The 45464-nt window shown below is 60.5% G+C and carries 50 protein-coding genes, 1 tRNA gene and 1 pseudogene (1 of these 52 only partly in view); 30 read left to right on the top strand and 22 right to left on the bottom strand.

What is annotated here, in order from left to right:
* The 3 genes from cobF to OGL92_RS06990 form a co-directional block, all read right to left on the bottom strand.
* Positions 1–744 (bottom strand): precorrin-6A synthase (deacetylating) (gene cobF, locus OGL92_RS07000; RefSeq protein WP_263142107.1); only part of this gene is annotated, 744 nt, incomplete at its 3' end.
* 449 nt (positions 745–1193) lie between these two features.
* Complete coding sequence (locus OGL92_RS06995) at positions 1194–1532, bottom strand: hypothetical protein (RefSeq protein WP_263142105.1); 339 nt, start codon at positions 1530–1532, stop codon at positions 1194–1196.
* A gap of 868 nt (positions 1533–2400) precedes the next feature.
* Positions 2401–2898: a ferritin-like domain-containing protein gene (locus OGL92_RS06990; protein ID WP_263142104.1), complete on the bottom strand. Its 498-nt coding sequence runs from the start codon at positions 2896–2898 to the stop codon at positions 2401–2403.
* Positions 2899–3692: 794 nt separating this feature from the next.
* Between OGL92_RS06990 and OGL92_RS06985 the strand changes: the two genes are divergently transcribed.
* The 19 genes from OGL92_RS06985 (at position 3693) to OGL92_RS06895 (ending at position 21051) form a co-directional block, all read left to right on the top strand.
* A complete protein-coding gene (locus OGL92_RS06985) occupies positions 3693–4526 on the top strand; it encodes an ABC transporter ATP-binding protein (protein WP_263142102.1) in 834 nt (277 codons plus the stop codon).
* 59 nt (positions 4527–4585) lie between these two features.
* On the top strand, positions 4586–5551 hold the full coding sequence (locus OGL92_RS06980) for an ABC transporter substrate-binding protein (protein WP_263142124.1): 966 nt from the start codon (positions 4586–4588) through the stop codon (positions 5549–5551).
* Positions 5552–5585: 34 nt separating this feature from the next.
* Entirely contained in the window at positions 5586–6362 is a 777-nt protein-coding gene (locus OGL92_RS06975; RefSeq protein ID WP_263142101.1) for an ABC transporter permease, read from the top strand.
* The gene (locus OGL92_RS06970) at positions 6362–7126 is read left to right on the top strand and encodes an SDR family oxidoreductase (RefSeq protein WP_263142100.1); all 765 of its coding nucleotides are present in this window, start codon (positions 6362–6364) and stop codon (positions 7124–7126) included. Before OGL92_RS06975 ends, OGL92_RS06970 begins: the two co-directional genes overlap by 1 nt.
* A 30-nt stretch (positions 7127–7156) precedes the next feature.
* Positions 7157–7696, top strand: coding sequence for a cupin domain-containing protein (locus tag OGL92_RS06965; RefSeq protein ID WP_263142097.1), 540 nt, complete (start codon positions 7157–7159; stop codon positions 7694–7696).
* A 4-nt stretch (positions 7697–7700) separates the two neighbouring features.
* Positions 7701–8573 carry an alpha/beta hydrolase gene (locus tag OGL92_RS06960; RefSeq protein WP_263142093.1) on the top strand — a complete coding sequence of 291 codons (873 nt, stop codon included), beginning with the start codon at positions 7701–7703 and terminating at the stop codon, positions 8571–8573.
* Positions 8570–9391, top strand: a complete 822-nt coding sequence (locus tag OGL92_RS06955) for an IclR family transcriptional regulator (protein ID WP_263142091.1) — start codon at positions 8570–8572, stop codon at positions 9389–9391. Before OGL92_RS06960 ends, OGL92_RS06955 begins: the two co-directional genes overlap by 4 nt.
* A gap of 1 nt (position 9392) precedes the next feature.
* Positions 9393–10190, top strand: coding sequence for an SDR family oxidoreductase (locus tag OGL92_RS06950; RefSeq protein WP_263142089.1), 798 nt, complete (start codon positions 9393–9395; stop codon positions 10188–10190).
* The gene (locus OGL92_RS06945; protein ID WP_263142088.1) at positions 10183–11865 is read left to right on the top strand and encodes a thiamine pyrophosphate-binding protein; all 1683 of its coding nucleotides are present in this window, start codon (positions 10183–10185) and stop codon (positions 11863–11865) included. The genes OGL92_RS06950 and OGL92_RS06945 overlap by 8 nt, the downstream gene beginning before the upstream one ends.
* Positions 11866–11875: 10 nt before the next feature.
* The gene (locus tag OGL92_RS06940) at positions 11876–12679 is read left to right on the top strand and encodes an aspartate dehydrogenase (RefSeq protein ID WP_263142086.1); all 804 of its coding nucleotides are present in this window, start codon (positions 11876–11878) and stop codon (positions 12677–12679) included.
* Positions 12680–12703: 24 nt separating this feature from the next.
* Complete coding sequence (locus OGL92_RS06935) at positions 12704–14200, top strand: aldehyde dehydrogenase (protein ID WP_263142084.1); 1497 nt, start codon at positions 12704–12706, stop codon at positions 14198–14200.
* A complete protein-coding gene (locus tag OGL92_RS06930; RefSeq protein WP_263142083.1) occupies positions 14197–15162 on the top strand; it encodes a VOC family protein in 966 nt (321 codons plus the stop codon). The genes OGL92_RS06935 and OGL92_RS06930 overlap by 4 nt, the downstream gene beginning before the upstream one ends.
* Positions 15159–15476 carry a hypothetical protein gene (locus OGL92_RS06925; protein ID WP_263142081.1) on the top strand — a complete coding sequence of 106 codons (318 nt, stop codon included), beginning with the start codon at positions 15159–15161 and terminating at the stop codon, positions 15474–15476. Before OGL92_RS06930 ends, OGL92_RS06925 begins: the two co-directional genes overlap by 4 nt.
* Position 15477: 1 nt before the next feature.
* The gene (locus OGL92_RS06920) at positions 15478–15699 is read left to right on the top strand and encodes a recombinase-like helix-turn-helix domain-containing protein (protein WP_263142079.1); all 222 of its coding nucleotides are present in this window, start codon (positions 15478–15480) and stop codon (positions 15697–15699) included.
* 18 nt (positions 15700–15717) lie between these two features.
* Complete coding sequence (locus tag OGL92_RS06915) at positions 15718–16752, top strand: aromatic ring-hydroxylating dioxygenase subunit alpha (RefSeq protein ID WP_263142077.1); 1035 nt, start codon at positions 15718–15720, stop codon at positions 16750–16752.
* A complete protein-coding gene (locus OGL92_RS06910; RefSeq protein WP_263142072.1) occupies positions 16749–17228 on the top strand; it encodes a RidA family protein in 480 nt (159 codons plus the stop codon). Before OGL92_RS06915 ends, OGL92_RS06910 begins: the two co-directional genes overlap by 4 nt.
* A gap of 3 nt (positions 17229–17231) precedes the next feature.
* Entirely contained in the window at positions 17232–18191 is a 960-nt protein-coding gene (locus OGL92_RS06905) for a PDR/VanB family oxidoreductase (protein ID WP_263142069.1), read from the top strand.
* A 417-nt stretch (positions 18192–18608) separates the two neighbouring features.
* Positions 18609–19859 (top strand): hypothetical protein, encoded by a 1251-nt coding sequence (locus OGL92_RS06900; protein ID WP_263142067.1) that lies wholly within the window; start codon positions 18609–18611, stop codon positions 19857–19859.
* A 338-nt stretch (positions 19860–20197) separates the two neighbouring features.
* Positions 20198–21051 (top strand): IS5 family transposase gene (locus OGL92_RS06895; RefSeq protein WP_263142066.1). Its coding sequence is split into 2 segments (ribosomal slippage): positions 20198–20546 and positions 20546–21051, totalling 855 coding nucleotides; the frame shifts between segments, so codons are not numbered across the junction.
* Positions 21052–21246: 195 nt separating this feature from the next.
* On the opposite strand, the gene OGL92_RS06890 is transcribed toward OGL92_RS06895, so the two are convergent.
* The 8 genes from OGL92_RS06890 to OGL92_RS06855 form a co-directional block, all read right to left on the bottom strand.
* Positions 21247–22650, bottom strand: a complete 1404-nt coding sequence (locus OGL92_RS06890; protein WP_263142065.1) for an insecticidal delta-endotoxin Cry8Ea1 family protein — start codon at positions 22648–22650, stop codon at positions 21247–21249.
* Between the two features lie 188 nt (positions 22651–22838).
* On the bottom strand, positions 22839–24128 hold the full coding sequence (locus OGL92_RS06885) for a hypothetical protein (RefSeq protein ID WP_263142062.1): 1290 nt from the start codon (positions 24126–24128) through the stop codon (positions 22839–22841).
* Positions 24129–24209: 81 nt separating this feature from the next.
* Positions 24210–25172 (bottom strand): ETX/MTX2 family pore-forming toxin, encoded by a 963-nt coding sequence (locus OGL92_RS06880; RefSeq protein WP_263142060.1) that lies wholly within the window; start codon positions 25170–25172, stop codon positions 24210–24212.
* Positions 25173–25299: 127 nt separating this feature from the next.
* On the bottom strand, positions 25300–25851 hold the full coding sequence (locus OGL92_RS06875; RefSeq protein WP_263142058.1) for a helix-turn-helix transcriptional regulator: 552 nt from the start codon (positions 25849–25851) through the stop codon (positions 25300–25302).
* A 245-nt stretch (positions 25852–26096) separates the two neighbouring features.
* Positions 26097–26285: a hypothetical protein gene (locus OGL92_RS06870; RefSeq protein WP_263142057.1), complete on the bottom strand. Its 189-nt coding sequence runs from the start codon at positions 26283–26285 to the stop codon at positions 26097–26099.
* Positions 26286–26294: 9 nt separating this feature from the next.
* A complete protein-coding gene (locus OGL92_RS06865; RefSeq protein ID WP_263142055.1) occupies positions 26295–26489 on the bottom strand; it encodes a hypothetical protein in 195 nt (64 codons plus the stop codon).
* Positions 26486–27376 carry a hypothetical protein gene (locus tag OGL92_RS06860; protein ID WP_263142053.1) on the bottom strand — a complete coding sequence of 297 codons (891 nt, stop codon included), beginning with the start codon at positions 27374–27376 and terminating at the stop codon, positions 26486–26488. The genes OGL92_RS06865 and OGL92_RS06860 overlap by 4 nt, the downstream gene beginning before the upstream one ends.
* Positions 27355–27729, bottom strand: coding sequence for a hypothetical protein (locus OGL92_RS06855; RefSeq protein WP_263142051.1), 375 nt, complete (start codon positions 27727–27729; stop codon positions 27355–27357). The genes OGL92_RS06860 and OGL92_RS06855 overlap by 22 nt, the downstream gene beginning before the upstream one ends.
* A gap of 169 nt (positions 27730–27898) precedes the next feature.
* Here OGL92_RS06855 and OGL92_RS06850 point away from each other — a divergent pair, with 169 nt between their 5' ends.
* Positions 27899–28060 carry a hypothetical protein gene (locus OGL92_RS06850; protein WP_263142050.1) on the top strand — a complete coding sequence of 54 codons (162 nt, stop codon included), beginning with the start codon at positions 27899–27901 and terminating at the stop codon, positions 28058–28060.
* A 9-nt stretch (positions 28061–28069) separates the two neighbouring features.
* Here OGL92_RS06850 and OGL92_RS06845 read toward each other — a convergent pair whose 3' ends face one another.
* On the bottom strand, positions 28070–28426 hold the full coding sequence (locus tag OGL92_RS06845; protein ID WP_263142048.1) for a hypothetical protein: 357 nt from the start codon (positions 28424–28426) through the stop codon (positions 28070–28072).
* Between the two features lie 128 nt (positions 28427–28554).
* Between OGL92_RS06845 and OGL92_RS06840 the strand changes: the two are divergent.
* Positions 28555–30278: pseudogene (locus OGL92_RS06840) on the top strand (DNA cytosine methyltransferase); the annotation flags it as partial.
* A 102-nt stretch (positions 30279–30380) separates the two neighbouring features.
* Positions 30381–30866: a tyrosine-type recombinase/integrase gene (locus OGL92_RS06835; RefSeq protein WP_346659488.1), complete on the top strand. Its 486-nt coding sequence runs from the start codon at positions 30381–30383 to the stop codon at positions 30864–30866.
* 299 nt (positions 30867–31165) lie between these two features.
* Here OGL92_RS06835 and OGL92_RS06830 read toward each other — a convergent pair whose 3' ends face one another.
* The 4 genes from OGL92_RS06830 to OGL92_RS06815 form a co-directional block, all read right to left on the bottom strand.
* Entirely contained in the window at positions 31166–31360 is a 195-nt protein-coding gene (locus OGL92_RS06830) for a hypothetical protein (protein ID WP_263142047.1), read from the bottom strand.
* A gap of 404 nt (positions 31361–31764) precedes the next feature.
* Complete coding sequence (locus tag OGL92_RS06825; protein WP_263142046.1) at positions 31765–31929, bottom strand: hypothetical protein; 165 nt, start codon at positions 31927–31929, stop codon at positions 31765–31767.
* A complete protein-coding gene (locus OGL92_RS06820) occupies positions 31926–32516 on the bottom strand; it encodes a hypothetical protein (protein ID WP_263142044.1) in 591 nt (196 codons plus the stop codon). Before OGL92_RS06820 ends, OGL92_RS06825 begins: the two co-directional genes overlap by 4 nt.
* Positions 32517–32871: 355 nt before the next feature.
* Positions 32872–32959 (bottom strand) — tRNA-Ser (locus OGL92_RS06815).
* Between the two features lie 136 nt (positions 32960–33095).
* Between OGL92_RS06815 and OGL92_RS06810 the strand changes: the two genes are divergently transcribed.
* The 7 genes from OGL92_RS06810 (at position 33096) to OGL92_RS06780 (ending at position 37361) form a co-directional block, all read left to right on the top strand.
* A complete protein-coding gene (locus OGL92_RS06810) occupies positions 33096–33764 on the top strand; it encodes a Bax inhibitor-1/YccA family protein (RefSeq protein ID WP_263142042.1) in 669 nt (222 codons plus the stop codon).
* Positions 33765–33866: 102 nt separating this feature from the next.
* Entirely contained in the window at positions 33867–34259 is a 393-nt protein-coding gene (gene tusD / locus OGL92_RS06805; RefSeq protein ID WP_263142040.1) for a sulfurtransferase complex subunit TusD, read from the top strand.
* Between the two features lies 1 nt (position 34260).
* Positions 34261–34620 (top strand): sulfurtransferase complex subunit TusC, encoded by a 360-nt coding sequence (tusC, locus tag OGL92_RS06800; RefSeq protein WP_263142039.1) that lies wholly within the window; start codon positions 34261–34263, stop codon positions 34618–34620.
* On the top strand, positions 34620–34922 hold the full coding sequence (gene tusB, locus OGL92_RS06795) for a sulfurtransferase complex subunit TusB (RefSeq protein ID WP_263142037.1): 303 nt from the start codon (positions 34620–34622) through the stop codon (positions 34920–34922). The genes tusC and tusB overlap by 1 nt, the downstream gene beginning before the upstream one ends.
* On the top strand, positions 34919–35254 hold the full coding sequence (locus tag OGL92_RS06790) for a TusE/DsrC/DsvC family sulfur relay protein (RefSeq protein WP_263142035.1): 336 nt from the start codon (positions 34919–34921) through the stop codon (positions 35252–35254). The genes tusB and OGL92_RS06790 overlap by 4 nt, the downstream gene beginning before the upstream one ends.
* On the top strand, positions 35251–36240 hold the full coding sequence (locus OGL92_RS06785) for a glycosyl transferase family protein (RefSeq protein WP_263142033.1): 990 nt from the start codon (positions 35251–35253) through the stop codon (positions 36238–36240). Before OGL92_RS06790 ends, OGL92_RS06785 begins: the two co-directional genes overlap by 4 nt.
* Before the next feature lie 116 nt (positions 36241–36356).
* Positions 36357–37361, top strand: coding sequence for a glutathione S-transferase family protein (locus OGL92_RS06780; RefSeq protein WP_263142031.1), 1005 nt, complete (start codon positions 36357–36359; stop codon positions 37359–37361).
* A gap of 153 nt (positions 37362–37514) precedes the next feature.
* On the opposite strand, the gene cysG is transcribed toward OGL92_RS06780, so the two are convergent.
* From cysG to ftsK, 6 genes are all read right to left on the bottom strand, one after another.
* Positions 37515–38912, bottom strand: coding sequence for a siroheme synthase CysG (gene cysG, locus OGL92_RS06775; protein ID WP_263142029.1), 1398 nt, complete (start codon positions 38910–38912; stop codon positions 37515–37517).
* Between the two features lie 69 nt (positions 38913–38981).
* Complete coding sequence (gene serS, locus OGL92_RS06770; RefSeq protein ID WP_263142022.1) at positions 38982–40262, bottom strand: serine--tRNA ligase; 1281 nt, start codon at positions 40260–40262, stop codon at positions 38982–38984.
* A gap of 53 nt (positions 40263–40315) precedes the next feature.
* Positions 40316–40690, bottom strand: a complete 375-nt coding sequence (gene crcB / locus OGL92_RS06765; RefSeq protein ID WP_263142015.1) for a fluoride efflux transporter CrcB — start codon at positions 40688–40690, stop codon at positions 40316–40318.
* The gene (locus OGL92_RS06760; RefSeq protein WP_263142012.1) at positions 40687–42012 is read right to left on the bottom strand and encodes a replication-associated recombination protein A; all 1326 of its coding nucleotides are present in this window, start codon (positions 42010–42012) and stop codon (positions 40687–40689) included. The genes crcB and OGL92_RS06760 overlap by 4 nt, the downstream gene beginning before the upstream one ends.
* 1 nt (position 42013) lies before the next feature.
* On the bottom strand, positions 42014–42640 hold the full coding sequence (gene lolA, locus OGL92_RS06755; protein ID WP_263142010.1) for an outer membrane lipoprotein chaperone LolA: 627 nt from the start codon (positions 42638–42640) through the stop codon (positions 42014–42016).
* A gap of 22 nt (positions 42641–42662) precedes the next feature.
* Entirely contained in the window at positions 42663–45119 is a 2457-nt protein-coding gene (ftsK, locus tag OGL92_RS06750) for a DNA translocase FtsK (RefSeq protein WP_263142007.1), read from the bottom strand.
* A 227-nt stretch (positions 45120–45346) separates the two neighbouring features.
* On the opposite strand from ftsK, the gene OGL92_RS06745 reads away from it, so the two are divergent.
* Positions 45347–45464: the 5' end (the start) of a M48 family metalloprotease gene (locus OGL92_RS06745; protein WP_263142005.1), read on the top strand. It continues 638 nt past the right edge of the window; the window shows 118 of its 756 coding nt (coding positions 1–118); it begins with the start codon at positions 45347–45349; its stop codon lies beyond the right edge, outside the window.

Genomic DNA, 45464 nt, shown 5'->3' with positions numbered 1-45464 from the left:
TTTCAGCAGGTAGGTGTCCATGATCCAGCCGTTGGCTTCGCGCGCGGCTTTACGCACGTTCTCTATTTCTTCGGCGACGTCCTTGAGCTTGCCCGAGATCAGGATCTCGTCCGGCGTTCCCAGATAAGCCCCCCAGTAGATGTCGAAGTCCTCGTCGACCACCGTCTTGTAGCTGTTTTCCGCGTCCAGCATCACCACGATGCTGTCGGACTGGGGGCATTCCCCGATCAAGCGCCGCCCCGTCGTGATTTCCACGGAACGCCCGATATTGTTCAGCGGCACCTTATGTTGCGCGGTCAACGCCTGGACGCTGGTGATGCCCGGAATCACCTCGTAGTCGAACGCATGGCGCCCTTCTTCGAGGATGGCCTCGAGGATTCGGATGGTGCTGTCGTACAGCGACGGATCGCCCCACACCAGGAAAGCCCCGCACTCGCCCTCACCCAGCTCCTCGCCGATCAGCCGCTCGAAGGTTCGTTGCTTGTCTTCGTTCAGCTCATCGATGGATGTCCGGTAGTCGTCTGCCTCGCGCTGGCGCTCGGGATTCAGCGCTTCGACCAGCCGATAGGTCTTGTCGAGGATATAGCGCTCGCATATCTCCCGACGCAGGTGGTTGAGCTTTTCCTTGCTGCGGCCCTTGTCCATCAGGAAGAAAACATCGGTTCGGTTAAGCGCGTTCACCGCCTGGAGGGTGATGTACTCCGGATTGCCGGCGCCGATGCCTATGACCAGTATTTTTTTCATGAACGCCTTCGACTATGCACGACTAAGACAGCGCCAAGGGCGTAGGAGCATCTTCGGTCATTTGGAAATGACGAGCTCGCCCTGCCCGGGAAGGCCGACCTGCATGCGCTCAGGCCGGCCACGTTGGGTGCGGAAGCTAGGGTCTGCACGAAAAGCCGTCAAGCGAAAGCCAGGCGAAGCGGTTCTCAACGAGGCCTTGCAGACGCACAAGTACTCATGCGCAGAACCTGGCACCGACCGCTCTCCAAGCCCGGCACAGCGGCGGAAGATGACGCGATGCGCCGCCCCGGCCCCAGGGCCATTCGTGCGAGCGAACCCATGACAGATGCTTTAGTCAGGGATCGAAAGGAGCCACGTCCCATGGCGCTACGCGGCGGCCTTCGGTGAAGAGCCGGCGCCCCGCGTCGTCCATCCAGTCCGCAGCTCGGCGAGGAGCCCTTGCCTGCGAATCAATAGGGGGACGGTGACGACTTGGTGAAGGCGGTAGACGGCGTCAAGGTGGCCGCCCAGAGGAATTCGGCGACATCACCCAGCCAAACCGGACGAGCACGCTTGGCCGCCCAGATCATCGCCTCCTCGAGGCTGAAGACGCTGCACAGCACATGGTGCTCTTCGATCAACCGCATACCCTGGGAGCCGTACACGCCGAAGAATACTTCGATGCCGCGGTACTGGCTCAACCGCCCTTGGATTTCGAGGTGATGACCGTTCGGATGGGTTTTCTCGAAAAATCTGTCGCATGGACCGATTTTCACGAAGTCCCGGTAGCAATTTCCGCGACTGAGCATGCTGTATCTCCCTCACGCCATGACGGGCGGTGCATCGCATGCGCGTTGAACTTCTCTGTTATTTTCGAAAATCCCGCCCATGCAAAATTCACTCGGGGATCGCCGGAGGCGCCTAACGGTACGGATGGTACGGATGGTACGGATGGTACGGATGGTACGGATGGTACGCCATGGCGAGACGGGATTATCGATCAATAGGTTGCAGGCAATGCGGATGGGCCGTTCGAAGAGGCCATCGGACGCTTGTCGACTCCATCTTCCAGCCTGATCACTTCCGAAGTCAGCCGCGACGCGATGCACCGTGCGCTCGACTGCTGAGGCCTCGCGTATTAACGAGAAAGCACTCATGGCGCTTCGCAATGGAGAAACCTCGGCATATGTATGTACGCCATCTATCTCACCCCAGTCTTTGAATGAGCGGCTCGGGCCTTTGCACGCCGAGCGACGCCACGCCTGATATGCCCTTTGGGAAACGACACTCGTTGGAACGAGGGTCACCTGACTCTATACGGGCACGATCGGCAGAACCAACAGGGTCATCCGAGGGCAACCGGCATGAGTCATATGGGGTGCCAGGACTCTAGACTGGCCAAGCCATTTCCGGTTGAAACGCCATGCCCACGCATAAGTACAGAACAGCAGCGCTGGCGTTCACCTGCGCAACAGCATCGAGGGCGAAGCTCAGCTGAGAAGAATCCCTCTTCATACATACGATAAATGCCCGCGTGTTGATTTACCCGGAATACTGAACGAAGCGACATGCTGACGTGTCGAGTTTCAATTCCAAATTCAAAGCGTTCAAGACAAGACGTTCAAAGGACTCCAAAAAAAAGCCCCGCACTTGCGGGGCTTTTTAAATGGAGCGATATCAGGACTTCAAGGTAGCCGCTTGATTTCCGCCCTGCTCCGCGATCGCGCTGAGCTTTTCATCGGTGGCTTTTTCTTCTTTCAATGTATCGCCCAGCAGGCGCGCAGCATCTTTCAAACCCATGAACTTGGCCATGGAGATCAAGGTGCCATAACTGGCGATTTCATAGTGTTCGACTTTCTGAGCCGCGCCGATGAGGCCGGCGTCCAACACCTCACCCTTTTCAATTTCCTCGATCAACTCCTTCGACTCCTCCACCAGACCTTCCATCGCCACGCACTTCATGCGTTTCAACTTCAAACCCGAGGCCTCGACGAGTTGATCGATACGCTCGATCTGGCCCTGGGTCTCTTCCAGGTGAGCCTTGAACGCCTCGACCAGAATGGGATTGGTGGCAGCACGCGCCATGCGCGGAAGCGCCTTGGTGATCTGCTTTTCAGCGCTATACATATCGGACAGTTCATGAATGAACAGATCTTCGATGGTTTTCCTAGCCATGTGCATCTCCAACGTCGTAGTAGTCAAGTTATTCCGACCCTAATTATTCAAGGCCTTTCGTGATCGACGAAGGAAATAGCAGCATTCATGCCAATAAAAAACATAGGAGAATCAATAAACCTATCCATGGGTAAGATGCATTTTGCATGAGCCTCTCAACGAGGGACGGCAAACTGCACGATTTCCCGGCCAAGGCCTTACCCATCTATTTACGTTTCTTTGCGAATGGCATTTTCCGCACATACGAATTCATTAAAACGAACACGTTATTCAGGGCTCATTAAATCCAACGATCCAAACGCCGACTCCGCGAACCCGACGATAGGCGAAAGATGCCCTCAAAGCGAAGTCCTTGAGAAACACTCGTTCCAACGGCGTTGATCATCCTTACATGGGACATCCCCGAATCGATCGAGCAGGACGTTTGCCTCTAACGAGCAAGGGGTTACGGCCTTCGATCATTTCAGCGCGGTCAGCGCAAGACGTCCTCGCGCGCCAAAGCTCATAAACCCAATACGCCCGCCTTGTTTCATATATAAAACATTGTTTCATAAAAGCACGTTTATCTCGCATAAGTCGGTAACGGCGCACAGGAAATGTGCAGCCTCGTATCACTATCAAAATATCGTTTTATATATGAAACGAATTAGCTGCGGATAAATCTTTTAACCGATTGATTAGTAAAGGCTTTCCTCTTTAAGCAAGTAGAAAAGCTCGAATGGCATTGTTCATGCACTAGACACCGTATCACCAGTAAAACAGACCAGAGACCCTCCCCAATGGCTGTGAAAGAGATGTTCGCAATCGCCCCTGAATGGAATGAGGTTCGTCGCCAACCTAGCGGGCCGACCGAAATCGAGTTTCGCAATGTCGGCAAATGTTTTCCGGCCAAAGGGAAAGCCGCTGCGCCATTCGCCATCCGCGACGTGAGCTTCAAGATCGCCCGTGGCGAGGTGGTGTCGATCATCGGCCCGTCCGGTTGTGGCAAGAGCACCATTCTCAACATGGGCTCGGGTCTCTACCGCCCCAGCGAAGGCGAGGTCTTCGTCGGCGGCGAAGCGATCGACGGCCCGGTGAAGAAGGTCGCCTTCATGCTGCAGAAGGACCTGCTGATGCCTTGGCGCAGTATCCGCCGGAACGTCGAGCTGGGTCTGGAGATCCAGGGCATGGCGGCCGCCGAGCGCCGGGTGATCGCTGAGGACCTGCTCGACCGCTGCCACCTGCAAGGCTTTGCCGACCACTACCCGTTCCAGCTGTCCGGCGGCATGCGCCAGCGCGCGGCCCTGGCACGCACCTTGGCCATGGACCCGCAGGTGCTGTTCCTCGACGAGCCGTTCTCGGCCCTGGATGCGCAAACCAAGATGGTCCTGCAACAGGACATGGCACGCATGCTGTTCGAAGAAAAGAAAACCGCGCTGTTCATCACCCACGACCTGGTCGAGGCCATCGCCATGTCCGATCGCCTGCTGGTGATGAGCGCCCGCCCCGGCACCATCATCGAGGAAATCGTCGTCGACCTGCCGTACCGGGAAAACCCACTGGAACGCCGCAAGCTCGCCGAGATAGGCCCTCTCGCGGGGCGCCTGATGGACCTGCTCAAAGTGGGCGAAGACACCGAACTGGATTGATCACCGCCGACCACGATCCTTCAACGCATTCAGGAGCCACCATGTTCAAATCCGCTGTCATGACCCTCTCGGTCGCCCTTGGCCTGAGCTGGGCATTCGCCGCCCAGGCCGCGACCGACGTTACCTACCTGTTGCCCGCGCCGCCCAATTCGCCGGCGTTCGCGCCGTGGATCATCGCCAAGGAAAAGGGCTACTACAGCGACAAGGACTTGAACATCACCTTCATCGCCGCCAAGGGCGGGGTCGACGTGGCCAAGCAGATCGGCGCGGGTAACGCGCTGGTCGGCGGAGCCATCGGCGATACGCCTATCGTGGTGCGCGCCAACGGCATTCCGGTGCGCGACGTGGCGGTGCTCGGCGCAGGCGGCGTGACGGTGATCGCCACCAACGCCGACGAGAACATCGGCTCCATCAAGGACCTCAAGGGCAAGACCTTGACGGTGATGTCCTATTCCGACACCACCTACTACGCCCTGCTCGCTTCGCTGCGCAAGGCGGGCCTGGAGAAAACCGACGTCAATGTCCAGGCCGCGGGTCCGGCGGGCGTATGGCAGTTGTTCGCGGCGAAGAAGTCCGCCGCCATGGCCGGCGTCCCCGACTGGGTCACCGACTCGGAGGAAGCGGGGCTCAAGGTCAAGCTGATCCCCCAGGATCAGGTCTTCGAAAGCATGGCGCAGTCGATCATGGCCTCGGACGACGCCATCCAGAACCATCCCGAGGTCGTCCGTGGCGTGGTCCAGGCCACCCTGCAAGGCATGCGCGACATCATCGCCGATCCCCATGCCGCCGCCGCCACCTTCGTCAAGGCGGTACCCAGTTACGCCGGCAAGGAAGCGCAATTGGAGAAGACCTTCAAGCTCTACATCGACCACGTCTACGCCCAGCAGGCGGTGCTCGGTCGCATCGACCCGCAGCGGCTGGAGAAGGTCCGCCAGTTCTACGTGAGCGAAGGCATCGTCAGCAAGGAACCGAAGCTCGAAGACCTCTACACCAACCAGTTCGTCGACACCGCCGCCGCCCAGTAGCGGCCCGGGCCAGCAGCACAAAGGTGCCTCCGTGATGAAAAGCCTCAACAACTCGCTGTTCGGCAGCTTCGTTCTGCTGATCCTGTTCCTCGCCCTCTGGCAATGGGGCCCCGGCCTGCTCGGCATGCCCGAATTCGTGATGCCCAAGCTGAGCCGCGTGGCCCAGGAAGGCGTGTCGATGTGGAACAGCAGCAACCTGCTGGGACACACCCTGATCACCGCCGTGGAGATCGTCGTCGGCTTCGCCCTGGGGGCCCTGCTGGGGATCGTCATCGGCACCTCGCTGGGCCTTTCGCCCAAGGCCGAGGCCATGCTTTCGCCCTACATCCTGGCCTTGCAGATCGCTCCGAAGGTGGCCTTCGCCCCGCTGTTCGTGATGTGGCTGGGCTACACCGTGTACCCGAAGATCCTGATCGCCGTGCTGATCGTGTTCTTCCCGGTAATGATCAACGTGCTCTCGGCGATCCGCACCGTCGACCCGGACATGATCAACCTGGTGCGCACCATGAACGCCAACCGCTGGCAGATCTTCCGCCTGGTGGAATTCCCCTCGGCCATGGCCGCGCTGTTCTCCGGCTTGCGCATCGCCTCCACGCTGGCGGTGATCGGCGTCACGGTCGGTGAGTTGGTCGGCGGCAACCAGGGCCTGGGCTTCCTGCTCGTGGATGCCGAGGGCCAGGGCAACACCAGCGGCGTATTCGTCGCCATCGTCATGCTCACGCTGATCGGCGTGCTGGCCTATGGCGCCGTGGTCTGGGCCGAAAAACGCGTCCTGCACTACATGCCCAAAGCCATGCTGAGCACCAACTGATGAATACCCCTACCTCACTTCTGCAAGGCCGCCGCGTGCTGGTGACCGGTGGTGCCCGCGGCCTGGGCTATGCCTTCGCCCAAGCGATCGGCGAAGCCGGCGGCCGCGTGGTCATCGCCGATATCCTCGCCGAGCGCGTCCAACAGGCCGCCGCCGATCTGCGCGCGCAGGGCCTCGATGTCAGCGGCCTCGGCGTCGATCTGGCCGACCCGCTGTCGATCCAGGCCTGCGCCACCCAGGCCAGCGAATTGCTGGGCGGCCTCGACGGGCTGGTCAACAACGCGTCGGTGACCAATTCCGGCGGCAAGACCTGCGAAGAACTGAGCATCGACACCTGGGACCAGGTGATGCGGGTCAACGTGCGCGGCACCTGGCTGATGACCACTGCCTGCCTGCCCGCCCTGCGTGCCAGCGGCCAGGGCGCGGTGGTCAACCTGGCCTCCGACACGCCGTTGTGGGGAGCGCCGAACCTGATGGCCTACGTCGCCAGCAAGGGCGCGATCATCGCCATGACCCGCAGCCTGGCCCGCGAGCTGGGCGGCGACAACATCACCGTCAATGCCATCGCTCCGGGCCTGGTGCTGGTGGAAGCCACCGCCTACGTACCGGAAGCCCGCCACCGCCTGTACACCGAACAGCGCGCCATCCAACGCGCGCAACTTCCCGACGACGTCAGCGGCGCCGTGGTGTTCGCCCTGTCGCACCTGGCCCGCTTCATCACTGGACAAACCCTGCCGGTCAACGGCGGGTTCGTCATGCCCTGACCGATCAATGCCCCGAGAATGGAGACTGCCATGACCGACCTGTCCACCCCCCACGAAGCGCCGAAAAGCTGGGAGCGCCCAGCAGGCGCCAGCCTCGAAGCCTGGATGCAGACCCGCGTGGCGCGCTACGCGACGCGCCAGTACGACTGGAACGCCCTCAAGTTCCAGGCCGACTACGACCCCAAGTTCCGCCGCGCGCAAATGCGCTACATCGGCACCGGCGGCACCGGTGTGAGCAGCGACATGAACACCATCCCGTCGGAGCACTTCACCTTCTCCACCATGGTCATCCCGGCTGGCCATGAAGGCCCGCCCCACCTGCACACCGACGTCGAGGAAGTGTTCTTCGTACTGCGCGGCACGCTCAAGGTGGTGATCGAGCAAAACGGCGAGCGCTACGAGACCGTCCTCACCGACCGCGACGTGATTTCCGTACCGCCGGGCGTCTACCGCGAAGAGATCAACATCGGCGACGAGGACGCGCTGATGTGCGTGATGCTCGGCGCGAAGAAACCGATCACCCCGACCTACCCGCCAGAGCACCCCCTGGCCTCGATCAAGCGCGGATAAGCCCATGTTGCCAGCCACTACGCCCAGCCCGGTCGCTGAACTCGAAGCGCTGCTCGCCCGGCGGTTCGCCCAGCGCAGCCTGCTGCTCGACGACGGCCGCCAGGTCGTCCGCGAGATCGGCGACGGGCCGGCCATCGTGCTGCTGCACGGCATCGGCTCGGGGGCCGGGTCCTGGCTGGACGTGGCGCTGCAACTGGGCCAACAGGCCCGCGTGGTGGCCTGGGATGCCCCTGGCTACGGAGACTCCTCGCCGCTGGGGCCAATGGCCCCCAAGGCCGAGGATTACGCCGGGCGCCTGCTCGACACCCTCGATGCGCTGGAAATCGATGACTGCCTGCTGGTTGGCCACTCGCTGGGGGCCATCACCGCCACCGCGTTCGCCCACCTGCATCCACGCCGGGTGCGGCGCCTGGTACTGATCAGCCCGGCGCGCGGCTATGGCCATCCGAGCCGCGAGATCCAGCGCCAGCAGGTCCGCGGCAAGCGCCTGAGCGCCCTGGAGCAACTGGGCATCGCGCAAATGGCCGCCCAGCGCAGCGCCGCCATGCTTTCACCGCGTCCCAGCGCCAAGGCGCTGGAATGGGTGCGCTGGAACATGTCACGCCTCGACCCCCAAGGGTATCGCCAGGCCATCGAGTTGCTGTGCGGCGACGACCTGCTACGCCACACGCCGCTGACGGTGCCGTGCGAAGTGCACTGCGGCGAAGCCGATGGCATCACCGCTCCCGAAGCCTGCCTGAGCCTGGCCAAGGCATTGGGCGCGGCGTTCACCCTGATCCCCGATGCCGGGCATGCCAGCCCCATCGAACAACCTTATCTGGTGGCGGGCCGCCTGGCTTTCGCCCTCAAGGAATCACTGACAGGTAGCGTTCAATGAATGACTCCGATCTGAAGGATGCGCAGGACAAATACATCGTGCCCGGGTTGGAGCGCGGCCTGTTGCTGCTGTGCGAATTCAACCGCCAGAACCGTACCCTGACAGCCCCGGAACTCGCCCGGCGCCTGGAGTTGCCGCGCTCGACCATCTTCCGCCTGCTGACCACGCTGGAGACCATGGGCTTCGTCACCCGCAAGGGCAACGAATACCGCCTGGGCATGTCGGTGCTGCGCCTGGGCTTCGAATACCTGGCCTCGCTCGAACTGACCGAACTGGGGCAGCCGCTGCTGGCCCGTCTGTGCGACAAGCTCAACTACCCGAGCAACCTGGTGGTGCGCGATGGCCGTTCGATCGTCTACGTGGCCAAGGTCTCGCCGCCCTCGGTGTTCTCCAGCGCGGTCAATGTCGGTACCCGCCTGCCGGCCCACGCCACGGTGCTCGGACGGATCCTGCTGGAAGACCTGTCGCTGGCCGAACTGCGCGAGCTGTACCCCGAAGAGCATCTGGAACAGCACTCGCACTGCACGCCCAAGACCGTGCTGGAACTGTTCGACCTGGTCCAGCACGACCGCGAACGCGGTTTCGTGAGCGGCGAGGGCTTCTTCGAATCGGCCATCTCCACCGTCGCCGCGCCGGTGCGCGATCACTCCGGGCGCGTGGTCGCGGCGATGGGCGTGACCATTCCGACGCCGCAGATCGGTCACCTCAATTTCGAAGAACTGGTCGGCCAGGTGCGCCACGGCGCCGACGAACTGTCGCGCCTGCTCAATTACACCCCCAGCCATGGCAGCCGCGTCACCGCGCTGATGAGAGACTGACATGAGCCTTTATTCACTTCAGGGCAGCACGGCTATCGTCACCGGTGGCTCGTCGGGCATCGGCCTGGCCTGCGTCGAACTGTTGCTCGAAGCGGGCGCCGCCGTGGCCTTCTGCGGTCGTGACGAACGACGCCTGGCCAACGCCGAAAGCCCATTGCGCGAACGCTTTCCGCAGGCCCGCCTGCTGGCCCAGGTGTGCGACGTACTGGACGCCGCCTCGGTCAAGGCCTTCGCCGCCGCCAGCCTGGAAGCGTTCGGCCCTGCCCAGGTGCTGATCAACAACGCCGGGCAGGGACGCGTATCGACCTTCGCCGACACCACCGACGAGGCCTGGAGCGACGAGCTCAACCTCAAGTTCTTTTCGGTGATCCACCCCGTGCGCGCGTTTCTGCCGCAGCTCGAACAATGCCGGAACGCCTCGATCGTCTGCGTCAACTCGCTGCTGGCCTGTCAACCGGAACCGCACATGGTGGCCACCTCGGCGGCACGCGCCGGGCTGAAGAACCTGGTGCGCTCCATGGCCTACGAGTTCGCTCCCAAGCACATCCGCGTCAACGGCATCCTGATCGGCCTGGTGGAATCGGGCCAATGGCGCCGGCGCTTCGAAGCCCGTGAAGAACGCGAGCTGGATTGGCCGCAATGGACCGCGCAGTTGGCCGCGCGCAAACAGATTCCCCTCGCCCGCCTGGGCCTGCCGATCGAAGCGGCGCAGGCCATCCTGTTCCTGGCATCGCCCCTGTCGGCTTACACCACAGGCAGCCATATCGACGTTTCCGGAGGCCTGTCCCGCCATGCGTAACGACAACCAAGTGACCGTGGGCGCTGCTATCACCGCCTTTCTCGAACAGTGCGACGTGAAGGCCGCGTTCGGCGTGATCTCGATCCACAACATGCCGATCCTCGATGCCTTCGCCGTACGCGGCAACATCCGTTTCGTCATGGCCCGCGGCGAAGCCGGCGCCACCAACATGGCCGACGCCTATGCCCGCACCACTGGCGGCCTGGGCGTGTGCCTGACCTCCACCGGCACCGCCGCCGGCAATGCCGCCGGCGCCATGGTCGAAGCCCTCACCGCCGGCACGCCGCTGCTGCATATCACCGGGCAGATCGAAACCCCTTACCTGGACCAGGATTTCGCCTACATCCACGAAGCCCGCGACCAGTTGACCATGCTCAAGGCGGTGTCCAAGGCGGCCTTTCGCGTGCGCAGCGTGGAGACCGCGCTCAGCACCCTGAAGCTGGCCGTGCAGACCGCCCTCACCGCGCCCACCGGGCCGGTGAGCGTCGAGATTCCGATCGATATCCAGTCGGCCTTCATCAGCATGCCCACGGACCTCGCGCCGCTGCCGGTGCCGGTGGCCGTGCCCACCCCGGAAGCCCTCGACCAACTGGCCGAGCGCATGTTGCAGGCCAAGCGTCCGTTGCTATGGCTCGGCGGCGGCGCGCGCCACGCCGGCCAGGCGGTCAAGCGCCTGCTGGACATGGGGGTCGGCGTCATCACCTCGACCCAGGGTCGTGGCGTGGTCAACGAAGACGACGAGCGTTGCCTGGGCGCGTTCTCGCAGAACCGCCTGGTGGAAAGCTTCATGCAGAGCTGCGACGCCTTGCTGATCGCCGGTTCGCGGCTGCGCAGCAACGAGACCTTCAAGTACGCCCTGAAGCTGCCGGCCAACACCTTGCGCATCGATGCCAACCCGGCCATCGAAGGCCGCAGCTACTCCAGCGACCTGTTCGTGTGCGGCGATTCGGCACTGACCCTCGACGGCCTCGCCGATCGCCTCGAAGGCCGCCTGCAAGCCGACCCACGGTTCCTGGCGGAGCTCAAGGAAGTGCGGGCCAAGGCCCGCGCCGCGCTGATCGCCGACCTCGGCCCATACGCGGCCATGGTCGAGCAGCTGCAAGGCATGACCGGGCGCAACTTCAGTTGGGTGCGCGACGTGACCCTCTCGAACAGCATCTGGGGCAACCGCCTGCTCAACCTGTATCACCCGCAAGCGGGCGTGCATGCCCTGGGTGGAGGGATCGGCCAAGGGCTGGCGATGGGCATCGGTGCCGGCATCGCGGCGGCCGAATACGACCCGCAGCGCAAGGTGTTCGCCCTGGCCGGCGACGGTGGCTTCATCCTCAACCTCGGTGAACTGGCGACCCTGGTGCAGGAAAAAGCCAACGTGGTGATCCTGCTGATGAACGACCAGCGCTACGGGGTGATCCGCAACATCCAGGACGCCATCTACGGCGCCCGCCACGCCTACGTCGAACTGCACACCCCGAACTACAGCCAACTGGCCGAATCCATGGGCATCCGCCACGGCCTGGTCAGCGACCTGAAGGACTTCGCCGGCGTGCTGGAAAGCGCCTTCGGCGCGCCGGGCCCGTTCCTGCTGGAAGTGGACATGCTCGCGGTGGGCAACTTCGCCACCCAGTTCGCCGGCCCGCCCAACAGCGAAACCAAAGCCCAGAAGGCCACCGCCTGAGGTACGCGTCATGCTCCATATCACCATGATCGGCTGCGGCGCCATCGGCGTCGGCGTGCTGGAATTGCTGGAAAAAGACCCGCAGCTGTGCGTCGACCACGTCATCGCCTCGGCGGGCTCCGAGGACCTGGTGCGCCAGCGCCTGGCCAGTTTCAAGCAACCGCCGCGGGTGCTCACCGCGTTGCCGGCCGATGCCCGTCCCGACCTGCTGGTCGAGTGCGCCGGCCACCGGGCCATCGAAGAGCACGTGCTGCCGGCGCTGGAGCGCGGCATCGCCTGCCTGATCGTCTCGGTGGGGGCGTTGTCGGCAGTCGGCCTGGTGGAGCGCCTGGAAGCCGCCGCCGAACGAGGCAACACCCGCATCGAACTGTTGCCCGGTGCGATTGGCGGCATCGACGCGCTGTCGGCGGCCAAGGTCGGCGGCCTGGACTCGGTCAGCTACACCGGACGCAAACCGGCCAAGGCCTGGAAGAACACCCCGGGCGAACTGGCCTGCGACCTGGACGCCATCAGCGAAGCCACGGTGATCTTCCAGGGCAGCGCCCGCGACGCCGCGCGCTTGTATCCGAAGAACGCCAACGTCGCCGCCACGCTGTCGCTGGCCGGACTGGGCCTGGACCGCACCCAGGTGACGCTGATCGCCGACCCGGCGAGCGACGAGAACGTCCACCAATTCGAGGCCCGCGGCGCCTTCGGCGGCTTCGAGTTGACCCTGCGCGGCAAGCCGCTACAGGCCAACCCGAAGACCTCCGCCCTGACCGTCTACAGCGTGGTGCGCGCCCTCGGCAATCACGCCCATGCGATTTCCATTTAGGGCTGTTTTTTCAGGAGAAGTCCGATGACGACCGAACCCACCTTGCCCATCTGCGTCGCCGGCCAGTGGCGCGTGGGCCGTGGCGAGCGCTATGCCAGTCACTACCCCGCCACCGGCGAAGCGGTGGCCTGGCTCAACGCCGCCAGCCCGGAAGATGTCGAAGAGGCCGTGCAAGGCGCCCATCACGCCTTCCTGCACAGCGGCTGGGCGCAGCGCAAGCCACATGAGCGCGCCAGCGTGCTGTACCGCATCGCCCAGCTGATTCGCGAGCGCGGCGAAGAACTCGCCCAGTTGCAACGCCAGGACAACGGCAAGCCGATCGGCGAAACCCGCAACCTGGTCGCCAGCGCCGCCGGCACGTTCCAATTCTTCGCCGCCGCCTGCGAAACCCTGGAAGAAACCATCACGCCGTCGCGGGGCGACTTCGTCAGCATGAGCGTCTACGAACCGATGGGTGTGGTCGCCGCCATCACCCCGTGGAACTCGCCCATCGCCAGCGAAGCGCAGAAGGTCGCCCCGGCCCTGGCCGCCGGCAACGCGGTGGTGATCAAGCCGGCGGAAATCACTCCGCTGCTGGCCCTGCAACTGGCGCGCATTTGCGAACAAGCGGGCCTGCCCAAGGGGCTGATCAGCGTGCTGCCGGGCAAGGGCTCGGTACTGGGCGACGCCTTGACCCAGCACCCGCTGGTCAAGCGCGTGTCGTTCACCGGCGGCACCCGCACCGGCAAGCACATCGCCCATATCGCCGCCGACAAAATGATGCCGGTGTCGCTGGAACTGGGCGGCAAGTCGCCGACCATCGTGCTCGACGACGCCGACCTGGAACATGCCGTGGCCGGGGTGCTGTACGGCATTTTCAGTTCCTCGGGCGAAGCCTGCATCGCCGGTTCGCGGCTGTTCGTCGCGCGGTCGCTGTACGAGCCGTTCATGCAACGCCTGTGCGCCGCGGCGGCCACCCTCAAGGTAGGCGACCCGGCCGACGACGCCACGCAGATGGGGCCGCTGATCAGCGCCGCGCATCGCGAGTCGGTGGAGCGCTACGTGGCCCTGGGCCTGGCCGAGGGCGGCCACCTGCGCCTCGGCGGCCAGCGCCTCGCTGGCGGCGACTACGACAAGGGTTTCTTCTTCCCGCCGACGATTCTCGAAGGCCTGAGCAACCGCCAGCGCGTGTGCCAGGAAGAGATTTTCGGTCCGGTGCTGGTGGCCATGCCGTTCGACGACGAAGCCGAGCTGGTCGAACAGGCCAACGACAGCCTCTACGCCCTCGCCGCCGGCATCTGGAGCCGCGACTACAAGCGTGCCTGGGCCCTGGGCCGCAAGATCCAGGCCGGCACGGTATGGATCAACACCTACAAGCAGTTCTCCATTTCCACGCCCTTCGGCGGCTGGCGCGACAGCGGCCTGGGCCGCGAGAAAGGCCGGCTGGGCATCCTGCAGTACATGGAACAGAAGAGCCTCTATTGGGGCATGAACGAACAGCCGCTGGCCTGGGCCCGCGAGCACCGCGAGGTAACACCATGAGCGTACTGGGCATCGATGAAATCACCTACGGTGTGGAAGACCTCGGCACCTGTGCACGCTTCTTCGCCGACTGGGGCCTGAGCAAGGTCAGCGAAGCCAGCGACGAAGTGGTCTTCGAAACCCTCAATGGCTGTCGCGTGGTGCTCGCCGCCCACGACAAACCCGGTTTGCCGCCCGCCATCGAGAGCGGCTCGACCATCCGCGAAGTGGTCTGGGGCGTGGAGAGCGAAGCTGACCTGGCGCTCTACAGCCAGCGCATCGCCCACGATCCCGGTTTCGTCGAAGGCGACGGCCGCATCGGCTGCACCGACCCCAACGGCCTGGCGATCCGCCTGCAGGTCACGCGCAAGCGCGCGCTGGACATCGAATGCAGCGGCCACAACACCTGGCAGGTCAAGGGCCGGATCAACAAGCCGGCACCGGTCTACGAGCGCGCCACGCCGATCGAAGTCGGGCACGTGGTGTTCTTCGTCACCGACGTCAATGCCTGCGAGGCTTTCTACCAGGATCGCTTCGGCTTCCAGGCCTCGGACCGCTACCCGAACCGCGGGGCCTTTTTGCGTACCGCCGAAGAAGGCGGCCACCACGATCTGTTCATGCTGCAGTTGCCCGCGCCGCGCGCCGGCCTCAACCATGTGGCCTTCACCGTGCGCGACGTGCACGAGGTGTTCGGCGGCGGCATGCACATTTCCCGCAGCGGTTGGGCCACGGAAATCGGCCCCGGCCGCCATCCGGTGTCGTCGGCGTTCTTCTGGTACTTCAAGAACCCCGCCGGCGCGCTGGTGGAGTACTACGCCGACGAGGACCAACTGACTGGCGAGTGGCAACCGCGCGAATTCGAACCCGGCCCGACGGTGTTCGCCGAATGGGCGATCGCCGGCGGCATCGATGGCAACACCCGGCGCCAGCACAACGTCGAGGCGCCGCAGGGCAAGTTCCTCACGGACAAACCCAAGCCATGACCGACACGCTGCTGTTGACCCTGCTGCTCAAGCACGACCAGGCCAAGAACCTCGACGACATCCAGCAGCACATGAAAAAGGTCGACTGGTGGGAACGCTTTCCCGTCGAAGGCGTGCAGGTGGTGTCCTGGACCGTGGCCATGGGCCTTGGCCAGATCGTCACCCTGCGTCTGCCACCCGCCTTGCTGCCCCGGCTCAACCTGGAGCTGGAGCGTTCCGCCTGGGGCGTGTTCCGAACCGAATGCTACCCCACCTATGACTTTGTCCCGGTGCGCGAAACGATCCGCGAACGGGTCCGTAACGGAGGCCAATGAAATGAGCGAACCCTACAACGAAACCCACCAGACCCGCTCGCGCCCGAACACACCGTTCGAGGACTTGCTGGGCGATTCCATCGAGCGCGCCTTCGGCGCCGGCAAGTACGACCTGCCCAGCCTGCTCGAGCACCTGAACCTGGCCGGCCCGCCCTGCCCCCTCAACAACGGCGAATGGACCGCCGACACCTACAGCACCCTGATGGCCAAGCTCGGCGCCTGAGCCTCGGAGGATAAGAACATGAACATGCAGCTGACCGTCGATCCTGTGGAAAACATTCTCGCCAAAGGCCTCAAGGACCTCTGGTTCCCGCTGTTGCCTTCGACCCTGCTGGGCGACAAGCCCGTGTCGATTCGCCGCCTGGGCTACAAGATCGTGCTGTGGCGCGACAACGATGGCAGCGTTCACGCGCTGGAAGACCACTGCCCGCATCGCGGCGCGCCATTGTCCCAGGGTCCGGTGCTGGGCGATCGCCTGCAATGCCCTTACCACGGCATCGAAGTGCGCCGGGACGGCACCGTCACCAAGGTACCCGGCAGCCCCGGGTGCAAGCTCGAAGGCAGCCGGCCGACGCGCATGTTCCACGTGCGCGAAGTGGCGGGCGCGATCTTCGTCTTCAACGCCACCGACCCGCACCTGGCCGAGCCGCCGGAACTGGTGCTGCCCGAGCAACTGACCTCACCGGAGTGGAGCCACTTCCTCTGCTACACCGAGTGGAAGGGCGACTACCGCTACGTCATCGACAACGTCATGGACCCGATGCACGGCACCTACCTGCACAAGATGTCGCACTCCATGAGCGAAGGCGAGGCCACGGCCAAGTTCGTCACCCGCGACACCGAGCAAGGCTTCTTCTTCGAGAAGGAAGGTCAGCGCGGCGTCAACTTCGACTGGACCGAATTCCTCGATAACGGCTGCCATTGGCTGCGCCTGGAAATCCCCTATCCGAAGACCGGCGGCCCGGGCGGCAATTTCACCATCATCGGCAGCTACACGCCGGGCAGCACGCAGATGTGCGGCGTGTTCCACTGGCGCGCCCGGCCGCTGACCGGCTGGCAGCGCGATACCTGGCGCTTCCTCTACAAGAATCGCCTCGAAGCCCGCCACTGGGCGGTACTGGAACAGGACCGGGTATTGCTGGAAAACATGGAATTCGACGCGAACCAGCGGGAAAATCTGTACCAGCACGACCTCGGCGTGGTGCGCATCCGTCGCTACCTCAAGAGCAAGGCCAAGGAACAGATGGCGCTGATCGAGACCAAGGCCGTCTCATGAGCGGCGCCTCCAGCGCAGCCGTGGCGGTCCGCCGCGTCCAGGCCCCGGGCCTGGGCGAGCTGGCCGCCGCCACCTGGTCCAATGCGCTGCTGATCGGCCACGAAGTGGTGATGTCCGGCATGACCGCCCACCCCGCCACACGCCAGGCCGCCGAGGCCGCTACGCCACTGGGCGCCTACGAGCAGACCCTGGTGGTGCTGGAGAAGGCCAAAGCGTTGGTCGAGGCCGCCGGGGGCCATATCGGCAATATCTACCGCCTGACCGTGTACGTCACCGCCATCGCCGACAAGGACGAAGTGGGCCGCGCTCGCCGGGACTTCTTCGCCGGCTTCGCGCACTACCCCACTTCGACCCTGGTGCAGGTCAGCGGCCTGGTCTTTCCCGAGCTGGTGGTGGAAATCGAAGCCGGCGCACGGCTCGACATCGACCTGCGCGCGGCCGTACCCCCTGTTCAAACGTCTATCAAGAAGGGCTGAACGATGTCCAATTCTTCCACCCTCACCGCGCTGGTCCATACCCTGCGCCATGAAGCCGAAGGCATCATGAGTGTCGAGCTGCGGCCGTTCGGCGACACCCTGTTCGCCCCCTTCGAGGCCGGCTCGCACATCGACCTGCACCTGCCCAACGGCCTGGTCCGTAGCTACTCGTTGCTCAATTCGCCGGCCGACCGGGGTCGCTACGTGGTCGGTATCCTGCGTGACCGCAACAGCCGCGGCGGTTCGCAATGGGTCCACGAGCAACTGCGGGTTGGCACCACCTTGCCGATTTCCCGGCCGCGCAACAATTTCGAACTCGACACCCACGCCTCCCATAGCGTGCTGGTGGCCGGCGGGATCGGCATCACCCCGATCTACTGCATGTTTCGCCAATTGTTGGCGCTGGGTAAGTCCGCCGAGCTGATCTACTGCGCCCGCACGCGTAAGGAAGCGGCGCTGGTCGAGGAACTCAGCGGTATCGACGCCAAAGTGGTGTTCCACTTCAACGACGAGAAAAACACCGTTCCCGACCTCCGTCACTATTTGGCGGGGCAACCGGCCGATACGCATTTCTACTGCTGTGGGCCGACGCCCATGCTCGATGCGTTCGAAAGCACCTGCGAAAGCCTCGGCTACCCCCATGCCCATATCGAGCGCTTTGCCGCAGCCGAACTGCCGCCATCCGAGGATGCCCAGGACAGCTACAGCGTGGAACTGAAGAGGTCCGGCAAGACGCTCTCGGTCGAACCCGGCCTGAACTTGCTCGACGTATTGCTCGAAGCCGGATGCGATATCGATTACAGCTGCCGCGAAGGTGTGTGTGGTTCCTGCGAAACCAAGGTGCTGGAAGGCGACATCGATCACCGCGATGGGGTATTGAGCAAGGCCGAACGCGCGGCCAACCAATCGATGATGGTATGTGTGTCCGGTTGCAAGAGCCGGCGCCTGGTACTCGACATCTAATTACTTGCAGTTGTGAAAGCTCTTGCCGACTTCCGTCGGCTTTTTTTGCCCGTATGAACACGAGAAACAAACCATCGCAATAGCTGAAACATTCCCTGCCCCAAGAAGTTTCGATTCGCACCATGTTCGCGCTTTTCGTGTGCACTTAGGTAACCCACGTTTTCGCAAGTTTCATCAGTGATACACGCCGCTCCGTTTCACAGGTAATTAATTGAAAATTAAAGATTTTTATTAATAAAAACTTTAATTTTAGAGATGGCATGCATTCTGCTTTATTCCTATTGGCTTACTGGTAAAACGGCAAGCCACCCCTGAAACAACACTTGATCGTGCAACTTCCAGGCATACGTATCCGCAGAGATAGGGGCCTCTTATTGCCGGTCAACTCAGCCGCCAGACAATGCAGGTGAGAGCGCGATGAATAAGTACATCATGGGAGTGGGGTTGTTGCTTAATGCGGGCCTGTGTGTCGCCGAGGCGGGCTCCGACCCCACCGCTACGCAATCGGTGGCCGCACCGGTTGTGCCGCAAGCGCCGAAGAAACCCTTTCCGCACATTTCCTGGCGCAGCGCCGACGGCGAGGCGAGCTTCGATGTGGGCGGCGCCTTGCGCACCAACTGGCGCGACGAGCACTGGGATACCAGCGAAAACAATACTCGCTGGTTGTTCGATACCCTGCGTTTCGATGTCAAGGGCACCTATAAGAAAGCATTCTTCGACATCAATTACTGGTTCTACGACCTCAACAAGCGCTCCATCGACCGCGGTTATGTCGGCTACAACCTCACCGAGCAATCCAACGTGCAGGTGGGCCTGCCGTTCAAGCCGTTCGGCCTGGAGCCTTATCCGCAGTTCGGCTGGAGCTATCACATCCCGTTCTTCATGGGGTATGGCGTGAGCGACGGACTGGGGGCCAAATACAGCTACAAGGACAGCGATTGGGACCTGCAACTGGGCTATTTCCCACGCATGGCGCCCAACGGCACGCGCTACTCCGGCGAGATTTCCCGCTACGCCGACGTCAAGGAAAACGCCGTGGCCTTCACCCAGTCCCGGCAGGACAACGAGAAACGCAACCAGGTCAACGCCCGCGTCGCCCGCACCTTCATCAGCGGCGACTGGAAGACCGAAATCGGTGCCTCGCTGGCCGCTTCGCAGCTCTACAACGAGACCACCGACGACAACGGCAGCTACTGGGCCGGCGGCTTGCATACGGTAATCAACAATGGCCCCTGGACCGCCACCGCCCAGGCGATCCGCTACGAGTACGACCCGAAAAACCCCAGCGGCGTCAGCGAGGATTCGGTGCTGATGGGCGGCAATGGCCTCACGCCGGCGTACCTGATCGCCTCCAAAGCCAACCTGGCGGCGCTGAACGTCAGCTACGACATCAACACCCCCGAGCTCGGCCCGCTGAAGAAAATCAAGGTCTACAACGACTACAGCCGCATGATGAAAGACAAGAGCGGCTGGGACGACTCGCAGATGTACACCTTCGGCGTGCAGTTGTTCGCCTTCCCGGTGATGGCCTGGGTCGACCTGACCTGGGCGAAGAACGCCAACCCCTTCGGTGGCGCGGAAAACGGCACGGGCTGGACCAACACCTCGTCCGAGGGCAGCAACCAGTGGTACTACCGGACCAACGTCAACATCGGCTACTACTTCTGATGCCGAAGGCCCACGTGGGTGGGCCGCTCGGCGAGAGAATCGAGTGATTGGTTTAGAGGATGAGCCAAACACCCTCGGAAACGTTGGTGCAGCGACGTTGCCGTCGGCTTGCGGAAGCAGCATCCAAAGCCCATGCACCTAATAACCGCCGCGGAAGGAAGAGGCTCACCACTCCAATGCTGCAACCGACTCGGTGGCGCCAGGCGTATGGCAATTGCAGGCACACTCATGCCGAGACAAACGGCCCAGGGCGGCCAGCGAAATGGAGGACTTGGGCCTAGGTTTTGTACGAAAAGTCGGTATGGGTAAAATTACCTCCATGATTGGCTGGAGGCCCCATGGCAAGGCGCTACGAACTCTGCGACGCATCGTGGGAATTGATCAAGGATCTGGTTTCTCCAGAGCAGAAAATGGGGCGCCCGCGCAGCGATGATCGCTTGGTGCTCCATGGAATCCTGTGGACCCTCTGCTCGGGCGCTGCTTGGCGTGATCTGCCGGAACGCTTTGGGCCCTGGTCGACGGTATATCAGCGCTTTCGTGACTGGCGCGATGACGGTACGTTCGACCGGATACTGGAGCGCTTGCACATCCAATCGAACCGGGAAGGGCTTATCGACCTAGACACCTGGATGATCGACTCCACTGCGATACGTACAACCCGAGCCTCTTCAGGTGCCGGGAAAAAAGGGGGCCTGAAGAACCGCTAGATCATGCTCTGGGGCGCAGCCGAGGCGGCCTTACCACCAAGATTCACATGATCTGTGACGCCAATGGCGTTCCGTTACGCTTCATGCTTTCACCAGGCCAAGCCAGCGATATCGCCCATGCCCAACCGCTGCTGGATCAGGTGCGAATTCCCGGTAAACCGGGACGACCACGCAAACGCAGCCGCTGGTTACTGGCTGACAAAGGCTATGACGCAGAACATCTGCGCCACTACTGCGACCGGTACCAAATGCAGCCGGTGATCCCGCTCCGGACTATGCCGCGCAAGCCTCGGCCAGGCCTTCCACGGCTCTTTGATCGTCCAAAGTATCGGCAGCGGAACATCATTGAACGGATGTTTGGCTGGTTAAAAGAGAACCGCAGGATAGGTACCCGCTACGACAAGCTGGCCAAGAGCTTTGCAGCTATGGTCACCTTGGCCTGCAGCCTTCGTTGTATGCGGTGGTACTTTTCGTACAAAACCTAGAATCTCCCCAAGCGTCTCAATTTAGCCTGTCTGTAGATATGTCATCAATAATGGAAAAAATCAACAAACAAGAATAATAAAAGCCCTGCAAGGGCAGGACTTTTATTTCCACACTGTAGTGGCCATACAGAAAAATAGGAGAAATTTCGAAGCTACGAAATAGTGAAGCTGACATCTACTTCTCACAAGCGGATGCTAGTACCCGTTAGGAGTAGTACAAACTCCATTAGCATCAAAATCATACTTCTTCCCGCTGATTTGTACGCCGTTTTCGCTGCGCGTCATCGCACCACCCAGCTTGAAGAAATACCAATGATCTACATTTGTAGCAGTATCTTTAATTTGTTTCCAACTGTTATTAAGCATTTCGCCTTCAGAGTCCATGTAGTACCACTCATCCCCATGATACCAACCGATGAACATTTCGCCTTTTTCAAATTTTTCACCCGCAGAATTTTTTTCATCATCTGTTTCACAAAGATAAAAGGTCTTGTAAACTCCGCCGCTCAACACCGACACCCATCCAGTAACCATTTGGCCCTGTGTAAATAGCCTCCCATTCATATTCTTAAACCCGTTTTTAGGACTGTAGTAGAACCACTTATTTTTTTCTTTTTTGAAACCAGTAACGCTTCTATCAACGGTCGGATTCGATGCAATAACGAATGTATCACTATCCAAAGTTTGAGCTTTCAGATTTATAATTTTCGTATAAAAATTTAACTGCGATTCAGTGCGCAGATGTCCACCAGTCTGGGCGTGAAAACTCGAATAGACCCTATACCAAACACCATAAATATAATTTTTATATTTAACAGCGACATCCTCAAACCTTGAGAAATACCTGCTATAGTGCTCAGCATCCATTTGAATCCTAGGATGCTTGACAGCGTTCTCCTGCATAAACTTCAAAAACATCAAATGAGCACTAGCAATTACGGTATAAACAGGCAGCTCTGCCACATCATAGCCGGGCGTAGAGGACTCTTTAATCAGCTCTTCAAACTTGACATTTATCATATCTGCATAACGTGCATTTGCAAGCTGAATAGTGTCTGAATATTCTTGAACCTCACTATAATCTTGAGGCAAATTATTCACTGAGTCTTCAAATTTTTTTAATACATCAAGCAGCGCTTCATTTTTTTGTTTCAATTTTGATATATCATAGTCCTCGATCTTCTTTCCCATTAAATCAGAAAGTTCTCTCATCATTTTCTGCAGCTTAGCTTCCTGCCCTGATGTATCCTCTTTCCATATTATTCCAATTAACGGGGTAATGATCGCACCCCCATAGGGGATTAGCGCAGTACCCAGCATTGTGAAGGTTCTAGCAGTATTATTGAAATTACCGCTATTTAGGTCCTTATAAATAACCGGTATCAACTTCTCTGCCATACCAAGCGTAGTCTTATAATTTGCCGTACCTGTTATTTTTGGCAAATCTTGCACATATTTATCAAGCTGAGCTAATGGATTTAGCTTTTTTTCATCTTCATAGTAATCTCCATCAGATTTTTGCTGGACTGATTTTCCTTGTTCAGCGAAATATTCATCCATGACAAACTTCAGTTCAAATTCTTTAAATTTGTTTTCCATATTATATTCTCCTTTTAGAGTCAAGATATGAGTTTATCTTGGCGGAAACAGCTCAGCAGGACATTCCTGAACGCAAGCTAAACAAGCCTTCAGTTGCTGTTACATCTACATTAGGCTACAAAATTTATAGCGGCAGGCATTCTAATGCCGGTTCAAAGGATCGCTAGATTTATTTAAGCAAGCACATATTATTTTATGGTACGTTCAATCCTCTCACTTTCACTCGCATGTATAGTCATTGAGTCTAGGATCAAGGTGGCAGAAACGGTAGGGTCATGCTTATAAGCAAGCAGATATTTTCTTACGGCCTCAAATCCATCCAGATGATTCTCTGTTATATTGCCGCCAAGAATATCTAAGCCAATATCAAGCCACACAGAACATTTTTCATACCAAGTGTTGTTTAGATCTCGAATAACTTGCGCCTCATGAGGATCGGCATTTCCGGTAGGGTCATAGGGAGAGTATAGGGGGCCCCACGACTCACATCGCCCAAGGTGAATTGAATTAGGCGGGTATCCTGTCGCAGTCATAAATAGAGTACATGCTAGACATGACGACATTTTCTTTGTTACGTCGCCTACAGCAATTTCATACGGTTCACAATTTGGACCAAGGCTGTAGCTCTTATAGATAGCCTGAATCATACCATGGGTATAGATCGCGATGTCTTCGGTACCTATATCGTCAACGAAATGCATTCCTGCATTACGCATTGAGATTGTTACAAAATCTGCACCATTCAAAGCCCCACAACCAGTCTCTCTTAGAAGCTTCCCAGCTTCTTCTCCCCCTATCAACCCCCATGGAACTAGCGTGTTGCTATCCGCACGTTTTCTCTTGTTCCATAGATGACTACTTGGCGCGGGCAACCATCGAGGATGTGGCTTGGGATCAATACCGCGCTTTCTAGGTACACAAAAGCGTGCGGTCGATAAGGGGCCTACCGGGCGTGTATCTCCTTGAACATTTTTGTTATCTACGAAGCCTGTATAAGCACCGCGTCCGGTGTACTGCGGAGTAGAAAGAGTTCGAATGCGCTCCCACAGTTGTTGCCCTTCTTTTGACAATGCTGGGGCAGAAACAAATGCCGGCGCTTGTTTTCCCGCAAGTTTGTAAACCCCCATAATCACCGCGCCGGGGTAGTAGCCAGGGCTTAGACCTGCTGTTACTTTACTGCTTTGATCCACTGCCGCACTCAAATACTTTACAATTGCATGGCTAATTTTTTTAACCACGGCTTCGAAAGCTATTTTTTTCCCTGGATGAAGGGAAGCGTCTAAAGGATCAATATCAAACTGAATTGTGTTTCCAGTTTGCTTGATATATTCAGCAGAAAACCCTAAAGCAACAGATGTCATTATCACATCTGCCTCCACCTCGGGATCTCCCAGCTCTGAAACTATTGACTTAGTTCGACGAAATCTATCAAGCCCTTGTAGGTTAATACTCTCTTGAGGCGTGTCAGACGATGCCATTACACTCTCCTTATGGGTACATTCTGCTGCTCTCTAAAAGCTGCTGCCAGCATATGTTGGCAGCAGCAACGCAACTGGCTTTTAGTCGACACCAAAAGATAGAAGGTTATTTATTTTTAGGTCACCCAACGATTCCTTGTTGAGAGTTAGATAGCCATATGAATCATCAAAAGAATTTTCGTCTTCACTACTAGCTACGCTAGTAATTGTGTTTGTTTTTTGAGAAGAGATGCTATAAGAGGTAGCAGAAGCAGTATTCAACTCTTCATTAGTGGCTTTCCTGAACCTAAACTGTCCTACCGACGTATGAGCGACAATTGCTGTACCTTTAGCCTGAGCAATCACCGAGCTAACCTCCGGATAATATCCGGCCGTAGAAATTAAGTTATTACTGATAACATCCCTAAAAACATCTTGTATAGGGATAAACCAAAGAGCATGCTTATCTCCATTAGAGTTTAAGTTTATATAATCATTAAATCTAATCGCTACATGTCCGCTCAATGTGACATCAGCCACCCAGTCGGAATTAATACGCCTATTTAACATTACAGCTTTAACATATACACCGCTATTTGGATCAACCGAAACAGGTATTGTATAATTTATTACAGCTTCATTGCTGGATTTACCTCCCTGGGTAGATGAAACGCTGAGTTCTGCAGAAATTTCTACCTTTGCATCTGCAAAAAAAGGAACACTCATACCACCTGAAACTTTATTCCCTATTTTTACAGCTTCGGTTACAGACCAAGAAAATTCGCTTGACTCTTTGAGGCTAAACTGAGCACTTATATTTTGTGCCCTGCTATCGTGATTTGTTACGAGTATTTCCACATCAAAGCCGGTACCGCCCGGAAGCTCTTTTTTTGAAGTGAAACGAAGCGCTCCGGCAGCGATGCTGTGAGAAACTTCATATTTTTTATAAGGACTAAGATGCCAGGTCGAACTATAATTTGTAGATTCCGTAAAATGTAGCGTGGTATTATATTTTCTCGCCATCCATTTGCCCCATGCATCTGTGATTTCTTGAAGCTCTAACATGGTTAATTTTCCTTTTAGGGTTTTAAATATTTAGCTGAATAAATTCAAACTCAGCACTAAAAACCCTACACCTCTCTTTCTCCTACGAAAATAGGGAAAAATTGCTATATTTATCTAAATAGATGGGTCACAGAAGCTCTAGCATTGCAGCACGCGCTATCGCGTGCGGTTTATTTCTACACTGTAACTTTTTAATGCAAGCTTCTATGTGCGCATTAACTGTGTGCCTTGAAATATACAACATATCTGTTATTTCATTTGCAGTAAATCCGTCTGCTGACAACCTGAGTACCTGCCTTTCTCTTTTTGTTAGAAGCTGGTATTCGTTAGAACTGCAAAGTAAGTGAGGATTTTTAGTTTTTACTAGCTCCAAAATCCTACAGCAAGCGGCTAATGAATACTGCACCTTCTGCTCAGGCGGTATTTTATTCCTGTAGACAAAAGTCATCTGAGTCTTATGTAAACTTTGAGGAACAAAATCATAAGTGATTTTCTCATAGCCAGCTCTATCGATACAAAAGCATGATGACTTGATTTTATAAATGGATGGATTGCAGATAGTTACAGGCTTTTTTATTAGCAAACAAAAACTTTCACACTTAGCGATACCTGTTATTTCCCTCTCCATTTCACAATCGATTGTTATTGTTATTAAAGCCTCATCCTTAACACTTAACATTTTTGCTCCTATATCTCAGGCCAGATATAACATCATCACTCTGGAAGTGGCCAGCTTCAGAAGATGTATCTCATTCTCAAAAAAACCTAGACGTCACCCACCAAAAAAGCAAGAAATTTTCACGCTAATTACATTTAGCCTAAGCGAGAAATATCTCTTTCAAATCACCATGTAAGACAATCCGACAATTTTGATATTTTATTTCGGATCCTCTACTTTTTCATTATTCAGATATGAATATGCAATCAAGGCCACTCTATCTCTGGCATCATCGCCACCAGCTTCTCCTCGGTCGGCACCGCCCGGGCGCCCGCGCGCACCTCGACGATGATCTTGTAACCCAACGCCCAGCGCCGGTCGCGCCACTCGAAGCCGGCCTGCCCTTCCGCCCGGAACCTCAGGTCAGTGCTGGTCGCGTAGGTGCACAGCGACAAAATGCCGTCTTAGTGCCGTTGCTGGGCGATGCTGTCCATCCAGCGCTGCACCGCCGCGGTCATCCGCGCGACCAGCTCGGCTTCGACCTCGGCTGGGGCCTGCGACGCGAACGACAACCGCGCCAGGCACACCTTCATCGCGGCGATCGCCTCGAGACTGTCGCCTTCGCAAAGGAATTCGTCGTCCACCAGTATCGTTTTCATGCGTTCAGGCCATTGCTGCCCGGGATGGGCGATCGATGCAGGCCGACATCGGCAACGCCGGTGGAGAAAAACGGCATGGCGATCTGGATGATCGAGCCCGGCGCGGCCGCCAGGTAGGGAAAGGCGTTGTCGTAGCCGAGCGGCGTCCAGCCGATCGCGCGCACGTGGACGAAACCCTCGGCGGCGGTGATCGGCGTGCCCTCCGGTACCAGCACGCCGTTCTTGTAGTAGGGCAGCCCAAGGAAGGCCGAACCCGTCTTCGCCCGCAGGTTGGCCGAGAACGTCCCGAACCCGCCGGCGCCGAACAGCGCCCGGTTGCCGTTGGTGGTCAGCAGGTAGCCGGCCCCGATCGGCACCGCGGTCTGCGCGCCGGCGGTGATCTGCGCCAGGTAGAATTCGACGCCGTAGCGGCCGGCGGCGCCGGTGCGGTTGAGGAACTGGAGCAGCGCCTGCACATCTGCCGTCAGCGCCCCGCCGCTACCGCCGAACGTGGTGTTGTCGAAGATGAATTTCCCGGCCGAGCTGAACGCCCCGGCCCCGTTGAAGGGTTGCAGGTAGGGCGAGGCGGTGAAACTCGCGCCAAGGGTCAGCGACTGGGGATCGGCCTTGCCGGCGAACCGGCCATTGTCCGGCATCAGGTTGACTGGTGTATTCGGCGCCTCCTGCCAGGCGCCGTCGCGCAGCCAGTAGCCCTTCCCGTCGGCCGCCGGCGCTCGCGGCACATTCAGCGAGTAAGCCACCACAGTTCCGGTGCCGTTGGTGACGTACAGGTCGGCGCCGGTACCGGCACGCACGAAATACAGCGCATCCGGTTCCAGACTGGCCGGCAGCGCCGCCACCAGCTTGTGCAGCTTGAGCGTCGCCATCACCAGTTCGCCGTATTCCACTCGGCCGCGATCGGCGACCCGTCGTAGCGCAGGCGCCCCTCGGCGGACTCGCCGAGCTTGTCGAGCACCGCTTTGTTGGCGTGGGTGTGAGCGGCGGCCACCGCGGCGTCGATCTGCGCCGGCGTCGAGGTCGGGCCGCCCTGGAGCATCGCCCAGGTCAATTGCAGGTCCATCGATTCGTACTCGGCGATTTTCAGCCAGGACGACGTGGCGGGGTTCCAGGCGTACATCGCGGCGCCACGCTCGACGGTCGGGTCTGCGGTGGCGTCGGTGGCGTCGGTGACGATGAGGATGACGAACACCGCCTCGGTGGGCGCCAGCGCGTCGCGCGCGGCCAGGTCGTCGGCAAACACTACCGGTGCGCCGGCCGATATTCCCGTTGCCTGATTTAAAGCGGACTTGCATAACCCGCGCACAAGCCCGTCACTTCAAATGGGTATTACTATCTCAGTGCCTATTTACGAACCTTAATCAAGGTACCGTGCTCTTCTAGGCCTGGTCTTCGATCCCTTCGGCGGGATCATGACTGTCCCGTACTGCGCGCTGAAGCTCAAGCGCAGGACCCGAGCCCACGAACTGAACTCCAGCTATTTCCTAGACGGTGCCGGCCATTGCAAGTCCGCCGAGGAAGAGATGGCCATGCCCGGGCTGTTCGATGCCGAGCAGCAGGAAGGTGCGGCGTGATTGAGATGATTAGCTCTTGGGCAGCCAGCGGCTCAAGGCTTTCACTACCAGCGAAACGTGATGGCTAGTGGAAAGCCCAACCCGTGGCCACTTATGAGTAGGGTTTATTTTCACCGGCTGACCAGTCTCTAGGCGTAGCTGATCTATTTGCCGGAGTAGCTCGTCCTCACTCAGCCCTGAGATGAACGACAACTCTTTCTCCTCGAATGCCAGTTCGGCAAGGTTCCCATCGGCAATGTCTCGAGAGTAAGCAGTGAGCACGCCCTTTCCCTTTAACCTGTAGCGTATGCCGTTTCCACTCGAAAGCTTTTCACCATTTCCAATGAGCACTACCAGATCCTTCTGAAGATCGGTGAACAACCCCATGCGAAACCTCCCGGCTAGCTGACACGCGATTATCTGTACCCGACCCCATGCCGGTACCGCATTGATACCCCATTCCCATAACCCATGCCAGCCCGGCTAGCAGTGAGGCTGAGCTGTAAGGAACACTCATGCTCAAGAAAGTACTCAAACACTTCCACTTCTGCTGCGACCTGGGCGGCGGCGCCAAGGGCTTCAACCGTTTCCGGTCCCGCGTGGGAAACGTCCAAGCTCGGTGGGAATGCCTGGGCGGGATCGATGTCGACCCGGCTGGTTTGGTCGATTTTTCCCGCCTCGCCGGCGTGCCCGGGACGCGGCTGGACTTGTTCACCCGCGACCAGTACATCCGCTTCCACGGAGAGGAGCCACCACCTGGCTGGCGCGAGGCTACGCCCGGGGACGTGCGCCGCGCGGCCCAGGCAAGCGCCCGGACGCCGTGTTCATCAGCTCGCCGTGCAAAGGCGCGAGCGGCCTGCTCTCTGAAAAGATGAGCCTCACCCCGAAGTACCAGGCGCTGAACGAACTGACCCTGCGCTGCATCTGGCTGATGGGCTAGGCCTGGAAAGATGACCCGGTACCGCTGATCGTGTTCGAGAACGTGCCGCGGCTGGCCACTCGCACCCGGCACCTGCTCGACCAGATCAACAGCTTGCTCAGCTTCTACGGCTACGCCGTCGCCGAGACCACGCACGATTGCGGCTAGCTCGGCGGCTTGGCGCAGTCCCGGAAGCGCTTCCTGCTGGTCGCCCGCCATGTCGAGAAGGTGCCGCCGTTCCTGTATGAGCCGGAGAAGAAGAGCCTGCGCGCCGTCGGCGATGTGCTCGGCCGGATGCCACTGGCCGGAGATGTCGAAGCCGCCGGCCCGATGCACCGCGTGCCTACCCTACAGTGGAAAACCTGGGTGCGACTGGCCCTGGTCGAAGCCGGCAAGGATTGGCGCTCGCTGAACGACTTGGCCATCGAGGACGGCTACCTGAGCGACCTGGTGATCGTGCCGCAATCTCACGATAGGTATCTGAGCGTGCGCGAGTGGAGCAGGCCGAGCGGCACCATCGCCGGCGCCAGCGGCGCTACCAATGGGGCGTTTTCGGTGGCAGATCCGCGTGCGCCGTCGGACGCCCTGCAATACCAGCAGTACGGCGTGCGGCGGTGGAGCGAAACCAGCGGCGCCATCATCGGCGTGAAGTCGCCCGGTCAGGGCACGTTCAGCGTGGCTGACCCGCGCCCTAGCGGCGTGCGCCACAACAACGTCTACCTCATCGTGAAGATGGACACCCACGCCGGCACCGTCACCGGTAGTCAGTCGCCGAGCGCTGGCGGCCAGTGCATCGCTGATCCGCGAGACCCTAGCATCGGTCATGCGAAGTACAACGTGGCCCCGTGGAAAGGCCCCAGCCGCACAGTCATCGCCGGCAGCACCACCGGTCAGGGGGCGTTCGCGGTACAAGACCCGCGGCCGAACCTCTCCAAGAATGCGCACACCAGCCTCTATCGAATTGCGAAGTTCGATAGCTCAGCGCGCACGGTCACAGGCGCTGGGCATGTAGCTGATGGCGCTCAATCCATCGCCGACCCGCGCGTGCTCAACCGCGGCAAGGGTGATGCGTATTTGACCGGCGGTCACTATGGCGTGGTGGACTGGAAGGGCCAGGCCGGCGCGGTCTCGGCGAGCGCCCGCCAGGAAAATGGCCGGTGGAGCGTTGCGGACCCACGCATGTCGGCCGCCAGTGATCGCCTGACCTGCATCATTACCAGCCTCGACGGCACCTGGCACCGCCCCTTCGCGACAGAGCTGGCCGCCCTGCAGAGCCTGGTCGACCCCGAGGAGCAGCTGGAGCTGGACGGCCTGTCTGACCAGGCGTGGCGCAAGAACAAGGAAGCGCCACGGGACTACTACGCCAACGAAGCCGTCTGGTCGGCCGTTTACAGATCAGCAGTGCCGGAACTGCAAGATGCCATGGACTTGGCCTACCTGACGGGTCAGCGGCCGGCGGACGTGCTGTTGATGCGTCGAGATGACATCGAAGGCGATTACCTGCTCGTACAACAGAGCAAGACCAGCCAGAAGCTGCGCATCATGATGCGCAATGAGGACGGGGCGCTTAATAGCTTGGGCCGCCTGGTGGAGATGATCGGTAGAAGGACGGCGGAGTACGCCTCGCAATACCTGCTGATCAGCAAGCATGGAAAGCGCCTGACAGCCACCATGCTACGTCACCGCTGGGACGATGCCAGGCTGAAGGCCTGCGAGGTAGCGGCAGTTGCAGGCGATACCGCACTGGTAGGGCGGATTCAGGCCTTCCAGTTTCGCGACATCCGGCCGAAAGCCGCTTCGGAGAGCAAGAACCTGGATGATGCCAGCATGCTGCTCGGATACACGAAGAGCGACATTACCAAGAAGATCTATCGGCACATCGGGGTGACGGCCAAGCCCTCGAAATAGGCAGAGTTCTGGAACTGTTCCATTTCTATTCTGGAACACATGCTGTCAAAGGCTTTGAAAATGGGCTTTCCAGAAAGACGAAAACCCCTTATTTATCAGTGTCTTGAATATTGCGGAGGCGGTGGGATTCGAACTCGCGGACCTGTTACAGCCGACGGTTTTCAAGACCGATATTGAAACCCGCGATCTACGCGGGCTTCAGCCCCAAAGAAGTTCCGAAACTTCGGATAATTACCAGCCCTGTAAGCCCCGAAACTGCTGATGTCAGCTTTACAGTTTCGGAACCACTTTCAGCGCATTCAACCCGGCGTTGATCCTCTGATCCCGCCCTCGAGCACGATCCCCAGTTGGGTCCGGTTGCTGCGCGCGTCACGAACAAAAACCCGAATCCCCTCTTCCATCAGGGCCGCCAGCGCGGCCTGCGGATCTGTACTTGGGCGAACGGTCAACACCAACGCCTCGCCGATATACCTGTTCAGTTTCAGATAACTCATGACCACTCCTTGGCTCTGGGTTATTTCCTTTCCAATTTCTCGCGAAGTTCCTTTACTTCTTTACGCAACTTCTTATTTTCGTTCGCGCAATATATAAACCCGCCACCCAACGCAATCGGCGCCAACCAGTCGGAAAACACCCAATTAAGGCCCCACCCTAGAATTGCCAGGACGATTGCGAACAACAGAAACCCAGCAGCGGATAAGAAATTATTCATGAATCTCAATATTGAGTGGACTCAATCGCAGTACGTCGATATAACCGCAGCACATTCCGGCAACCTAGGCCATTCCAACTGGTCTTGTCGTTCTTCAGCGCCTTATGTACTTGCTTCAAGGACTTCTTCAACCAACCCCTAGCCGCCAATCGACGCCTCCACCGAATAGATCGGTCACAAGCTCCTTCATATTCGCATTACACCGAATAAGTGCGATAAGTGCATCTTCAATTGGAAGTATGTATTTTCAGTCATTGCGTTGCGATCGATGGTCTGAACGAAGTCATCGCCATACAGCAAACTCATCATCCCGATCAGCTCGTCTTTTTCATTTTCCGTGATAAAACTCATTTCAGGAAAGCTTCCTGCAGTATCAGCCGTTCAAATTCTTGCTTATTGAAATCACGCGCGACGAGGCCTGTGTAGGAATCTGTCATTCCCTCCGTCACCATATGAAGAAGCCATGTTTCTTTTCCATGATCATCAGCGTGATAAATATAAGCTGACCGCTTGCCATCAGAACTTACCAGGCGGCACGGCCGCTCACCGGTGACGATAGTTTGGAGGCCATGCCGCATATCATTAATAAATTCCTGATGCTCCGCACTCATTTCATTTGGATAATCACCCGATGCAATGAGCCCAGGCAATTTATTAACCTGAAGTCCGGTGATTTGAAGCGTCTTGCTCGTCTCGACCTGAAAGTCGAGCGTCTTCCCACCAGATAGCTTGACGGTAAGATCCTTGCCAAAGGTAGTGATTCGTGCACCGCTCAACGCCACCGTCGGTACCGGTATGACGTTTAGTGAGCCCAGGTTGGTGTAGTCAGTATCAGCGGGACGGGGTGCCTCGAATGTGCAGGCTGCAGGCTCATTGGCACCCACATGGGCGCAAAAGAGCGCCAGGGCGGCCAATAGGGCCGGGTGTCGCAGACGCATGAGCGGTCTCCCTCCATGCTCAGAGTGCCGACAGCATAGCAGCCTGTCCTCCAGTGGCCTGTGATCGGGTTCATCCTGAGGGCCGCACCTCGTCGGATGGCAATCGATTCAGCGCCGCTGCTCAAATACTGCATGTGCATCCAGTAGCCGCAGGGACGCCCAGGCAGTGACCAATCATGCTCGACGTGCGACAGATGACTCCAGAGCTGGAGCTCTGGAAAATTCCTGAACGACCGATACCAGCGAACCACGGCGCCGGAGGCCTACTACGAAACCCTGTTGGCCAGGCGAGGAGCATCGCGGACCGTAGAAAAACAAAAGCCCTGTAAAAACAGGGCTTTGGCTTGCAGCGATATGGCGGAGGCGGTGGGATTCGAACTCACGGACCTGTTACAGTCGACGGTTTTCAAGACCGTTGCCTTAAACCACTCGGCCACACCTCCGCAGATGCGGGGCCGCCATACTACCGGAACGCAACACGCTGTCAAACTCTCGAGATTGGCACGCCATGCGCCTTTGTTATGATGCCGAACGACCCGGGTCAGGGATTCCCATTCAAATCCGTTCAGGAGTAACGCCATGCAAGATCGCGACTTCGCGTTGAATCATGCGCAGGCCGAGCAGCAGCAAGTCAGCAGCGTTCTGCGCAACACCTATGGGCTTCTGGCGCTGACGCTGGCCTTCAGCGGTCTGGTGGCCTACCTGTCGCAACAGATGCGCCTGCCCTACCCCAGCTTCTTCATCGTGTTGATCGGCTTCTACGGGCTGTTCTTCCTTACCGTAAAGTTGCGCGATAGCGGCTGGGGCCTGGTCTCAACCTTCGCCCTGACAGGCTTCATGGGCTATACGCTGGGGCCGATCCTGAATCGCTACCTGGGCCTGCCCAACGGTGGCGAATTGATCGCTTCGGCGTTCGCCATGACCGCATTGGTGTTCTTCGGTCTGTCCGCCTACGTGCTGACGACTCGCAAGGACATGAAATTCCTGTCGGGCTTCATCACCGCCGGCTGCTTCGTGCTCCTCGGCGCAGTGCTGGTATCGGTGTTCTTCCAGATCAGCGGGCTGCAACTGGCGATCAGCGCGGGCTTCGTGCTCTTCTCCTCGGCGATGATCCTGTACCAGACCAGCGAGATCATCCACGGCGGCGAGCGCAACTACATCCTGGCCACCATCAGCCTGTACGTGTCGATCTACAACCTGTTCCTCAGCTTGTTGCAGATCTTCGGTGTCATGAGCAGCGACGACTGATCGGCGCCCTGCCAAGCGAAGCCCGCCTCGGCGGGCTTTTTCTTGCCCGGTGCGGGGGCAATCGCTTTATCATTCCGCGCATCGCTCGCGTTCTGGTCCGCCATGAAATTCGCTCTCGCCCTCTTCGCTCCGCCCCACGCGCCCGCCTCGAGACGCGCCCTGCGTTTCGCCGAGGCGGTCCTGGCCGGCGGTCATGAAATCGTGCGGCTGTTCTTCTATCAGGATGGCGTTCACTGCGCGTCGGCCAACCTGGTATCACCCCAGGACGAACCGAATCTGTCCGCCGAGTGGCTGCGCTTCGTCGAAGCCCATGGTCTCGACGGCGTGGTCTGCATCGCCGCTGCCTTGCGTCGCGGGGTGCTGGATGCCGAGGAAGCGCGCCGCCATGGTCGCGCGTCGGCCAACCTGGCGTCCGGCTGGCAGCTTTCCGGCCTGGGCCAATTGCACGACGCCGTGCAGACCGCGGATCGCCTGATCTGCTTCGGAGGACCTTGAGATGGCCCGCTCGCTGCTGATCGTCTGCCGCCAGGCGCCCTGGTCCGGTCCCGGCGCCCGCGAGGCCCTGGATATCGCCTTGGCCGGGGGTGCCTTCGAGTTGCCACTGGCGGTGCTGTTTCTCGACGATGGGGTGTTTCAGCTGCAAGGTGGCCAGCACGCCGCTGCCGTGCAGCAAAAGGACCTGACCGCCAATCTGCAAGCCCTGCCGCTGTTCGGTGTCGATGCCCTCTTCGCCTGCCGCCAGAGCCTGGATATCCGGGGGATCGGCGAGCACGAGTTGAATCTGCCGGTACAATCGCTCGACAGGCCGCAACTGACCGCCCTGCTCGCGGACTACGACGAGGTGATCACCCTCTGATGGCGACCTTGAACCTGCTTTCCCATTCGCCCTTCGGCAGCGATACCTTCGCCAGTTGCCTGCGCCTGCTCGGCCAGGACGACGCCATTGTGCTCAGCGGCGATGCCGTCTATGCCCTGCGAGCGGCCACCGAACCACGCCGCGCCCTGGAAGGCCTGCCGTCGGCGATCGGCCTGTTCGCCCTGGAAGAAGACCTGCAAGCACGAGGATTGACGAACGTTCCCCAAGGGCTGGTCGTGCTCGACTACCCCGGCTTCGTCGACGTCAGCCTGCGCTACACCAAGGTCAACAGTTGGCTATGAATGCACTGATGGTCGCAGGCCACCCGGTCGAGTTGGACGCGGATGGCTATCTGGTTAACCTGGCGGACTGGTCGCCGGCGGTCGCCGAGGCCCTGGCGCAGCGCGAGGCCATGGCCTTGCAGGCGGAGCATTGGGAAATCCTCGAGCTGCTGCGGGATTTCTATGCGCAATTCCAACTGTCGCCCGCCACCCGTCCCTTGGTGAAGTACGCGGCCCTCAAGCTCGGCGCGGATAAAGGCAACAGCGCGCACCTCAACCGCCTATTCAAGGGCACCCCCGCCAAGCTCGCCGCCAAGCTCGCGGGCCTGCCCAAGCCGACCAATTGCCTATGACTACCGACCGGACGCTCCAGGAACACCCTTTCGCCCAGTACGTGAGAATCCTCGGCAAAGGCAAGCGCGGTGCGCGCAACCTGACCCGCGAGGAGGCTCGGGATGCGATGGGCCTGCTGCTCGACGGCCAGGCGGAAGACACCCAGCTCGGCGCCTTTCTGATGCTCCTGCGGCACAAGGAGGAAAGCGCCGAGGAATTGGCCGGGTTCTGCGAGGCGGTCCGCGCACGCTTGCAACTCCCACGCGCCCTCGACCTGGATCTGGACTGGCCGACCTATGCCGGCAAGAAGCGCCATTTGCCTTGGTACCTGCTGGCGATCAAGGCGCTCGCCGGGTCCGGGGTGCGTATCCTGATGCACGGCGGCGGCGCGCATACCGCCGGGCGCCTGTACAGCGAACACCTCCTGGCGCGGCTGAACATTCCCCATTGCGCGGAGTGGGACCACGTGGCTCAGGCGCTCGACGGCCGCCAGCCGGCGTTCATCGCGCTGGATGCCTGGATGCCGGCGCTGCAACGGATGATCGACCTGCGCAACCTGCTGGGCTTGCGCTCGCCGATCCACTCCCTGGCACGGCTGATCAACCCGGGCAAGGCCCGCTGCGGGCTGCAGAGCATCTTTCGTCCGGGTTACCAGGCGATCCACCGTGCCGCCAGCAGCTTGCTGGGCGACCACGCCATCGTGATCAAGGGCGAAGGGGGCGAAATCGAGGTCAATCCGGACGTTGCTTCCACGCTGTACGGTACGGCGAACGGCATCGACTGGGACGAGCAATGGCCGGCCTTGTCCGAGCAGCGACGGGTCAAGCCGGAGCGGCTCGATCCTGATCACCTGCTCGCGGTGTGGACCGGCGAGGCGCGGGACGAGTACGGGGAATCCGCCATCCTCGCGACGCTCGCCCTCGCCCTGCGCGGGCTCGGCCAACCGCGCGAGGCCGCGTTCACCCAGGCGCGCGCATGCTGGGAAAACCGCGACCGCGCCGTTTGAAACGCCACCAGGCGAACCGACGGGCCCTTGCAAGCCTCCAAACCAGACTGGCTGTCACCGAAGACGTCCACAGCGACGAACATCGAGGCAGTCCCGACGGATAAAGGGAGACGCTCATGGGCCTGCTGATCGAAGGGCAATGGCACGACAAAGGGTACGACACCGGTAAGGACGGGCGTTTCGAGCGCGAACAGGCGCAACGCCGCCATTGGGTCACCGAAGACGGTCGACCGGGTCCCAGCGGCGAAGGCGGATTCGAAGCCGAAGCCGGGCGTTACCATCTCTATGTATCCCTGGCCTGCCCTTGGGCCCATCGCACTTTGATCATGCGCAGACTAAAAAGCCTCGAGCGCCTGATCGAGGTGTCGGTGGTTGCCTGGCACATGGGTGAGCAAGGCTGGACGTTCGACCCCGACAAGGGTTCCACCGGCGATGCGCTGGACGCCCTGGATTTCCTGCATCTGCGCTATACGCTGGACGACCCCCACTACACCGGTCACGTCACGGTACCGGTGCTCTGGGACAAACGGCGCGGGCGCATCGTCAGTAACGAGTCGGCGGACATCATTCGCATGTTCGGCTCCGCCTTCGACGCGCTGACCGGCAATCGCGACGACTTCTACCCGGCGCCGCTGCGGCCGGGCATAGATACGCTGAACGACAGGATTTACCCGGCAGTGAACAACGGCGTCTATCGCGCAGGTTTCGCCACGACCCAGGAGGCCTACGAAGAAGCTTTCGATGAATTGTTCGCCGAGCTCGACTGCCTGGAGAAAGCGCTGGATCAGCATCGCTATCTCGCCGGGGAATACCTTACCGAAGCCGACATCCGTCTGTTCACCACCCTGGTCCGCTTCGATGCGGTGTACCACGGCCATTTCAAATGCAACAAACGGCGCATCAAGGACTATCCGAACCTGTCGAACTGGCTACGCGAACTCTACCAATGGCCGGGTATCGCCGAGACGGTGGATTTCGATCACATCAAGCGGCATTACTACCTCAGCCATCCGCAAGTCGATCCGACGGGCATCGTCCCCAAGGGCCCACGGCAGGATTTGAACCGCCCCCACGATCGCGAACGCCTTCCGGGCCTGGGTGTCTGGCACCGTCGCGCCTGATCGCCCGTCGGCGCGACCCGGCCGTTTGACGAACGAGGAACCTGGCGTCCGCGGGTCAGTTGGCGCCCGCGCGCGGCGTTGACCTATGGGTAGCGCCTCGCACGCCGCCCCCGGTTCGCTTCTCCGCAGGCGCGCGTCACGCTTGTGTTCCCCTCAATCGAGCTGACCCTGGGCGCCCTCGAACCAGGCCAGTTTTTCCCGCAGGCGTACCACTTCGCCGACGATCACCAACGTCGGCGCATGTACCTCGTGCCGTGCCACCACGTCCGGCAGATCGCTCAGGGTGCCGGTGAATACCCGTTGCCGCGCAGTGGTGCCCTGTTGCACCAGCGCCGCCGGTGTCTGCGCGGAACACCCGTGGGCGATCAGGCGCTCGCAGATAAACGGTAACCCGATGAGCCCCATGTAGAACACCAGGGTCTGGCCCGGCGCGGTCAGGTCCTGCCAGGGCAGATCGCAACTGCCGTCCTTGAGGTGACCGGTGACGAAGCGCACCGATTGCGCATGGTCGCGGTGGGTCAACGGAATGCCCGCGTAGGCGGCGCAACCGGATGCCGCGGTGATTCCGGGCACCACCTGGAAAGGTATGCCCTGGGCCGCCAATTCCTCGATCTCCTCGCCACCACGGCCGAAGATGAACGGGTCGCCGCCCTTCAAGCGCAGTACCCGCTTGCCCTGACGGGCCAGCTCGACCAACTGGCGGTTGATCTGGTCCTGCGGCAGCGCGTGATCGGCGCGCCGTTTGCCCACGTAGATGCGCTCGGCATCGCGGCGGCACAACTCGATGATCGGCGTCGCCACCAGGCGGTCGTACAGCACCACGTCGGCTTGCTGCATCAAGCGCAAGGCACGGAACGTCAGCAGGTCGGGGTCGCCCGGCCCGGCGCCCACCAAGTAGACCTCGCCCAGTGCCCGCGGCGCATGGCCGGCCAGGCGCTGTTCCAGCAGGCGCTCGGCTTCACCGGCCTGCCCGGCCAGCACGCGCTCGGCCACGTCGCCTTGGAACACCTCTTCCCAGAACACCCGGCGCTGTTGCACGTCGGGAATCCGGTGCTTGACCAGGCTGCGGAAGCGCTTGGCCAGGCCCGCGAGTTGCCCGTAAACGGCCGGCACCCAGGTTTCGATGCGCGCGCGGATCAGCCGCGCCAGCACCGGGGCGTCACCGCCACTGGATACCGCGACGATCAATGGCGAGCGATCGACGATGGCCGGAAAGATCACGCTACAAAGTGACGGAGCATCCACCACGTTGACCGGGATGCCGCGAGCCTGGGCATCGGCGGAAATACGCGCATTGAGCGGCTCATCGTCGGTCGCGGCGATCGCCAGCGAGCAGCCGAGCAGGTCGTCTTCGAGGTAGCCGCGCAGGTGACAGGTCCCCTCGCTCGCGGCGAGCAGTTCGCTCAGCGCCGGTTCCACCCGGGGAGCGACCACCCGCAGGCGCGCGCCGGCATCGGCGAGCAGGCGGGCCTTGCGCAGGGCGACTTCGCCGCCGCCCACCACGAGCACGCAGCGCCCTTGCAGGTTATGGAACAGCGGGAGGAAATCCATGCGAGTACCCGGCGGATGTTAAGAAAGCCGGGCGAGCGAAGGCCCGGCCCGGAACTCGAAAAGCCTGGATCAGCCGATCAGATCGAGGCCACCCATATAGGGTTTGAGCGCCTCGGGCACACGGATCGACCCATCGGCCTGCTGGTAGTTTTCCAGCACCGCGACCAGGGTACGGCCGACCGCCAGGCCGGAACCGTTCAGGGTATGCACCAGTTCCGGCTTGCCGGTCTCCGAGTTGCGATAACGGGCCTGCATGCGACGAGCCTGGAAGTCGCCGCAGTTGGAGCAGGAGGAAATCTCCCGGTATTTGTCCTGGCTCGGCACCCAGACCTCCAGGTCGTAGGTCTTGGTCGCGCTGAACCCCATGTCGCCGGTGCACAGCGCCAATACCCGGTAAGGCAGCTCGAGCAACTGCAGGACCCGTTCGGCGTTGGCGGTCAGACCTTCCAGGGCTTCGAAGGATTTTTCCGGCTCGACGATCTGGACCATCTCGACCTTGTCGAACTGGTGCTGGCGAATCATCCCGCGGGTATCGCGGCCGGAAGCGCCCGCCTCGCTGCGGAAGCACGGTGTATGGGCGACGAACTTCAGCGGCAATTGCTTGGCGTCGAGGATGGCGCCGGACACGATGTTGGTCAGCGACACCTCGGCGGTGGGAATCAGGTAAAGGTCCGCCTCGTCTCCGCGGGAAATCTTGAACAGATCCTCCTCGAACTTCGGCAACTGACCGGTGCCCTCGAGCGCGGGCGCCTGCACCAGATAGGGCGTGTAGGCCTCTTCGTAGCCATGCTCGCGGGTGTGCAGATCGATCATGAACTGCGCCAACGCGCGGTGCAGCCGGGCGATGGGGCCGCGCAACACGGCGAACCGGGCGCCGGACAGCTTCGCCGCGGTCTCGAAATCCAGCCAGCCGTGACGCTCGCCCAGGCTCACGTGGTCCTTGACCTCGAAATCGAAGCGCGTCGGGGTGCCCCAGCGGCGCACTTCGACGTTGCTCTCCTCGTCCGCGCCGAGCGGCACCGAGGCATCGGGCAAATTCGGCAGACGCAGCAACAGGTCGTCCAGTTGTCCCTGGATACCTTCCAGTTCGCGCTTGCCCTCGTCCAGTTCCCCACCCATGCGATCGACCTCGGCCAGCAGCGGGGCGATGTCCTCGCCCCGCTGCTTGGCCTGGCCGATGGACTTGGAGCGGGCGTTGCGTTCGGCCTGCAGCTGTTCGGTACGGGTCTGTACGCTCTTGCGCTGGGCTTCGAGCGCTTCGATACGCGCCACATCCAGTTGGAAGCCACGGGTGGCGAGGCGCTCCGCCACGTCTTGCAACTGGGTACGTATCAATTTCGAATCGAGCATGTCCTACTCTCAAGCTGAACGGAAAGAAAGCCGGCGCCCATGGCGCCCAGGCATCAAAGTCGGGCGAAGGATAAACCTGCCCAGGTGGCGAATAAACCGCCGAGAATGCTGCAGGCAAGATAACCCATCGCCAGCGGGGTCTGCCCGCTTTCCAGCAGACGCACCACGTCCATGCTGAAGGTGGAAAAGGTCGTCAGCCCACCGATCACTCCCACCGTGAGGCCGATGCGCAGCTCGACCGGCAGGTCGGTGCGCAGCAGGAACAATCCGGTGAGGTAACCGATCAACAAGCAGCCGACGATGTTCACCGCGAAGGTGCCGAGAAAGTAGTGCCGGGGCCACTGCCTGACCATCCAGGCGGACGTGAGGAAGCGCAGCACCGAACCGAAGGCGCCTCCCAGGGCTACCGCGGCCAGGGTCCGGATCATGGCTTCCTCCGTTGCCGGGGGCTGGCGCGGTCGAGGGCATCGAGGTGCTCGAGCTTGTCGCGGATCTTCAGCTCCAGGCCGCGCGGCACCGGCTGGTAATAACGCCGGGGCGCCATCTGTTCGGGGAAATAGTCTTCCCCGGCGGCGTAGGCGTCCGGCTCGTCGTGGGCATAGCGATACTCGTCGCCATAGCCCAGTTGCTTCATGAGCTTGGTGGGCGCGTTGCGCAGGTGCAGGGGCACTTCCTGGGATCCCTGCTCGGCGGCGTCGCGCATCGCCGCCTTGAAGGCGGTGTAGACCGCATTGCTTTTTGGCGCGCAGGCCAGATAGACCAGGGCCTGGGCCACCGCCAGCTCACCTTCGGGGCTGCCGAGCCGCTCCTGCACGTCCCAGGCCGCCAGGCACAGGCTCAGGGCGCGGGGGTCGGCGTTACCGATGTCCTCGCTGGCCATGCGCACCACGCGGCGGGCGATGTACAGCGGATCGCATCCGCCGTCGAGCATCCGCGCGAACCAATAAAGGGTCGCATCCGGGTCGGAGCCGCGCACCGACTTGTGCAAAGCGGAAATCTGGTCGTAGAACGCTTCGCCGCCCTTGTCGAAACGGCGCCGGCCATCGCCGAGCAAGCCCTGCAGCAGCTCGACGTCGATTTCGCCCCCGTCCTCCACCAAGTCCGCGGCATTCTCGAGAAAATTGAGCAACCGTCGCCCATCTCCATCGGCCGCGGCCATGAGGATCGCGAAACTCTCTTCGGGCAGGCTGAGCCGACGTTTTCCCAAGCCCTTGTCTTCGTGCAAGGCCCTCTGCACCAGCTTGCGCAAGGCGGCCTCGTCGAGGCTCTTGAGCACATAGACGCGGGCCCGCGACAGCAGCGCATTATTCAGTTCGAAGGATGGGTTTTCCGTGGTGGCGCCGATGAAGATCAGCGTGCCGTCTTCCACATAGGGCAGGAAGGCATCCTGCTGGCTCTTGTTGAAGCGATGCACTTCATCGACGAACAGGATGGTCCGGCGGCCATATTGAGCCGCCTGTTGCTTGGCCATTTCCACGGCCTGGCGGATTTCCTTGACCCCGGAAAGCACCGCCGAGAGCGTTTCGAAATGGGCCTCGGTGACCTGCGCGAGAAGCCGCGCCAGGGTGGTCTTGCCCACCCCCGGCGGCCCCCAGAAAATCATCGAGTGCAGCGCGCCCTGCTCCAGGGCCTCGCGCAGCGGCTTGCCGGGCCCCAGGATGTGCTCCTGGCCGACGTACTCGTCCAGGTTGGCGGCGCGCAACCGCGCCGCTAGAGGCTGGACCAGGGGCTCGCTGCGGAACAGGTCCATGTCACTCCTGGATCACGTCGGCGCCGGCCGGAATCTGGAAGTCGAATTGCTTGGCATCCAGCGGCTGGTTCATCTTCACCCCGAGGAACAGGATGTTGGTGCGCTGGCCGACACCGTCGATCAACTGCATGTCGTTCACCACCCCGCCGCGGAAGGACAGCCGCAGGCTATCGAAGAGTGTGTCCTTGGCTTTCGGCTTGAGCATGAAGTCGACCACATCGCCGGCTTCCTTGTGGGTGATCTCGAAGTTCTCGCTGATGCTGGACACGTCGCCCGACAGCAGCAGCGCCGGGGTATGGGTCAGGCGCTGATCGAGGGTCTGGATGGTGACCTGCTGGAGGTCGGGATCGTAGAGCCAGACCTTCTGGCCATTGGAGACCAGCAGTTGCTCCTGGGGCGCATCGGTGTGCCAGCGGAACAGGCCCGGCCGCTTCAGGCTCATCTCGCCGGCAGTCTCCTGCAACTGGGTGCCAGAACCGTCCAAGGTCAGTTGGGAGAAGCGACCGGTGATGGTCTGGGCCTTGCTCAGCAGCTCGCTCAGGCGCTTGATCGCCGCGGCATCGTCGGCTTGGGCGTGAAAGGCGGTGACACTCAGAAAAGCGATCAACAGCATGCGGATCAGTCGCATGGAATCCTCGTGCATCAGGGGTTTAGTCGCGGATCGGCGCGGGCGCGATCACTTCGCGGGAGCCATTGGTATTCATGGAGGTGACCACACCGGCCATTTCCATCGCCTCGATCATCCGGGCGGCGCGGTTGTAGCCGATCTTCAGCTTGCGCTGCACCGAGGAAATCGAGGCGCGACGACTTTCGGTGACGAAGCGCACCGCCTCGTCGTACAGCGGGTCCTCCTCGCTGCCTTCGCCGCCTTCGCCCGAGCCGCCGCTCGACCCCTCGAAGCCGCCGCCGGCGTCTTCAGCGCCGGCGAGGATGTCTTCGATGTAATCGGGCGCGCCGCGCAGTTTCCATGCCTCCACCACCCGATGGACTTCTTCGTCGGAGACGAAGGCGCCATGCACGCGGATCGGCAGGCCAGTGCCCGGCGGCAGGTAGAGCATGTCGCCATGGCCGAGCAATTGCTCGGCGCCGCCCTGGTCGAGAATGGTGCGGGAGTCGATCTTGCTCGACACCTGGAACGCCATGCGGGTCGGAATGTTGGCCTTGATCAAACCGGTGATCACGTCCACCGACGGCCGCTGGGTCGCCAGGATCAGGTGGATACCGGCGGCCCGCGCCTTCTGGGCGATCCGCGCGATCAGTTCTTCGACCTTCTTGCCGACGATCATCATCATGTCGGCGAATTCGTCGACCACCACCACGATGGTCGGCAGTTTGCTCAGCAGAGGCGCTTCGTCCTCCATGCTCTCGCGACGGTACAACGGGTCGCTCAGCGGGGTGCCCGCTTCTTCGGCGTCCTTCACCTTGCGGTTGAAGCCGGCCAGGTTGCGCACGCCCATGGCCGCCATCAGCTTGTAGCGCCGCTCCATCTCGGCGACGCTCCAGCGCAGGGCGTTGGCCGCCTCCTTCATGTCGGTGACCACCGGGCAGAGCAGGTGCGGGATGCCTTCGTAGATCGACAGCTCGAGCATTTTCGGGTCGATCATGATCAGCCGCGCATCCTCCGGTCCCGACTTGAACAGGATCGACAGGATCATCGCGTTGACCCCGACCGACTTGCCCGAACCGGTGGTACCGGCCACCAGCAAGTGCGGCATCTTCGCCAGGTCGGTGATGATCGGCTTGCCGCCGATGTCGTGGCCCAGGGCCAGGGTCACCGGCGACTTGGCGTCGTCGTACTCGCTGGACTCGAGCACCTCGGAGAAGCGCACGATCTGCCGGTCTTCGTTAGGAATCTCGATGCCCACCGTGGTCTTGCCGGGGATGACCTCGACCACCCGCACGCTGATCACCGCCAGGGAGCGCGCCAGGTCCTTGGCCAGGTTGGAGATCCGGCTGACCTTGACCCCCGCGGCCGGCTGGATCTCGAAGCGGGTGATCACCGGTCCCGGATGCACGGACTCGACGATGACTTCGACGCCGAACTCCTTGAGCTTGATTTCCACCAGGCGCGACATGGCTTCGAGGGATTCGGGGGAAAAGCTCTTCTGCTTCTTCTCCGCGCGATCGAGGATGGAAATCGGCGGGAGCGAGCCCTCGATGGCACTGTCGACGAACAGCGGCGCCTGCTTTTCCTTCAGCACGCGCTTGCTCGGCTCGGCCGGCTTGGGCGCCGCCGGCGGGGTGATCACCGGGGGCTGGCGCTTCTCGCGCTCGTTCATGTGCTTGCTCAGGGCGTCCTCGCGCTCCAGCAAGCGCTCCTTGACCCGCGCCTGCTCGCGGCTGTCCTTTACCACCGGGGCCGCGACGCTGCTGACCCGCTCATCCACCTCGCGCAGCTTGGCCGCGAACACCTTGCGTTCGTTGCGCGCGCTCCACCAACCGTTGGCGGCGTTCTGGATCAGTTCGAACAGATCGAGGGTGATCTTGCCGGTCAGGTCCATGGCACGGAACCAGGAGAGGTCGGTAAAGACCGTCAGGCCGAAGAGGAACAAGGCGAGGAACAACAGGGTGCTGCCCTGCACGTTGAGCGAATTCACCGCCAGTTGGCCCAGGCTCTCGCCCAGCGCGCCTCCGGCCGACGCAGGCATGCCGGGAGCGGTGTGGAAGTGGATGAAGGCCAGGGCCGAGCCGGAGAGGACCAGGAACACCAGTCCGATCAGGCGCCAGGAGAACAACCAACCGCTCCACTCCCAGTTCCGGTGCCGCGAACGAAACACCTGCAGGGTCTTGACCGCCAGCAGCAGGGGGAACAGGTAGGCGAAATACCCCAAGGCCATGAACAGCACATCGGCGAACCAGGCACCGGCGCGCCCGGCGGCGTTGTGTACCTGCTCGGCATTGCTGGTGTGGGTCCAGCCCGGATCGCCCGCATCGTAGGTGAGCAAGGCCATCCACAGGTAAATGCACAGCGCGCCGAGTGCGATCAGCGCGCCTTCCTTCAAACGGTACTGGATCTGCTGGCGCCACATCGGTACGGCAGCGGGAGTCGGGGAATTCTTCAAAACGCGTTTTTTTCCTGCGCTCGCGGCGCCTAGAACTTTGAACATCGAAAGCCCGCCATTGTAAGGCTTTGCCAACGTGACGCCAGCCTGAGGATCATTGTCGGGACGAGCGCCGCTCAGCTCGGACGCAGAGTTCAGGGGCCATGAAAATGATGTCTCAAAGAGAGAAACACTCCGCAATGTGACAGCGTAACCCTCTTATATACTCGCTGGCCGCCGGATTAACGTCCACCGGCGCTCCTTCATCTCAACAGCAAAGGATCCTGTCCGCCATGAAAATTCATAAACTTGCCAGTCTCGTCGCCGCCGTCGCCTTGATGGGCGGCTGCCAGAACTTCGAGGCCAGCGGCCTGATGGATAGCGGCGTCTCCGCCTTCAAAGCGGCCACCC

It is taken from the genome of Pseudomonas sp. RIT-PI-AD (assembly GCF_025642785.1).
Taxonomy (GTDB): Bacteria; Pseudomonadota; Gammaproteobacteria; order Pseudomonadales; family Pseudomonadaceae; genus Pseudomonas_T.
Note: the sequence above shows the minus strand (reverse complement) of the source record. Positions and strands in the feature narration are given on the sequence as shown.

Excerpts from the sequence above, each read along its gene's own strand:
- OGL92_RS06975 (WP_263142101.1), top strand. The coding sequence starts at position 5,586 with ATGAAAAGCCTCAACAACTCGCTGTTCGGCAGCTTCGTTCTGCTGATC.
- OGL92_RS06985 (WP_263142102.1), top strand. The coding sequence starts at position 3,693 with ATGTTCGCAATCGCCCCTGAATGGAATGAGGTTCGTCGCCAACCTAGC.
- OGL92_RS06915 (WP_263142077.1), top strand. The coding sequence starts at position 15,718 with ATGAACATGCAGCTGACCGTCGATCCTGTGGAAAACATTCTCGCCAAA.
- OGL92_RS06820 (WP_263142044.1), bottom strand. The coding sequence starts at position 32,516 with ATGCGTCTGCGACACCCGGCCCTATTGGCCGCCCTGGCGCTCTTTTGC.
- OGL92_RS06875 (WP_263142058.1), bottom strand. The coding sequence starts at position 25,851 with ATGTTAAGTGTTAAGGATGAGGCTTTAATAACAATAACAATCGATTGT.
- lolA (WP_263142010.1), bottom strand. The coding sequence starts at position 42,640 with ATGCGACTGATCCGCATGCTGTTGATCGCTTTTCTGAGTGTCACCGCC.
- OGL92_RS06920 (WP_263142079.1), top strand. The coding sequence starts at position 15,478 with ATGAGCGAACCCTACAACGAAACCCACCAGACCCGCTCGCGCCCGAAC.
- OGL92_RS06760 (WP_263142012.1), bottom strand. The coding sequence starts at position 42,012 with ATGGACCTGTTCCGCAGCGAGCCCCTGGTCCAGCCTCTAGCGGCGCGG.
- OGL92_RS06980 (WP_263142124.1), top strand. The coding sequence starts at position 4,586 with ATGACCCTCTCGGTCGCCCTTGGCCTGAGCTGGGCATTCGCCGCCCAG.
- OGL92_RS06990 (WP_263142104.1), bottom strand. The coding sequence starts at position 2,898 with ATGGCTAGGAAAACCATCGAAGATCTGTTCATTCATGAACTGTCCGAT.
- cysG (WP_263142029.1), bottom strand. The coding sequence starts at position 38,912 with ATGGATTTCCTCCCGCTGTTCCATAACCTGCAAGGGCGCTGCGTGCTC.
- OGL92_RS06865 (WP_263142055.1), bottom strand. The coding sequence starts at position 26,489 with ATGAAAACGATACTGGTGGACGACGAATTCCTTTGCGAAGGCGACAGT.
- OGL92_RS06965 (WP_263142097.1), top strand. The coding sequence starts at position 7,157 with ATGACCGACCTGTCCACCCCCCACGAAGCGCCGAAAAGCTGGGAGCGC.
- OGL92_RS06950 (WP_263142089.1), top strand. The coding sequence starts at position 9,393 with ATGAGCCTTTATTCACTTCAGGGCAGCACGGCTATCGTCACCGGTGGC.
- OGL92_RS06995 (WP_263142105.1), bottom strand. The coding sequence starts at position 1,532 with ATGCTCAGTCGCGGAAATTGCTACCGGGACTTCGTGAAAATCGGTCCA.
- tusC (WP_263142039.1), top strand. The coding sequence starts at position 34,261 with ATGGCCCGCTCGCTGCTGATCGTCTGCCGCCAGGCGCCCTGGTCCGGT.
- OGL92_RS06905 (WP_263142069.1), top strand. The coding sequence starts at position 17,232 with ATGTCCAATTCTTCCACCCTCACCGCGCTGGTCCATACCCTGCGCCAT.
- OGL92_RS06885 (WP_263142062.1), bottom strand. The coding sequence starts at position 24,128 with ATGGCATCGTCTGACACGCCTCAAGAGAGTATTAACCTACAAGGGCTT.
- OGL92_RS06780 (WP_263142031.1), top strand. The coding sequence starts at position 36,357 with ATGGGCCTGCTGATCGAAGGGCAATGGCACGACAAAGGGTACGACACC.
- OGL92_RS06790 (WP_263142035.1), top strand. The coding sequence starts at position 34,919 with ATGAATGCACTGATGGTCGCAGGCCACCCGGTCGAGTTGGACGCGGAT.
- OGL92_RS06945 (WP_263142088.1), top strand. The coding sequence starts at position 10,183 with ATGCGTAACGACAACCAAGTGACCGTGGGCGCTGCTATCACCGCCTTT.
- OGL92_RS06960 (WP_263142093.1), top strand. The coding sequence starts at position 7,701 with ATGTTGCCAGCCACTACGCCCAGCCCGGTCGCTGAACTCGAAGCGCTG.
- OGL92_RS06970 (WP_263142100.1), top strand. The coding sequence starts at position 6,362 with ATGAATACCCCTACCTCACTTCTGCAAGGCCGCCGCGTGCTGGTGACC.
- serS (WP_263142022.1), bottom strand. The coding sequence starts at position 40,262 with ATGCTCGATTCGAAATTGATACGTACCCAGTTGCAAGACGTGGCGGAG.
- crcB (WP_263142015.1), bottom strand. The coding sequence starts at position 40,690 with ATGATCCGGACCCTGGCCGCGGTAGCCCTGGGAGGCGCCTTCGGTTCG.
- OGL92_RS06925 (WP_263142081.1), top strand. The coding sequence starts at position 15,159 with ATGACCGACACGCTGCTGTTGACCCTGCTGCTCAAGCACGACCAGGCC.
- tusD (WP_263142040.1), top strand. The coding sequence starts at position 33,867 with ATGAAATTCGCTCTCGCCCTCTTCGCTCCGCCCCACGCGCCCGCCTCG.
- OGL92_RS06935 (WP_263142084.1), top strand. The coding sequence starts at position 12,704 with ATGACGACCGAACCCACCTTGCCCATCTGCGTCGCCGGCCAGTGGCGC.
- OGL92_RS06830 (WP_263142047.1), bottom strand. The coding sequence starts at position 31,360 with ATGAGTTATCTGAAACTGAACAGGTATATCGGCGAGGCGTTGGTGTTG.
- OGL92_RS06890 (WP_263142065.1), bottom strand. The coding sequence starts at position 22,650 with ATGGAAAACAAATTTAAAGAATTTGAACTGAAGTTTGTCATGGATGAA.
- OGL92_RS06880 (WP_263142060.1), bottom strand. The coding sequence starts at position 25,172 with ATGTTAGAGCTTCAAGAAATCACAGATGCATGGGGCAAATGGATGGCG.
- OGL92_RS06850 (WP_263142050.1), top strand. The coding sequence starts at position 27,899 with ATGACTGTCCCGTACTGCGCGCTGAAGCTCAAGCGCAGGACCCGAGCC.
- tusB (WP_263142037.1), top strand. The coding sequence starts at position 34,620 with ATGGCGACCTTGAACCTGCTTTCCCATTCGCCCTTCGGCAGCGATACC.
- ftsK (WP_263142007.1), bottom strand. The coding sequence starts at position 45,119 with ATGTTCAAAGTTCTAGGCGCCGCGAGCGCAGGAAAAAAACGCGTTTTG.
- OGL92_RS06845 (WP_263142048.1), bottom strand. The coding sequence starts at position 28,426 with ATGGGGTTGTTCACCGATCTTCAGAAGGATCTGGTAGTGCTCATTGGA.
- OGL92_RS06940 (WP_263142086.1), top strand. The coding sequence starts at position 11,876 with ATGCTCCATATCACCATGATCGGCTGCGGCGCCATCGGCGTCGGCGTG.
- OGL92_RS06930 (WP_263142083.1), top strand. The coding sequence starts at position 14,197 with ATGAGCGTACTGGGCATCGATGAAATCACCTACGGTGTGGAAGACCTC.
- OGL92_RS06835 (WP_346659488.1), top strand. The coding sequence starts at position 30,381 with ATGGACTTGGCCTACCTGACGGGTCAGCGGCCGGCGGACGTGCTGTTG.
- OGL92_RS06900 (WP_263142067.1), top strand. The coding sequence starts at position 18,609 with ATGAATAAGTACATCATGGGAGTGGGGTTGTTGCTTAATGCGGGCCTG.
- OGL92_RS06910 (WP_263142072.1), top strand. The coding sequence starts at position 16,749 with ATGAGCGGCGCCTCCAGCGCAGCCGTGGCGGTCCGCCGCGTCCAGGCC.
- OGL92_RS06825 (WP_263142046.1), bottom strand. The coding sequence starts at position 31,929 with ATGAGTTTTATCACGGAAAATGAAAAAGACGAGCTGATCGGGATGATG.
- OGL92_RS06785 (WP_263142033.1), top strand. The coding sequence starts at position 35,251 with ATGACTACCGACCGGACGCTCCAGGAACACCCTTTCGCCCAGTACGTG.
- OGL92_RS06955 (WP_263142091.1), top strand. The coding sequence starts at position 8,570 with ATGAATGACTCCGATCTGAAGGATGCGCAGGACAAATACATCGTGCCC.
- OGL92_RS06810 (WP_263142042.1), top strand. The coding sequence starts at position 33,096 with ATGCAAGATCGCGACTTCGCGTTGAATCATGCGCAGGCCGAGCAGCAG.